Annotated in this window: 45 protein-coding genes and 1 tRNA gene (1 of these 46 running past the window's edge); 18 read left to right on the top strand and 28 right to left on the bottom strand. The window is 36.8% G+C overall.

Annotated elements, in window-relative coordinates; genetic code table 11:
• Positions 1–1,349 carry the 5' portion of a glycoside hydrolase family 15 protein gene (locus tag ELS83_RS17245; protein WP_171596788.1) on the bottom strand. It extends 463 nt beyond the left edge of the window, so only the first 1,349 of its 1,812 coding nucleotides appear in the window; the start codon lies at positions 1,347–1,349; its stop codon lies off the left edge, out of view.
• A 243-nt stretch (positions 1,350–1,592) separates the two neighbouring features.
• Between ELS83_RS17245 and ELS83_RS17240 the strand changes: the two genes are divergently transcribed.
• From ELS83_RS17240 to ELS83_RS17215, 6 genes are all read left to right on the top strand, one after another.
• Positions 1,593–3,797: a bifunctional alpha,alpha-trehalose-phosphate synthase (UDP-forming)/trehalose-phosphatase gene (locus ELS83_RS17240; RefSeq protein WP_171596787.1), complete on the top strand. Its 2,205-nt coding sequence runs from the start codon at positions 1,593–1,595 to the stop codon at positions 3,795–3,797.
• A gap of 150 nt (positions 3,798–3,947) precedes the next feature.
• Complete coding sequence (nadB, locus tag ELS83_RS17235; RefSeq protein ID WP_171596786.1) at positions 3,948–5,528, top strand: L-aspartate oxidase; 1,581 nt, start codon at positions 3,948–3,950, stop codon at positions 5,526–5,528.
• A gap of 15 nt (positions 5,529–5,543) precedes the next feature.
• Positions 5,544–6,392 (top strand): carboxylating nicotinate-nucleotide diphosphorylase, encoded by an 849-nt coding sequence (nadC, locus tag ELS83_RS17230; RefSeq protein ID WP_171596785.1) that lies wholly within the window; start codon positions 5,544–5,546, stop codon positions 6,390–6,392.
• 25 nt (positions 6,393–6,417) lie between these two features.
• Positions 6,418–7,344 carry a quinolinate synthase NadA gene (gene nadA, locus ELS83_RS17225; RefSeq protein ID WP_171596784.1) on the top strand — a complete coding sequence of 309 codons (927 nt, stop codon included), beginning with the start codon at positions 6,418–6,420 and terminating at the stop codon, positions 7,342–7,344.
• A 240-nt stretch (positions 7,345–7,584) separates the two neighbouring features.
• Positions 7,585–9,732, top strand: a complete 2,148-nt coding sequence (locus tag ELS83_RS17220) for a tetratricopeptide repeat-containing sensor histidine kinase (protein ID WP_171596783.1) — start codon at positions 7,585–7,587, stop codon at positions 9,730–9,732.
• A gap of 96 nt (positions 9,733–9,828) precedes the next feature.
• Positions 9,829–10,395: a manganese efflux pump MntP gene (locus tag ELS83_RS17215; protein WP_171596782.1), complete on the top strand. Its 567-nt coding sequence runs from the start codon at positions 9,829–9,831 to the stop codon at positions 10,393–10,395.
• Here ELS83_RS17215 and ELS83_RS17210 read toward each other — a convergent pair.
• Both ELS83_RS17210 and ELS83_RS17205 read right to left on the bottom strand, forming a co-directional pair.
• Positions 10,392–10,931 carry an FMN-binding protein gene (locus ELS83_RS17210; protein WP_171596781.1) on the bottom strand — a complete coding sequence of 180 codons (540 nt, stop codon included), beginning with the start codon at positions 10,929–10,931 and terminating at the stop codon, positions 10,392–10,394. The two genes, ELS83_RS17215 and ELS83_RS17210, sit on opposite strands and share 4 nt — an antisense overlap.
• An 80-nt stretch (positions 10,932–11,011) precedes the next feature.
• The gene (locus ELS83_RS17205) at positions 11,012–12,181 is read right to left on the bottom strand and encodes a porin family protein (protein ID WP_171596780.1); all 1,170 of its coding nucleotides are present in this window, start codon (positions 12,179–12,181) and stop codon (positions 11,012–11,014) included.
• 225 nt (positions 12,182–12,406) lie between these two features.
• On the opposite strand from ELS83_RS17205, the gene ELS83_RS17200 reads away from it, so the two are divergent.
• From ELS83_RS17200 to ELS83_RS17170, 7 genes are all read left to right on the top strand, one after another.
• Positions 12,407–13,729: an SO_0444 family Cu/Zn efflux transporter gene (locus ELS83_RS17200; RefSeq protein WP_171596779.1), complete on the top strand. Its 1,323-nt coding sequence runs from the start codon at positions 12,407–12,409 to the stop codon at positions 13,727–13,729.
• Positions 13,730–14,088: 359 nt separating this feature from the next.
• Positions 14,089–15,612 carry an acetyl-CoA carboxylase biotin carboxylase subunit gene (accC, locus tag ELS83_RS17195; protein WP_171596778.1) on the top strand — a complete coding sequence of 508 codons (1,524 nt, stop codon included), beginning with the start codon at positions 14,089–14,091 and terminating at the stop codon, positions 15,610–15,612.
• 20 nt (positions 15,613–15,632) lie between these two features.
• Positions 15,633–16,142 carry a biotin/lipoyl-containing protein gene (locus ELS83_RS17190; RefSeq protein ID WP_171596777.1) on the top strand — a complete coding sequence of 170 codons (510 nt, stop codon included), beginning with the start codon at positions 15,633–15,635 and terminating at the stop codon, positions 16,140–16,142.
• Positions 16,143–16,173: 31 nt separating this feature from the next.
• A complete protein-coding gene (locus ELS83_RS17185; RefSeq protein WP_216616644.1) occupies positions 16,174–17,709 on the top strand; it encodes an acyl-CoA carboxylase subunit beta in 1,536 nt (511 codons plus the stop codon).
• A gap of 9 nt (positions 17,710–17,718) precedes the next feature.
• Positions 17,719–18,114 carry a hypothetical protein gene (locus ELS83_RS17180; RefSeq protein ID WP_171596776.1) on the top strand — a complete coding sequence of 132 codons (396 nt, stop codon included), beginning with the start codon at positions 17,719–17,721 and terminating at the stop codon, positions 18,112–18,114.
• Between the two features lie 164 nt (positions 18,115–18,278).
• Positions 18,279–18,875, top strand: a complete 597-nt coding sequence (locus ELS83_RS17175) for a YdeI/OmpD-associated family protein (RefSeq protein ID WP_171596775.1) — start codon at positions 18,279–18,281, stop codon at positions 18,873–18,875.
• Between the two features lie 188 nt (positions 18,876–19,063).
• Positions 19,064–19,336, top strand: a complete 273-nt coding sequence (locus ELS83_RS17170; protein WP_171596774.1) for a hypothetical protein — start codon at positions 19,064–19,066, stop codon at positions 19,334–19,336.
• Positions 19,337–19,391: 55 nt separating this feature from the next.
• Here the strand turns inward: ELS83_RS17170 and ELS83_RS17165 are convergent, their stop codons facing one another.
• From ELS83_RS17165 to ELS83_RS17140, 6 genes are all read right to left on the bottom strand, one after another.
• Positions 19,392–20,474 (bottom strand): alpha/beta hydrolase family protein, encoded by a 1,083-nt coding sequence (locus tag ELS83_RS17165; RefSeq protein ID WP_171596773.1) that lies wholly within the window; start codon positions 20,472–20,474, stop codon positions 19,392–19,394.
• Positions 20,475–20,640: 166 nt separating this feature from the next.
• Entirely contained in the window at positions 20,641–21,963 is a 1,323-nt protein-coding gene (gene tilS, locus ELS83_RS17160) for a tRNA lysidine(34) synthetase TilS (RefSeq protein WP_171596772.1), read from the bottom strand.
• Between the two features lie 69 nt (positions 21,964–22,032).
• Positions 22,033–23,346 carry an aminodeoxychorismate synthase component I gene (pabB, locus tag ELS83_RS17155; RefSeq protein WP_171596771.1) on the bottom strand — a complete coding sequence of 438 codons (1,314 nt, stop codon included), beginning with the start codon at positions 23,344–23,346 and terminating at the stop codon, positions 22,033–22,035.
• A gap of 92 nt (positions 23,347–23,438) precedes the next feature.
• Entirely contained in the window at positions 23,439–23,891 is a 453-nt protein-coding gene (locus ELS83_RS17150) for a DUF6265 family protein (protein WP_171596770.1), read from the bottom strand.
• 24 nt (positions 23,892–23,915) lie between these two features.
• The gene (locus tag ELS83_RS17145) at positions 23,916–25,004 is read right to left on the bottom strand and encodes an SGNH/GDSL hydrolase family protein (RefSeq protein ID WP_216616643.1); all 1,089 of its coding nucleotides are present in this window, start codon (positions 25,002–25,004) and stop codon (positions 23,916–23,918) included.
• A gap of 174 nt (positions 25,005–25,178) precedes the next feature.
• The gene (locus ELS83_RS17140; RefSeq protein WP_171596769.1) at positions 25,179–26,171 is read right to left on the bottom strand and encodes a YhdH/YhfP family quinone oxidoreductase; all 993 of its coding nucleotides are present in this window, start codon (positions 26,169–26,171) and stop codon (positions 25,179–25,181) included.
• 137 nt (positions 26,172–26,308) lie between these two features.
• On the opposite strand from ELS83_RS17140, the gene ELS83_RS17135 reads away from it, so the two are divergent.
• A complete protein-coding gene (locus tag ELS83_RS17135) occupies positions 26,309–26,623 on the top strand; it encodes a winged helix-turn-helix transcriptional regulator (RefSeq protein ID WP_171596768.1) in 315 nt (104 codons plus the stop codon).
• Positions 26,624–26,681: 58 nt separating this feature from the next.
• Here ELS83_RS17135 and ahr read toward each other — a convergent pair whose 3' ends face one another.
• The 4 genes from ahr to proS all read right to left on the bottom strand — a co-directional run bounded on the left by ahr (position 26,682) and on the right by proS (position 31,579).
• Positions 26,682–27,686 carry an NADPH-dependent aldehyde reductase Ahr gene (ahr, locus tag ELS83_RS17130; RefSeq protein WP_216616642.1) on the bottom strand — a complete coding sequence of 335 codons (1,005 nt, stop codon included), beginning with the start codon at positions 27,684–27,686 and terminating at the stop codon, positions 26,682–26,684.
• A 284-nt stretch (positions 27,687–27,970) separates the two neighbouring features.
• Entirely contained in the window at positions 27,971–29,197 is a 1,227-nt protein-coding gene (gene pepT, locus ELS83_RS17125; RefSeq protein WP_171596767.1) for a peptidase T, read from the bottom strand.
• A 129-nt stretch (positions 29,198–29,326) separates the two neighbouring features.
• A complete protein-coding gene (locus ELS83_RS17120; RefSeq protein WP_171596766.1) occupies positions 29,327–30,010 on the bottom strand; it encodes a hypothetical protein in 684 nt (227 codons plus the stop codon).
• Between the two features lie 93 nt (positions 30,011–30,103).
• Positions 30,104–31,579, bottom strand: coding sequence for a proline--tRNA ligase (gene proS, locus ELS83_RS17115; RefSeq protein ID WP_171596765.1), 1,476 nt, complete (start codon positions 31,577–31,579; stop codon positions 30,104–30,106).
• A 100-nt stretch (positions 31,580–31,679) separates the two neighbouring features.
• Between proS and ELS83_RS17110 the strand changes: the two genes are divergently transcribed.
• Both ELS83_RS17110 and ELS83_RS17105 read left to right on the top strand, forming a co-directional pair.
• Positions 31,680–33,416 (top strand): hypothetical protein, encoded by a 1,737-nt coding sequence (locus ELS83_RS17110; protein WP_171596764.1) that lies wholly within the window; start codon positions 31,680–31,682, stop codon positions 33,414–33,416.
• Positions 33,417–33,534: 118 nt separating this feature from the next.
• Positions 33,535–35,004 carry an OmpP1/FadL family transporter gene (locus ELS83_RS17105; protein WP_171596763.1) on the top strand — a complete coding sequence of 490 codons (1,470 nt, stop codon included), beginning with the start codon at positions 33,535–33,537 and terminating at the stop codon, positions 35,002–35,004.
• Positions 35,005–35,117: 113 nt separating this feature from the next.
• Here the strand turns inward: ELS83_RS17105 and cysN are convergent, their stop codons facing one another.
• From cysN to ELS83_RS17065, 9 genes are all read right to left on the bottom strand, one after another.
• Positions 35,118–36,389: a sulfate adenylyltransferase subunit CysN gene (gene cysN / locus ELS83_RS17100; protein ID WP_171596762.1), complete on the bottom strand. Its 1,272-nt coding sequence runs from the start codon at positions 36,387–36,389 to the stop codon at positions 35,118–35,120.
• An 85-nt stretch (positions 36,390–36,474) separates the two neighbouring features.
• Entirely contained in the window at positions 36,475–37,380 is a 906-nt protein-coding gene (gene cysD / locus ELS83_RS17095; RefSeq protein ID WP_171596761.1) for a sulfate adenylyltransferase subunit CysD, read from the bottom strand.
• Between the two features lie 329 nt (positions 37,381–37,709).
• Positions 37,710–38,549: an enoyl-ACP reductase FabI gene (locus ELS83_RS17090; protein ID WP_171596760.1), complete on the bottom strand. Its 840-nt coding sequence runs from the start codon at positions 38,547–38,549 to the stop codon at positions 37,710–37,712.
• Positions 38,550–38,667: 118 nt separating this feature from the next.
• On the bottom strand, positions 38,668–40,323 hold the full coding sequence (gene recN / locus ELS83_RS17085) for a DNA repair protein RecN (protein ID WP_171596759.1): 1,656 nt from the start codon (positions 40,321–40,323) through the stop codon (positions 38,668–38,670).
• A 59-nt stretch (positions 40,324–40,382) separates the two neighbouring features.
• Positions 40,383–41,282, bottom strand: coding sequence for a type IX secretion system protein PorD (gene porD / locus ELS83_RS17080; protein WP_171596758.1), 900 nt, complete (start codon positions 41,280–41,282; stop codon positions 40,383–40,385).
• Between the two features lie 58 nt (positions 41,283–41,340).
• On the bottom strand, positions 41,341–41,943 hold the full coding sequence (locus ELS83_RS22330; protein ID WP_346728163.1) for a phosphopantothenoylcysteine decarboxylase domain-containing protein: 603 nt from the start codon (positions 41,941–41,943) through the stop codon (positions 41,341–41,343).
• A gap of 44 nt (positions 41,944–41,987) precedes the next feature.
• Positions 41,988–42,545, bottom strand: a complete 558-nt coding sequence (locus ELS83_RS22325) for a flavoprotein (RefSeq protein ID WP_249414477.1) — start codon at positions 42,543–42,545, stop codon at positions 41,988–41,990.
• A 65-nt stretch (positions 42,546–42,610) separates the two neighbouring features.
• Positions 42,611–42,946, bottom strand: coding sequence for a DNA-directed RNA polymerase subunit omega (locus ELS83_RS17070; RefSeq protein WP_171596757.1), 336 nt, complete (start codon positions 42,944–42,946; stop codon positions 42,611–42,613).
• A 23-nt stretch (positions 42,947–42,969) separates the two neighbouring features.
• A complete protein-coding gene (locus ELS83_RS17065; RefSeq protein WP_171596756.1) occupies positions 42,970–43,773 on the bottom strand; it encodes an outer membrane protein assembly factor BamD in 804 nt (267 codons plus the stop codon).
• Between the two features lie 168 nt (positions 43,774–43,941).
• On the opposite strand from ELS83_RS17065, the gene ELS83_RS17060 reads away from it, so the two are divergent.
• Positions 43,942–45,192 carry an aminotransferase class I/II-fold pyridoxal phosphate-dependent enzyme gene (locus ELS83_RS17060; protein ID WP_171596755.1) on the top strand — a complete coding sequence of 417 codons (1,251 nt, stop codon included), beginning with the start codon at positions 43,942–43,944 and terminating at the stop codon, positions 45,190–45,192.
• Positions 45,193–45,307: 115 nt separating this feature from the next.
• Here the strand turns inward: ELS83_RS17060 and trxB are convergent, their stop codons facing one another.
• The 4 genes from trxB to ELS83_RS17040 form a co-directional block, all read right to left on the bottom strand.
• Positions 45,308–46,300, bottom strand: coding sequence for a thioredoxin-disulfide reductase (gene trxB, locus ELS83_RS17055; protein ID WP_216616641.1), 993 nt, complete (start codon positions 46,298–46,300; stop codon positions 45,308–45,310).
• Positions 46,301–46,686: 386 nt separating this feature from the next.
• A complete protein-coding gene (locus ELS83_RS17050) occupies positions 46,687–48,591 on the bottom strand; it encodes a pyruvate carboxylase subunit B (protein WP_171596754.1) in 1,905 nt (634 codons plus the stop codon).
• A 48-nt stretch (positions 48,592–48,639) separates the two neighbouring features.
• Positions 48,640–48,828, bottom strand: a complete 189-nt coding sequence (locus ELS83_RS17045) for a hypothetical protein (RefSeq protein ID WP_171596753.1) — start codon at positions 48,826–48,828, stop codon at positions 48,640–48,642.
• A 41-nt stretch (positions 48,829–48,869) separates the two neighbouring features.
• Positions 48,870–50,426 carry an acyl-CoA carboxylase subunit beta gene (locus ELS83_RS17040; RefSeq protein WP_171596752.1) on the bottom strand — a complete coding sequence of 519 codons (1,557 nt, stop codon included), beginning with the start codon at positions 50,424–50,426 and terminating at the stop codon, positions 48,870–48,872.
• An 837-nt stretch (positions 50,427–51,263) separates the two neighbouring features.
• Between ELS83_RS17040 and ELS83_RS17035 the strand changes: the two genes are divergently transcribed.
• A tRNA-Pro gene (locus ELS83_RS17035) sits at positions 51,264–51,339 on the top strand.
• 1,847 nt (positions 51,340–53,186) lie between these two features.
• Here ELS83_RS17035 and ELS83_RS17030 read toward each other — a convergent pair.
• Both ELS83_RS17030 and ELS83_RS17025 read right to left on the bottom strand, forming a co-directional pair.
• Positions 53,187–53,501, bottom strand: coding sequence for a hypothetical protein (locus ELS83_RS17030; protein WP_171596751.1), 315 nt, complete (start codon positions 53,499–53,501; stop codon positions 53,187–53,189).
• On the bottom strand, positions 53,498–57,671 hold a 4,174-nt coding region (locus ELS83_RS17025; protein ID WP_171596750.1), incomplete at its 5' end, for a DUF6443 domain-containing protein. The genes ELS83_RS17025 and ELS83_RS17030, both read right to left, overlap by 4 nt.

The raw sequence follows: 57,671 nt of genomic DNA, 5'->3' as shown, positions 1-57,671 counted from the left end.
TTCCAGGCTTTTTTGTAGATATCTTCCTTAACCGAATGTCTAAGCACTTTCCATTTTGCAACATAGTAATCTCGTTTTAAAAGATCTGCAATTTTAACTGCTCTATCAAAGGCCACCCAACACATTACCTTACTAAAAGTAAAGTGAAGACTTCTTCCCCTAATCTCCCAAATACCTCTATCTGGTTTTTTCCAGTTCTCTTCTACAACTTTTACTATGCTCCTAACAATAGTCCATAACTCCTCACTATGTTCCAGCGAAGTTTCGAACATTTCAAAATGCTGATGAATCAAGTCTAACAAAATACCATAAATATCATTTTGCTTCTGTTTGTATGCAGCATTACCAATTCTTACCGGCTTCGATCCTTCATATCCTGCCAAATGCTCCAGTTCATATTCCGACAACTTCTTCTCCCCATTGATCCCATACATGATCTGAATTTTCTCATTCTTCTCAGGAATAATATCCATGATAAATTTGAGATAACGCTTCGCAACATTATAATGCCCTAGTTGGGTAAGAATTTTCACAACCATTGAACCATCTCTGATCCAACAAAAGCGATAATCCCAATTGCGCACTTCTCCTATGGTTTCGGGCAATGAAGTAGTTAATGCCGCCAAAACTGCACCACTCTTTTGGTAACTCAAGAGTTTTAAGACCAGGGCGCTTCTTAATACTTCTTCTCCATACTTTGGCAGAACTTTTGATCGTTCGGCCCAATCTAACCAATACGTTTTGGTTCGTTGTAATTTCAAATATATTCTTTCCTGGGTTTGCTCCAATAGTTTCTGATTGTAACTCACCAAACAAAACTCCTCTTTTTCCAGAGTAATTCTTCTGCCTTCCACAATATCTGATGCCTCGAAGCTCGAGTACAGATAGAGAGAATCGTAATTGCCGGAAGTAGTATAGGATTTAATAAAACCATCTCTCGATATTTTACTCTTGGTCTCATTGCGGGCATAATCCAATTTTGGATCATACTTTAAACGAAAACTTGGCTTACCCGATATCAACCTAAAAAAGCGAATCACATCTGGTGGTGCATAATAATCCTTCTTATCGGTAAAATACCTGGGCATAAAATCCAACACTTCAAAACTACCATCACTACAATCAAAAATGGTTTTTAAAATATTTGTTGATTTTCGATACTCTTGCTTAATGGCAATTAAATTTTCAGGAATAATTTCAAAACTCCCACCTTTCTCCTTATCCAAAATCTTTGCAAATGCCGAAGATGAATCGAACTGCGGTAAACATACCCAATCCAAAGATCCACTTTCTGATATTAAAGCAGCACTACGGCAATTACCAATTACTCCATAATTTAAATTCTTCATAAAAAATCACTATTTTAGAGCTTAATCATAAAACATACTGTTGTTTCCAGAACGAAACCAACAGACTTACAACACACAAACACACCTATAATCAAACACTTAACACGTAATATTTGAATTATCAAAGTGATTTTTCAAATACAATCATGTTAAATTTTAATCAATTGTGTTAGAAACAGCTTGGAAATTATAGAAATTTCACGAGAATCATAGCATTTCTACCAAAATAAAAAACCACATTTTATGAATAGAATTCACATCGTTTCCAATCGACTTCCAGTAAGTATAAATGTAGAAAATGATCATATTGAACTTGTACCTAGTGTTGGTGGTTTAGCTACCGGAATGAGATCTGTATACAAAGAATATAATGGGAAATGGATCGGTTGGCCAGGCTTGCCAAGTGATGATTTGAATGAAGAATTACAATCAAATATCGATGAAAAACTAATCGAAGAAGATTGTGTATCAGTTCACCTGTCAAAAGAAGAAATCGATTTGTATTACGATGGATTCAGCAACAGAACCATTTGGCCACTGTTTCATTATTTTGCTCAATACATAGACTATAGCCCTGAACTTTGGGATGCATTTGTTAGCGTAAATCAGAAATTTGCCGACAAGGCTTTGGAAACACTTGAAGAAGGCGACACCATCTGGATTCATGACTACCAACTCTTATTGGTACCAGAAATGATTAAATCGCAAAAGCCAGGTGTTACGGTAGGCTTTTTTCTGCATATCCCTTTCCCGTCGTTCGAGGTATTTAGAATATTACCATGGCGAAAAGAATTAATTCAAGGAATGCTAGGCGCCGATTTAATTGGATTTCATACTTTCGATTATCAGCGACACTTCTTTAGTTGTGTACGTCGATTAATGGGTTACGAGATTTCTTTTAACGAAATACACATCGAAGACCGAATTGTAATCGTTGATTCGTTTCCGATGGGAATTGATTACGATAAATTTAGAGACGCAGCAATTCAGACTTTTCAGAAGCCACTGCAGGAAAAATCGAAACTTCATCGTGAACTGGAAAAATACTTCCTTGTTTCTCCCAACAGAAAATTAATACTTTCCATCGACAGACTGGATTACTCCAAAGGAATACCCAACCGTTTACAAGCATTTGCTAAGTTTTTGGAAGAGTATCCCGAATTTATTGGTAAAGTTACATTGATTATGTTGGCAGTTCCATCGAGAGGTACAGTAGAGCATTATATCAACTTAAAACGAGAAGTAGACGAATTAGTAGGTAATGTAAATGGTAGATTTGGAAGTATTAACTACACACCTGTTTGGTATTTCTACCGATCATTACCTTTTGAGAATCTGATTGAACTTTACAGTTCCTGTGATGTTGCTTTGGTTACACCGGTAAGGGACGGAATGAATTTGGTGGCAAAAGAGTATGTCGCTTCCCGTACCAACCGCACAGGAGTGATCATTTTGAGTGAAATGGCCGGAGTTTCAAAGGAAATGGGCGAAGCACTTATGATTAATCCAAACAATACGGGAGAGATTGCCCAAAGTATCTACCAGGCTTTAACCATGCCGCTTGAAGAACAAAGAGAACGAATGATTTACCTTCAAGATCGAATCAAGAGATACGATGTGTTCAAATGGTCGTCTGAATTTGTGAAATCGCTACGAAAAGTTGAAAAATTGCAAAGTTCAATTTATGCCAAAAAAGTGAATACTTCCATATTGGAAAAAATTAAAACAGAGTATGCCAATTCACAAAAACGATCCATATTTTTAGACTACGATGGCACCTTAACAGGATTTAAAAAGAATCCAAACGATGCAAAACCAGACGAGGAGCTTCATAAAATCCTGTATCAATTGGAAGAAGATCCTAAAAATGTAATTACAATTATTAGCGGTCGCGATAGAGAAAGTTTGGAGAATTGGTTCGATGGTCATAAAATCAACTTGATTGTAGAACACGGTGTTTGGATTAAGAAATACAACAAAGAGTGGAAAATGCTAGCCAATGCCAACGACACCTGGAAACCAAGTATTCGTCCAATACTTGAGACTTTTGTAGACAGAACACCAGGATCATTTATCGAAGAAAAAAACTATTCGCTGGTATGGCACTTTAGAAAATCGGAACCCGAGCAAGGTGAGCTACGTGCCAATGAATTAAAAGATGAGTTAACCACCATGATTGCCAATCACAACCTGGAAATCCTGGAAGGAAATAAAGTCATAGAAGTGAAGAGTGGTGGAATCAACAAAGGAATGGCTTCATTACAATTTCTTCAAAATCAAAATTTCGATTTTATTTTGGCTCTTGGCGATGATTGGACCGATGAATACATGTTTAGAGAACTACCCGATACGGCCATTACCATTAAGGTAGGATTAAAACATACAGCCGCCAGGTACAAAGTAGATTCTGTTTCAAAAGTACGCAGCCTGTTATCGAATCTTGAATAAAAGTTGAACTCAATATCAGAAAGGTGGCAATTTTGTCACCTTTTTTTCTGATCTTCAATATGATTTTAGAATCTGGATTTATTTTTCATCTAAAATTAGCATCGATAGAATGAAAATAACTATTTTCGCACGAACCAAGATTTTTCTAAAATGTTACACAAACAATTCGATTTTTTAATAATCGGAAGTGGACTTGCAGGATTGTATTCGGCCATTGAGGCCTCTAAATATGGATCTGTTGCGATTGTTACCAAATCGAAACTTGATGTAAGTAATTCTTATTACGCACAAGGTGGTATTGCAGCTGTTACCAGCGATACAGATTTCCCCGAATTGCATTTGGAAGACACAATTGTAGCCGGAAGAGGTTTGTGTGATTATACGCCCGTTGATATTCTTGTAAACGAGGGGCCGGAGCGAATCAAAGACCTTATCGAAATGGGAATGCAGTTCGATACCGAAAATGGTGAACTGGCGTTGGCATTGGAAGGTGGACACCATAGAAGAAGGGTTTTGCATGCTGGTGGCGATTCTACAGGCAAAAAATTGGTTCAGTTTCTCATCCAAAAAGTATTGGACTCCAACAAAATAGAAATATTCGAAAACCAGATGGTTTACCAACTACTTGTAGCAGATAAACATTGTTTTGGAGCCAAGAGTTTTAATATTACAAACCATAGGAATCTTTGTGTACAGGCAAAATCGACCATCTTAACTTTGGGAGGAGCCTCTGCTGTATATCAACGATCTACCAATCCGGAAACCACAGTTGGTGATGGAATAGCTCTTGCCTATCAGGCAGGTGCTCAAATTGCCGATATGGAATTCATTCAATTTCATCCAAGTTCGTTTTATACCGATAAAGGATATACATTCCTGATTAGTGAAGCTGTTCGAGGTGAAGGTGCTCATTTACTGAATTCCAATGGCGAACGCTTTATGCTGGAAATTCATGACTTGGCCGAACTTGCTCCGCGCGATATTGTTGCTCGATCCATTTTTAACGAAATGCAAAAGTACAATACCAATCATGTTATGCTTAGCTTAAAGCACTTAGATAGTGAGAAGTTAAGAAAACGATTCCCATCAATTTACGAAAAATGTAAAGAGTCCGGAGCCGATTTTCTAAGTGAAATTCCAATTGCTCCGGCAGCACATTATACAGTTGGTGGCATAAAAACCGATATCAACGGACAAACAAATATTTCAAACTTGTATGCCTGTGGTGAATTGGCATCAACTGGTGTTATGGGGGCAAACAGATTGGCTTCTAATTCTCTTTTAGAATGCCTTGTTTTCGGAAAACGAGCAATCGCTCACTCTTTAGGCGTTAAATCAGACCGAGAGAATTTCTCTTCGAATCGTCAAGAAATTGAAATAGACAATACTCTTTCGACAGTATTTTTAAACCTTTCGAATGATATAGCCGAAGCAATGAATAATAAAGTTGGAATTGTTAGGAGTGCCGATGGCTTAATGGAAGTATTGAATGTAATTGCTGAAACAGAAAAAAGTTTCCCTTTTAAGCGGAATGAATATTATAGCATTCGCATGAAGAACCTGCTAAGCGTTTGCTCATTGATGGCAAATGCAGCTTTGGCACGAAAAGAAAGTCGCGGAGGTCATTATCGGGAAGATTTTATCACAGAAAATGAAGACTTTCTTGCTCACTCTATACAAGAATTAAATAAAGAGCTTACTTTTGTGCCCATAGAAGTAAAATCAGAATAATATTATTTCAATCAGATGGAAGAATTAGGATTGAATATTCAAGAATTAGAATATATCATCGAACATGCTTTTCGTGAAGATATTGGTGATGGTGATATCACCACCAATAATTTAGTGCCTGAAAACTCGGTAGCAAAGGCAAGTATGACAGCCAAAGCAAATGGCGTAATTGCAGGTTTACCTGTAGCTGAAAGAGTGTTCAAAAAACTAGATCCAAATCTAAAATGGTCCCCTCTTGTGAAAGATGGTGATACTGTAATAAAAGGAGATGTAATTGTAGAAATACAAGGAAGTTTTAGAGCATTGCTTACTGGTGAAAGACTGGCTCTGAACCTGATGCAACGCATGTCGGGAATTGCCAGCGAAACAGCAAAATATGTTGCTGAAGTACAACATACTAATGTTCAGATTTTAGATACCAGAAAAACGGTTCCAGGCTTAAGAACCCTGGACAAATATGCCGTAAAAACAGGAGGTGGCACCAATCATCGAATTGGTTTGTACGATTTGGTGATGATTAAAGACAATCATATCAAAGTTGCCGGAGGAATCGCTCCAGCCGTTGAACAAATCAGAAAATCGATTCCAAAACACATTAAGGTTGAGGTAGAAACCACCAACATTAAAGAAGTTGAGCAAGCCTTACATGCTGGCGCAGATATCATTATGCTTGATAATATGAGCAACGAAGACATGGCATTGGCAGTAAAAATGGTTGATGGAAAAGCCAAAACTGAAGCTTCGGGTAATATGAACCTTGAAAGGTTGAAAGGCGTTGCAGAAACTGGAGTGGATTTTATATCAATAGGAGCACTTACCCACTCGGTAAAAGCGCTTGATATTAGCCAAAATATTATACTATAATTAAAATCGAAAGTAATTTCCTAAAATGGAAAATAAAGATATTATTAGACAGATTGAGGAGCTGAAGAAGGAAAAAAATGCCATTGTTCTTGCTCATTACTATACACATCCTGAAGTACAGGACATTGCAGATTATATAGGCGACTCCTTAGGATTGGCCAGAGAAGCTGGCAACACAACAGCCGATATTATTGTTTTTTGTGGTGTACATTTTATGGCAGAAACCGCTTCGGTTATTTCTCCACAAAAGAAAGTGCTTATCCCAGCCCAAAAATGTGGCTGCTCTCTTGCAGAAAGTATTACAGGAAAAGACATTCAAAACTGGAAAGAAAAAAATCCTGGTGGCTTGGTCGTTTCCTATGTGAATACAACCGCAGAAGTAAAGGCTGAAACAGATTATTGCTGTACATCTTCAAATGCAATTCAAGTAGTTGAGCACCTGGGTAAGGATAAAAAAATATTTTTTACACCAGATAAAAACCTTGGAGCATATATCGTTAAAAAAACTGGTATTGAAATGGATTTATGGGATGGCGATTGCTGTGTTCATGAAAGAATTGATAGCAATATGATCATCGAAATGGGAAATAAATACCCTGAAGCTGATATTCTTATTCATCCTGAAAGCAACTGCGCAAATGACGATGAGATTTTGAACATGCCAAATGCCTACTTCTACTCTACGGCAGGAATTATTAAGCATGCTGCAGAATCGGAGAAAAAACAGTTCATTATTGCTACCGAACTAGGAACCTTACACCAACTGGAAAAAGCAAATCCTGGAAAAGAGTTTATTCTTATTCACCCTAAAACAATTTGCGGATCGATGAAAAGAGTAAAACTACAAGGAGTTTTAGACGCTTTACTCGAAGAAAAATACGAAGTAAAAGTTCCTGAAGAAATTTCAAAAAAAGCCATTACATCCATACAAAGGATGCTCGAAATTGGCTAAAGCATACCAAAAACCTTTCAGATCAACTGGAAGGTTTTTTTTATATATCAATAGCTGATATTTTTAAAATCAGGGATTTATGACTCCAAAAAAATTGTATATTTATCGGTCGTTTAAAACCTACAACCAACCAAACTAGAAATAAACAATCTAAATAACTAAAAATCAAATAACCAAAACCATTTTATTGCGTACACCGATAATCTAACAGCTATTGTAAACCAACGACTTTTATTAAAAATGCAATTTCCCCTTAAACTTGTATTCCTATTTTGCTGCCTTATCCCCTACTATACTTTCGCACAAAGTGAAATAGATCAACTAAAAAAGCAGTTAACTACCGCATCCGAAAACGAAAAGACTGACGTTTTAATTGATATTGCCACAGCGTATAATACAGTCAATTTAGACAGTTCTTTTTTCTATGCCAAACAATCTTACGAACTTGCTAAGATTCAGAACAATAAAATTAGCTTAATTAATTCCAACCAAACCATAGCCAATAGCTACAGGGCATTAGGTGAATTCGAGAATGCATATAAGCATTTGTTAGAAGCAGAAGAGCTTGCTCTCGAAAAACAAGACTCTACAATTTTAGCATTACTCTATTATCGTTTTGGAACTTATTTTACAGATGTTAGCAAATATGATAATGCCATTGAATACTTTAACAAATCGATAAAATATTGTCAGGATATAGATAATCCAAGAATCATTGCAAGTTGCTTAAATGGTTTGGGTATTATTTATTGGGAACGTGGCGATTTGGAAATAGCTTTAAATCAATATTTGGAAGCTTACAAGATTGCGGAGGATCTAAACAATAAAAGCCTGCAAAAAACTTTAATGCTCAATATGGCCTTAATATATAGTGATGAGAAACAAAACGAAAAGGCTTTTAATACCTATGATAAAATACTATTACTCGCAATTGAAGACAACGATAAAAGCTCTCAAGCTGTAATTTACAACAATATGGCTGCCTTATATCAAACCGATAACAAACTGGGCAAAGCATTAGAATATTTTAAGAAAGCACTTACCATTTACACCGAAATTGGTGATGAGCCAGGTATAGCGCTGGCTATGAATAATATTGGTGAAAATTACTTTAAAACAGGCAATATTTCCGAAGCCATTTTTTATCTCGATAATTCATTGGTAATCAACAGAAGATTAAAACTTGAAACCGAGATCATTTATAACCTTGAAGCACTGGCAAAAGTATATCTGTTTTCAGGAAAACTGCAAAAGGTAGAAGGCTTAATTGATGAAGGAATTGAAATTTGCAGAAGACTGAAAATTAAAACAATGGAACGAAGTTTCCTGCAGTTGAAGTCTGAATATTATTATTCTTCGGGAAACTACAAAAAGGCATACAAGACCTATGAGTCATACAACCATTTAAAGGATAGCTTAATAAACGTAGTCCGATCTGATAAAATTGCTCATCTGCAAACTCAGTTTGAAACAGAGAAAAAAGAAAAAGAAAACGAAATTCTTAGAGTTAAAAACGAATTTACACAAGAAAAACTCGATAAGGAACGGGCTTTTACCAATTACCTGATTGTATTCTTTATCATTACAATGGCATTATTGATTTTGGTTTATTTTCTCTACAAATCGAAAGCAAAGATTAACCTGCGCATTAAAAAAATTAATGGCATGCTTGAAGAGTATAACCAAAAGCTCAAAATTACCAATGCCACTAAAGATCGATTCTTTTCCATCATTGCACATGATTTAAGATCGCCTTTTAATTCAATTCTTGGATTTTCGGAGTTGATTAAAGATGAAGTAAAAGAGGGAAAAGATCTTGAATTGATTGAAGAATACAATGCCAATATAAACGAATCATCTCACAACTTGTTTACACTTTTGGAGAACTTGTTACAATGGGCTAAAAGTCAGAGAGGCGAACTGGAATTCAACCCAGTACAATTCGACCTTTATCAATTGGTTCAATCTACACTGATTATTTTCAAACTTAAGGCTGCTGATAAATCGATTAAACTGAGTACCGATATCAAATCGGGTACCAAAGCTTATGGCGATATAAATATGGTGAGTACTATTTTAAGAAATTTGATTAGCAATGCTCTTAAGTTTACCGAAAGCAATGGTAAAATTGTAATATCGGCCGACATACAAGAAGAATTTGTATTTCTTAAGGTAAAAGATTCGGGCATTGGTATCAGCAAGGAAAACCAGGAAAAACTATTTAAACTCGACTGCAATTATACCACCGTAGGAACCGAGGATGAAACCGGCAGTGGACTAGGTCTGATACTCTGTAAAGAATTTGCCGAAAAAAATGGTGGCGATATCTGGGTAGAGAGTGAAGAAAACAAAGGCAGTGAGTTTATTCTGAGTCTGAAAACAGCATAAAATCTCAACACAATATCATAAAGCGATTCTATATTACAGGAATCGCTTTTTTAATTCTCCTGATCCATTAAATTTGCAATCCCAATTGAAAATAGAATGGAATTAGTCAGTATTTTTTTGATCGCCTTAGGTCTTTCGGTAGATTCTTTTGCTGCTTCGGTATGCAGCGGCTTGGCAATTAAGGATATAAAATTTTTGCAAGCTGTTAAAATCGCCTTTTTTCTTGCCCTATTCCAGGGAGGAATGCCCATTATTGGTTGGTTTGTAGGTTGGGAAATCCACGATCTGATTCAGGAATTCGACCATTGGATTGCCTTTCTGCTATTGGCAGGTTTAGGAAGTAAAATGATTTATGAAAGTCTGACAAACCACGAAGAGGAACAAAAATTCAATCCGCTAAAACTAAGTGTTCTTTTGGGAATATCTGTAGCAACAAGCATCGATGCCTTAGTAATTGGCTTTAGTATGGCCTTAATTGATGTGATTATTTGGTGGCCCGCAATAATTATTGGTATTGTAACCTTTATCGCATCAATGCTTGGTATGTTGCTAGGAAAAAAAATTGGTAGCAATGCCAGTAAAAAATTTGAAGTAATTGGCGGAGCTGTTTTAATTCTGATTGGTCTTAGAATTTTAATTGAGCATTTGTTTTTTCACTCCTAAAGATTCTCCGCCTCTTTTAATTGAACCATTAATAAACTAAGCGATTTTATTCCTTTGGTAATGGCTGGAGCCGATATGGTCGCACCCGATATGCTATCAATATCTTTTTCGAAAACCATTTGTTCGCCCTTGTATTTGCCCTCAAATTGTTTCAGCCAGTATTTGGCCATAATCTCGCCTCCATAGGATGAGCGATACACCAATATCACAACCTTTTTAATGATCATTTCTTCATCGAAAAGAACCAAATAATCAAAGAGGTCATTTTTTCCCTTAGAGCTTGCAAATGTGGCATATCCCAATAAGCTATCATTACTTTTCAGTTGATATACAGAAACCTTTTCGATATCAGGAAACTGGACAATTTGATCTGCACTCACTTCGCTTTTTGAAAAGCTCACCTCTTCAGCAGCAAAGGCTTGCTTTATGGCCTTATCAATTCTTTTCTGAATGGGTTTAGGATATTTCTGTGCGCGTGCTTCAAAGCCACTAAAAACCACAAGCGTTATCAGCAATATTTGAATCAATCTATTCATGTATAAACATCTACAAATTAGAAAACTGCAAAGCAAGAAAACCCTCGCTTTGCAGTACAATATTTTTAGTAATTATGCTATTAGAACCAAACGCCTACACCAGCATTAATAAAGTTCTTTTTCAAGTCATTACCATCTTTAAATCTCTGGTAATCTACCTTCACAACAGCACCTTTTGCCAGATGATAGCTCAATCCAAAAAACCAGTCTTCACGATCGTAAGCTTTATTTGCTGCAATACCATCAACTTTGTGGTGAGTATTATAGTTTTCGTAACGTACGAATGGAACCAAAGCCTGCTCTTTTCCGTGTAGCAAATTGTAACCAGCCTCAACATAGTAACCACGCATTTGCTTACCCAGGTCTTTGCCAGTTTTGTCGTTGTATTCTTTTACATCGCTAATGTAAGAATGAATGTACTGACCTCGCAATTGTAAAGCATCTGCCTTGTAACGGAAATCAAGACCTAACATGCTAATTCCAACACGAGTTGAATCCGCAACTGCCTCAGCAAAGTCATCATCCTTATCTAAACCATTAAATTCTGATGATTGAGTTTTTCCGAAATAACCTGATAAACCAAGGTTTAAACCTTTAATTCCGTAGTAATCTACTTTTGCAGACAATGAAGGAGAAGTAAAAGTAGACTCAGCACCTTTCTGACGACCTTTTCTTAAACCATCTGACCCTCTTAATTTTCCGCTTCCATCGAAACCGTTAAATCCGTTCATGATGTACAATTGGTATTTTAAAGGAGCATTTGCCAATCTACCATTAATACCAACCCCAATTTCTCTCCAGGTAGTTGGAACAATGTATTTGTCAACACTCGGACGCTCAACTCCATTAAAAGTAGTTGGTTCGTGGTATTCATTTACAATACCCATTGGTACCAACATTAAACCACCTCGAATTGCAGTGTTTGGTTTAATATTGTAGTTTAAGAATGCTTGCTCTACGTATAATTCTTTCACGTGCTCATACTCAATCTCTGTTACGAATGAAGTTTTTTCGTTGAACTGGTATCCAAAGAACATTACCATACGGTGAACATCCATTTTACCATTATAACGCTCATTCCCGCTAATCTGCTGATTGTAATGAACCTCTCCGTAACCACCAATGCTCAACTTCTCACTCTTAATCTTCTCTAAAATAGTTGATCCAATACTTTGTGGTTCTTTCTGATCCTGGGCATTTACAGTTCCAAATGCAAAACAGATCGCTACTAGTAGTAATACTTTTTTCATTTTGTTTTTTCTTAGGTTTTAATCTGATAATCGTTAGTGTTATTATCTGCGACAAAAAATAGATTCAGTCTTAATAAAAGGAAATACCTACATGTTGGTATTTTCAGACACACAAGTCTTTTTATTCATTACACCTGTTTTAAGCATAAAGTATTTTAATAACTTTACTCTCAAATAGTATCAGGAAGTGAACGCTTATTCACTTTCATAATTCGAAGAATGTAAATGGAATATTTAAATCAATTCATATTAGACTTTGTGGAAATCTTAAATGAAATGTCTCCCTATTTAATGCTTGGATTTTTCTTTGCAGGCGTATTAAAAGTTGCATTTCCTCAACGTTTTATCGATAAGTACTTAGGTCAGAAAAACAGTAAATCGGTATTAAATGCATCCTTAATAGGAATTCCCTTACCGCTTTGTTCTTGTGGCGTTATACCTACAGGTATCTCATTTTATAAGAGTGGTGCTACTAAAGGCTCATCGGTTTCCTTCCTGATATCCACACCACAAACAGGAGTTGATTCCATACTGGTTACCTACTCTTTATTAGGCTTACCATTTGCCATTATCAGACCAATCATAGCACTCTTTACAGGATTTGTTGGTGGTGTATTAACCAACAAAGTGGATGATTCGGAACCAACGAAAAATGATATTGCTTCGGTTGACACATGTTGCTCAGGTGAAAAAAGTGATTGCGGTTGCGATTCACATTCGAAAGAAGCTAAACCCAAAAGGTCGAAATTCTATACACTATTTCAATATGCATTTGTCGAATTTCTTCAAGACATTTCGAAGTGGTTAATTATTGGATTGTTACTTGCTGCGTTCATTTCAGTGCTAATTCCTGATGATTTCTTTGCAAGCTTTATTGGCAATGATTTTATAGGAATGCTGGTAATTCTCATTGCTTCCATCCCACTTTATATCTGCGCAACTGCCTCGGTTCCTGTTGCTGCAGTATTAATGATGAAAGGCTTATCGCCTGGTGCGGCACTTGTTTTCTTAATGGCCGGACCTGCTACCAATGCAGCAACAATAACGGTGCTGAACAAAGTATTGGGCAAAAAGACCATGTGGGCCTATTTACTGACAATTATTAGTGGGGCAATCGTTTTTGGATTAATCATTGATCATTTCCTGCCACGGGAATGGTTTTCTTTTGTAGGATTGCATCATCATATGTCGGGACACGAAGGACATTGGGAACTGCCCAAGTGGCTAAAATGGGGAAGCAGCATTAGCCTTTCCCTCTTAATTGTAAATGGATACATTCAGAAATACATTTCTTCGAAAAAACAACTTCAATCTGATCATACAATTCCACAAAAAGAGGAAGTTTTTGTCAAAGTAATTGGCATGAAATGCAACCATTGTAAGAATAGTGTTGAAAAACACATGAGCGCAATTCAAAATATTGATATTGCCGAAGTTAACCTTGAACAGAAAATATTGCGTTTGGTTGGTCGCTCAATTAACTTATCGCAAATCAAAAAAGAAATTGAAAGTTTAGGTTTTGAACTGAAAACAAGGCTTGACGATTAAAAATTTTCACACTGAAAAAAGACAAATTTTATCTTCTTGATTTTTTGACACTTATAAGGTGTGGAGCAATTTTTATCATCCCATAAATTATTCATAAAATAATTCAAAATAAGAATTTGAATCCCTAGTAAAAACAGCGCCTACAGCATGACATTTGTCATGTTTTTATGTCAAATCGCATCGACACATGTTTATATTTAATTACTTGGAAACTTCGATTTTTTAATTACTTTTGATATGTTGCACAACATATTTATGCTGTGCGTTATCTTTTTTTTGGGAAACTATTCCTAATCTAATGGTAAATAATTGACTTAAAACAAGGCTTTTATAAGCCCAATTAACAATTAACCAAAACTATGATTACGAAGATTTCAAAAGTCCTCGTTGCGAATCGAGGAGAAATTGCTCTGCGCGTAATGCGATCGTGCAGAGAGTTAGGAATTAAATCTGTTGCGGTGTATTCCGATGTTGATAGAACATCAATGCATGTTAGATATGCCGACCAGGCTTATCATATCGGACCAGCCGCCTCAGCAGAAAGCTACCTTAACATTGATAAGATTATTGAAGTAGCCAAACAATCCAAATCGGATGCCATCCATCCAGGCTATGGATTCCTTAGTGAAAATGCAGAATTTTCCAGAAGATGTAAGGAAGAAGGCATCATTTTTATTGGACCTACCCCCGAGGTGATATCCACAATGGGTGATAAAATTACCGCACGCCAAACGATGATAGATGGAGGTGTTCCCGTTGTTCCAGGTACAAAAGAAAATCTTGATGATGATGATAATGCCCTCCAAGTTATCCGAGAAATTGGATTACCAGTAATGATTAAAGCATCTGCCGGTGGAGGCGGAAAAGGAATGCGAATGGTTGATAAGGAAGAAAATATCCTGAGTGCACTTCGCGCTGCTAAATCGGAGGCAAGATCGGCCTTTGGCGATGATTCGGTTTATGTAGAAAAATACATCTCCTCCCCTCATCATATCGAGTTTCAAATTCTGGGCGATCAGCATGGAAATGTAATTCACCTTTGTGAACGTGAATGTTCGGTTCAACGTCGCCATCAGAAAGTGGTAGAAGAAACCCCTTCTCCATTAATGACACCAGAATTTAGAGCAAAAATGGGTGATGCCGCAGTGGCTGCAGCAAAAGCAGTAAATTACTATGGCGCCGGAACCATCGAGTTTTTAGCAGATAACGACCATAACTTCTATTTCCTGGAAATGAATACCAGGCTACAGGTAGAGCATCCAATTACCGAAAGAACAACAGGTTATGATCTTGTTAAGCAACAAATTCTGATTGCAGAAGGAAAGGAGTTAAATATCAAACAAGAGGATGTCTTTCAGTTTGGACACGCAATCGAATGCAGAATTTATGCAGAAGATACCGACAATAACTTTATGCCAAGCCCGGGTTTAATTACCCATATTACCGAACCAATGGGATTGGGAGTAAGAACAGACGGATATGTTTATGAAGGCTACGAAATCCCGATTCACTACGACCCAATGATCTCAAAACTGATTATTTGGGCAAGAACACGGGAAGAAGCCATTGAAAGAATGCGACGAGCATTGTATGAGTACAAAATTACCGGTGTAAAAACCTCCATTAAGTTCCTCGAAAGAATTATGGACTGCCGAGAGTTTAGAGAAGGAACCTACGACACCCACTTTATTCAGAATAACGAAGAATTTTTGTTGGCTGATGATGAAGCCAAGCAACAATTCGAAGATCTAGCCATAGTTACAGCCTTTTTAGATTACCATCACAAATTGAAGAATGTACAAGTCGATCAATCGGCTGCAGCTTCCAGCAGGTGGAAAGATTTTGGACGACGCAGAAGTGTGTATCGATCAAGTGAAAATTAAAAAGACTAAAGAAATTAATTATGGCACTAGAAATAAAATTAGACGACAGAATTGCCAATGTTGAACTTCTTACCGAAGATGGCAATCATGTAAAAATAATAGTCGACGACAGAGAGTACGACTTAGACATGCAACAGGTTGAAAACGGAGTTTACTCTGTGATGTACAAAGGCCGTTCTTTTAATGTGGAATTAATTGAAAATGGCACTCCTAAAAAATATATGGTCAATACCTTTTACCATTCCTACGAGGCCGAAATTATTGATGCTGAAACCAAGTATTTACAAGCCAGAAATGAAGGAAATCTGGAAGCTTCGGAAAGTACCATTTCTTCACCAATGCCAGGAAAAGTGGTTAAAATTCCGGTTGAGATTGGACAGGAAGTAAGCAAAGGAGAAACCGTAATCATTGTTTCAGCAATGAAAATGGAGAGTGAATACAAAGCCATGAAAGATGGTGTAATTAAAGAGATATTTGTTAATGAAGATGATACCATTGATGGAAATCAACCTTTAATTTTTATTGATTAATTGAGTTATGAATTAATAATCACAAGAAAGCATGTTGACATTAGAAGATAAAATCAAAAAATTCGAAGAATTAAATAAAACTGCTGAAGAAGGAGGCGGACAAGCTCGTATAGACAAGCATCATGCCGCTGGAAAAAAAACAGCACGTGAAAGAATTAACGACCTTTTAGATCCCGAAACATTTGTTGAGGTTGATAAAATGGTAACTCACCGTTCCACAGATTTTGGTATGGAGAAGAACAAAATACTTGGCGATGGTGTAGTTTGCGGTTATGGAAAAATAGACAGCAGACTGGTTTATGTTTTTGCTCAGGATTTTACTGTATTTGGAGGATCTTTGAGTAGAGCCAATGCCGATAAAATTGTAAAAATCACCAAATTGGCCATGAAAATGGGCGCTCCAATTATTGGTTTAAATGATTCAGGAGGAGCTAGAATTCAGGAAGGTGTTCAAAGTTTGGCCGGATACGCCGATATTTTCTATCAAAATGTTAGAGGTTCGGGTGTAATTCCGCAAATTTCGGCCATTATGGGACCTTGTGCCGGTGGTGCTGTATATTCACCTGCACTAACCGATTTTATTATGATGGTAAAAGATACGAGCTACATGTTTGTAACCGGACCCGATGTAATTAAAACGGTAACTCACGAAGAGGTGACCAAGGAAGAACTTGGTGGCGCTTTAACTCACAACTCGAAAAGTGGCGTGGCTCACTTTACTGCCGATAACGATGAACAAGCAATGATGATGTTGCGTGAGTTGATCAGTTTCCTTCCATCCAATAATATGGAAGATCCTCCGGTAAAACCTTGTACCGATAACATCCACCGCGAGGATGAAAAACTACAAAGTATTGTTCCGGCTGATCCGAACAAACCATACGATATCAAAGATATTATTGAAACGGTTGTTGATGATCACAACTTTTTTGAGGTAATGCCACTTTATGCACAAAATATAACAATTGGCTTTGCCCGATTAGCCGGAAAACCAGTTGGAATTGTTGCTAACAATCCGGCAAACATGGCAGGTGTTTTAGATATTAACAGCTCAACAAAAGCAGCTCGCTTTGTGCGCTTCTGCGATGCATTTAATATTCCTTTAATCACTTTCGTGGATGTTCCGGGCTTCCTTCCGGGTACTGCCCAGGAATATGGTGGAATTATTAAGCATGGTGCAAAACTGCTTTATGCCTTTGCAGAAGCAACGGTACCTAAAATTACACTGATTACAAGGAAAGCCTACGGTGGTGCATACGATGTAATGGCCTCCAAGCATATTGGTGCCGATATTAATTATTCATATCCTACAGGAGAAATTGCTGTTATGGGAGCCGAAGGTGCCGTAAACATTATGCACAAAGGTTTAACCGAATCGGAACGTGCCGATGCAATCGAAGATTATCGCGACAAGTTCGCACACCCTTATAAAGCTGCAGAACTGGGTTATATCGACGAAGTTATTCAACCTAAAGAGAGTAGATATAAGTTGATACAGGCATTGGAAATGTGTGCAAACAAGAGTGAACAAAATCCGCCTAAAAAGCACGGAAATATTCCTTTATAGAAAATTTAAATGTCTATACCCGAACGAATAAAAGAAATAATTGAAACCGAGAGGGTAAGTATCAGACAATTTGAAAGGACTATTGGTGTAAAACAAGGTAATCTAAGCAAGACGATTAAAGAGAATAGAGAAGTAAAAGGCTCAATTCTTACAAGAATTATAACTGTCTATCCTCATATAGATCCAACATGGCTACTTACTGGCAAACGCCAAATGAGATTGCCAGTAAATGAATTCGAGTTTAACGATTTATATGATCATATTCATGAAATGGCAATGGAGCTGTCTAGAAAACTTGGTCGTTTACAACCTGAACTTTCTTTTTTGAAAGAATCTAATGCGATGCTTAGAAAAGGCAATGCCTTTTTAAGAAAAGAAGTTTTACTCCGTAGTAAAAAGAAGTGATAAACAAATTGTATGGTACCACAGGCATTTATCATTTTCTAAAATGTTTAACTTAAGTTTTACATTTTTGGAACTTTGAGTATACAGCACTAGAACTATAAAAAAGCATGACCTTAAGGTTGTGCTTTTTTTGTATTTTAAACTTCCAATAAAACGAGAAAGGTATGAAAAAAGCAACAACAGTTGACGAATATATTGACAGTAAAACAGAGTGGATCAAAGAACTTGTTCTACTGCGATCAATTTTACAGAAGACCGAATTAGTAGAATGCATAAAATGGGGTGCTCCAACATACACAATCGCTAATAAAAATGTGGTGGGAATTGGAGCTTTTAAGAGCTATGTAGGAATCTGGTTTTTCAATGGTGCACTCTTATCAGATCCTGTCAAAAAACTACACAATGCACAGGAAGGCAAAACACAGGCTATGCGACAGCTTAGGTTTGCCTCTATCAACGAAATCGATGAAAAAATGCTTCTCACCTACTTAAACGAGGCTATTGAAAATCAAAAAGCTGGAAAACAAGTAAAAGTTAACAAGAGAAATGACTTGGAAATTCCTGAACTATTAACAGAAAAACTGAAGGGTGATTTAGCACTGAATGACAGCTTCAAATCATTAAGTCCATACAAGCAAAAAGAGTACATACTTCACATTGCCGAAGCCAAAAGAGAGGCCACAAAAATAAAACGATTGGAGAAAATTGTTCCCATGATTAAAAGCGGAATTGGTTTGCACGATAAGTACCGCAATTGCTAATCAGGAAAAAACCAATAAGTAGAAAAGCATTCTCGATAACGCAAACCATTGAGATACAAAGCGAAAACAATTGCGATACGGAAAAACAGCACATCCATAAATAATAAACAATTTTCTAACATACTGTTAATTCACAAATCGTCTTCATTTTGTAAATTTAGTTAACGTTTAATTCTAATTCTTTAACTATGACCGAACAAAATGAAAAACTAAGAGATGTTTGCCAGGAAGCACTAATTTGCCTTAACAAACCGGGAAATGCTGCTTACGATGAAGTAAAAGCAAAATTGCAGTATGTAATTGGAAGTTATAATTTCGATAAAAATCCGGTGGGATTGTACGAAATTGGAAATTTGGCTTTCGATGCACTTAAAGAAATTAGTGCCGAAAAACCGCGTAAAGTAAAAAAGGCACTTCTAAAAAATCTGGAAGAGTGTTTAAGCCTCGAACCAGTATCCTAACTTTCCAAAATAAAAAAGAGCCTGACCGAAACGATCAGGCTCTTTTTTATCATTCTTAAAAGCGATATCCTGCTTTCTGTATGTCTTTCAAACTGTTTATTGGGTTATTGGGTTTTAACTGTTTACTCAAAAACTGATAAATTTTCACCCTTACTTCTTTAGCTTTTTTGGTATCCATTCTATCGAAAGAATGACCGCCAGGTACGGCCTGGAAAATTTCATATTCAAACTTTTTCCCATCCGCTTTAAGCGATTTAATTAAATGCTCCACTTCCAAAACATTTACGTCATCGTCGTTGGTATTGGTGTGAATTAACAATGGTGTATTCTGGAATTTATGAGTATTCCAGGCTGGTGAACGACGGCGATATTCAGCCAGGTTGTCATTAGCAGTTTTTCCGATATGGTAATCTGCCGAGTACAAATCGCGGTACGATTGAGTCATATATCCCATACGGGCAACCAAATCGCTCACCGGAACTCCTGCATATCCAACTTTATAATCTTTCGGATGATTAAATAAATTGAATAGGGTAATCATTCCACCATGGCTCCATCCCATGATCCCTACTCTGTTCTCATCCACAAAATCGTAGTTTTCGATCATGTAATTGCGGCTTGCATAAACATCTTCATTTTCTAGTCCACCGTAATCAATCTTTTCGTAATGACCTTTACCATAACCAGTGCTTCCTCGATATTCGGCTGCTACAACAATATACTCCTGGGCAATTAATTCACGTACAATATGAGTATAGTAGGTGGTAAAATCGCCATGTACACCACCATGAGGCAAAACTATTAATGGGTATTTTTTATTTACATCGATATTTTTTGGAAAGAAGGCATAGGTCCAAAATTTTACTGGGTTACCTGCTCCTTTGGCTGTTGGATTCTTTTCTTTCCATTTTGGAGGTCCATAGATGTACAATTTATCGATATGAGCTACATCTCCTACTCTTTCGAACCAAATTAAATCATCAACCATCTTTTCAAGACGATCCATTCTATGATCCAGATTCTCATTGTAGTTTTGTAAATCTTTCAGCTCCTTTTTTAGCTCATGGGATTGGGAAAATCCGACAAAAGGAATTAGACTTAGCAATAAAATTACCAAGCATTCTTTCAGTTTTATCATGTTTTGAGTTGTTAATGGTTTGTTCTTTAAAACTCCGACTAATTTATAAAAATCAGGGGCATTTTAAAATATAAGCTGTTGATAACAAAACAATGATTTTCAAAATCATCACTTTTCTGATGTATCGGTGTGGATTTTCTTTAAAAGAATTACAATAACCATTAGGCTATTTTAGCTCCAGGCGATAAATTTTGCGAGTTGCATCGGTAATTTTAAAACGATCATCCAATCGGTGTCCAAGCACCCATACAATCTGATCTCCTGAAAGTAACAACCATGCATTTTCTTTATCCTGCAAAGAGAATTTTTGATCGATAAAGAAATCGGAAACCTTTTTACTTCCTTTCATTCCTATGGGTCGAAAGCTGTCACCTTTTTGCCACCTTCTTACTTTTAAGGGAAAATGCAGTTTGTCGTAGTCCAAACAGGCAATCTTAGTATTGGAAGGGAATGTAAAATCAGCTTCTTTACTATAAGTAGAAGCCTCCATTTCTATTGGAAATTCAATTAAACCCATTTTTTCCTCCAGCAAATACTCTTTGCAATCACTCTCGCTCAATTCTGAAAGAATCAGGTATTTTCGATCTCTTAGCAATTGATGTGTTGACGAAAAAAAACGTTTCCCGGATATGGAGTCCAATGATTTTGTGATCATTCTTACATCTCTATGGTGAAATCCGTAAGGAGATAGAATTTCGAACAAATGCGACGAAGGAGATGGCAATTCTTTTAGCCTGGCAATAGAAATCAAAAACTGATCTTCTCTTTTAAAAATTAAATGGAGTCGGTTTTCATCAATCACATCGTTATAGATCCGTTCCACTTCTTTAAAACGCTGCACATTCTCACTCATGGTTTTTCGAATGGAAGGATTGATTTCTTCAAGCACAGGAATTACCTGGTGACGAATTTTATTGCGAACAAAATCGGTTTCGATATTGCTTGAATCTTCACGGTATTCAATCTGTTCAAGCTCGGCATACGCCAATAGCTCTTTACGACTAAAAGGCAAAAGTGGACGAATTACTTTTCCAAGTTTCGATTTAATTCCCGTTAAACCGTGAATTCCTGTACCTCTAAGTAGGTTTATCAGTACTGTTTCTGCCACATCATCGGCATGGTGCCCAACGGCAATGTATTGATAGTTTTCCTGTTCACAAATTTGATTGAACCATTCGTACCTCAGTTCTCGAGCTGCCATTTCAATCGAAATCTTATTCTGATCAGCGTAAGCTTTGGTATCAAAATCTTTTGAAAAAAATGGGATTGAATAAGACTGAGCCAATTGCTTTACAAATTCAAAATCGCCATTAGATTCTTCGCCTCGTAAGTGAAAATTACAATGTGAAATGGCACAATTCACTTCCATTTTTAGAAGTAAATGAAGAAGTACAACCGAGTCTACACCACCGCTTACTGCAACCAAAATTCTTTCGTCGCGATAAAACAGATCCTCCTCTTCAACAAATCGAACTAACTTACGAAACACAATAGTATTGAATAATTAGTAATGAATAATTAGTAATGAATAATTAGTAATGAATAAATTCCAATTCGTTTATTCATCTTTTAAGACCCTCATAATGGCTTTTGCTTTTAGCATGCACTCTTCGTACTCCTTTTCTGCTTCGGCCTGCATGGTAATTGCGCCACCAACCATAAACGAAAGATAATGATTTCTGGCGTTATAAAGTATGCTACGAATCACAACATTAAAATCAAAATCGCCTTCGGGCGTAATGTATCCAACAGCACCGGAAAAAAGCCCTCTTTTTGTCGACTCATACTTTTCGATAAGTTTCATGGCTCGAACTTTTGGAGCCCCAGTCATCGATCCCATCGGGAAACATTGGCGAATGGCTTCTATAAAATGAATATCTTCGCGCAATTCTGAAACGACAGTTGATATCATTTGATGTACTTGCGGGAAAGTGTAAATGCCACACAATTCTTCTACGATAACCGATCCCTTATCTGCTGTTCTCGAAAGATCATTTCGAACCAAATCAACAATCATGATATTTTCAGCTCTTTCCTTCGGATCGTTGAACAAATGGTGTTTAATCTGCTTGTCCTCTTCTTCGTTGGCACCACGCCTGGCAGTTCCTTTAATGGGCTGCGAAATGATTTTCTTGCCCACTTTTTTGATGAATCGTTCAGGACTGGCAGAAAGTAAAAATTGCTCTCCCATTTGGTAAAAACCGGAATAAGGAGTTGGCGAAACTTCGGTTAATTTTTGGTAGGTTCCACGAGGTTTGATATAGCAATCTTCGGCATAAAATTCCTGGCAAAAGTTCACTTCATAAATATCGCCTCTACGAATATGATCTTTTAGCTGATTTACTGAATCGATATATTCATTGCGAGTGATTCTTGAATTAATCTCATTTACAGCTAAAGATGCTTCATTTTTTACCTCCAGGTTTTGAATCTCATTGGCCAGTCTGTATATTTCTTCCTCGCTAAATTCCTCATCGAAATAGTGAATGATAAGGGTATCAACATCTAGGATGAAAACCCAACGTGGGCGAAAAAAATTCATTTCTGGAAATTCCAGGCCATCCTGGTTCTCAGATTTTAACTCTTCAATTTCATTCTTCAGATCGTAAGCCAGGTATCCAAACCACCAATCTTTCGCCTGATCTATTCCTTCGCTTAAGTAATAGAAAAAATCCTGCTTAGGTTCAATAATTTGAAGCGCATCAATTCCAGCAAGCAACTCATATGTATTGTATTCTGCTTTTGAATTTTCTTTCTGGTTTACTTCATGACTATCAAGAATACTAACATACTGAAACTTTTTGCTCCAGAATAGAAGCTGCTCTTTGAACCTGCTTGTATTGGCAATATGAAATGTAAGCTTTTTTCGCATGTCGCAAATTTAAACAAAAGATGTATTGATTTGCTTTCTGCTATTAAAATAGATGAATTTTAAGCTTGAAAAATGAAGTGTATATTAAATAATTAAGGATTTTCCTTTTCTACCCGATTTAGAAGGAAAGTAAAGCCTTTTTCACCTTCACCCAAAACATTCACTTTTAACCTATTAGAATCAACTATCTGATACTGTATCTTCTTGGGAAAATCGTGCTCGGTATTTTCGAAAGAATAAACTTCTGAAACATTTGTATTTAGATAAAATGAGATTGTTGCACCCTGATTCTGATTAGCAACTGTTGCATGATAAATCCAATGGCCTTTCTCATATGTAATGGCAAGAGTTTCCAACAGTTTTTCCTTTCCATCCTCTATTTTATAGCCTGTTCCAAGCAATCCATCAGCTTTCTTCTCCCATTTTTCAAACTGTTGTTTTCCTTCAATCTGCCAGGTTCCGCTAAGAAAATCAAGCTCATGCATATTTGATTTTGAGCAGGAGAAAATTGTTACCGATAATAGAAAGAGAAGGATGTATTTCATCACCTTATATTTTTGTTACCTAATTTACCATTTTATATTTTCATCGATAAATCGAATCAAGCTTTCTGCCATAACTTCCTGCTCGCTTACAGATGGATGACCGGCTGTTTCTTTGTATGGAACAAAGTGCGTAAAAATCCTTTCATCCTTTAAGCCAGCTACTGCATCTTTGATATATTCTGGCCATTTCGATCCTATTTGGGTAGCATCCATATTGCCAAGCATGCAAATTATTTGCGCATCAGGATAATGACTTCTTAATTGAGATATAAATTGTTGATAGGCATTGATCAGAAACTCCTGGCTTGGTGGCTTACTGCCAAAATTTGTCTTAAACTCAGCTCTTTTCGGTCTGTTAACCAACCACGAATCATTCTGAAATAAATTAACTACAAGCAAATTGGGAGAATAAAGAGAAAAATCCCACTTACTTTCTGCTTCGGCCGGATTTAAGCGGTCATAAATATCAGGCATTTCGAATGGAAACCAACTAATGGTGATGCCAATACCACTCTTGCAAATGCAATGGTGTTTTGCATCGAAATGTCGGGCTGTTAGAGCTGCATAGCTCAGGTAATGATTTGTAAATGTGCTATCAGGAGAATCGGCTCCCGATGTATCTTCAACTGCATAACCTGCTGTAATTGAATTCCCATAGAACTCAATCTTCCTCTTTTGCTTTTCAGATTTTGGCAAGATTTTCGCGTTTCCACCAATTTCAAATCCATAAAAACTGCTTGTTCCTCTATCCCATTCTGTTCTTTTAAAAATCTCGATTGTATGCTTTCCTTTGGGCAAATTTTCTGCCAGCAAATGATATTTAACAATAGTGTCTGGCCTCAATAATACAATGCTATCTTCATCAATAATTACATTGTAATAATTATCTCCTTTATCATCTTTTAGCTTTGCCTTTATCGACTCTCCCTCAAAATTAATTTTAATCGAACTCCCCGACCAAAATAGCCTGGCACAGTTAGTACTTGTAGTATCTATTCTTCCCGAATATTCAATTGCAGGATTCAAACAATTTACGATTACCTTCTTTTCATTGGTGCAAGCGACAAAAAGAATTGAAAACACAAGCAATAAGTTCGATAGTTTTTTCATCATTAGTAGGGGTTGTTTTTCTGTTCTGGCCAGTTGTTTACATATCAGCCTGATGATTCTAATCAAAAATAAACTTTATTTAGATCTAAAAACTGCCCTTTTATACTAAATCTTAATTATATCCATAAAAAAAGGCAGCCACATAGCTGCCTTAACCGATTCAATCTGCTTTAGAAATTACAATTTCACGATGACTCTACCTTTACTTTTCTTTTGAAGCATAAGGTCAATATAAGTATCCAAATCTTCTAATGAAGATTCAATTACCTGATCTTTTTGTTTGTAAACATTCCATTCTGCTGCCAGTCTATCCCATACTTTTTGTCTCAAATGCATTGGACAATTTTGAGAATCGATACCAACCAGGCTAATTCCATTTAAAATGAAAGGATAAACGCTCATTGGTAAATCGCCAGAACCAACATTTCCACAACAAGTTACTGTGCCCAGAGGTTTACATGCCTTTAGCAAAGTATGTAAGGTATTCCCACCAATTACATCAATGGCTCCTGCCCACTGAGGGCGCAACAATGGTCTACCCGACTGATCATCGGTAACTTCTTTTGAAATTCTGGTACTTGCACCAAGCTCATGAAGCACATCCTCGTCACCTGTTGATTCGAAAGTTGCTGCAATTACTTCGAAACCTAAGGATGATAAAATACTAATGGCAATGCTACCTACACCTCCTAGCGCACCTGTTACCACTACTGGTCCCATTTCTGGTGTTTGCCCCGATGCCAATAACTTGTACACAGAAAGTGCAGCAGTAAAACCAGCTGTTCCATAAATCATAGCATCACGAAAGCTCAATTCTTTTGGTAAGATCACAACCCATGATTCCGGAACACGGATGTATTCGGCAAAACCTCCATCGGTGTTCATTCCCAGATCGTAACTTGTTACAATTACCTCATCGCCTTGTTTAAATTTTTCACTTGTTGATGCTTCTACAATACCAGCTGCATCAATTCCAGGTGTATGAGGATACTTGCGGGTTACTCCCTTATTTCCTGATACAGAAAGTGCATCTTTATAGTTCAGTGATGAATATTTTACACGAACCAAGACTTCTCCCTCCGGCAAATCGCTTATCTTTCTATTCTCAATTTTGCGGATATACTCTCCATTCTCTTCACTTATTCTAAGTGCTTTAAATTCCTTATTCATATCTGATCTTTTTTTTTATTCTTATCTTGCAACAAAAATACGTGCATTTAATCTACAAATCAAGAACTTACAATTAGATCGCATACTAACATTTTGTTCTGATTTATTGATTATCAGGCAATAAAAAATTTAAAGTTTTGGAAAAAGGAGTTTGTCCCATCGATACATTTATCAATTACGTAAAAGGAAAACGTAAGGCTACCATTATATTGCATCTTAAACAAGGTACCAAACGTTATTCCGAACTGGTAAAATTGATTCCCGATGTAAGCGATCGAATGCTGAGTAAAAATCTGAAAGAACTGGAGGAATCTGGTTTTATCGAGAAGAAAATATATCCGGAAGTACCACCTAAGGTCGAATACAGTTTAAGTGATTTGGGCCATGAAATTCACCCGGTATTAATTGCAATGTACCGAGGTGGTAAGCTATTGGAACAAGAAATTAAATAGCTGAATATAAAAAAGAAAGACAACCCTAAGGCTGCCTTTTATTGATCTAAGAAACGTTCTAATTTTTTAGAACGATCCTGTATCTTGCCTTTCCTTCTTCAAGGTGTTGAAGTGCCTGATTAACCTCTGACATTGGAAACTCTTCTACCGTAGGATAAATTTCATGTCGCACACAAAAATCGAGCATTGTTCTGGTTAATGCAGGGCTACCAAGAGGACTACCTCCTACCGATTTTTCTCCCATAATTAAACTAAAAGCCGGAATTTGCATTGGCTCCAATACCGCTCCAACTGTATGAAGCTTGCCTTTTGGAGCCAGGGTGGAAAGATATGAATCCCAATCGAGTGTTACATTGGTTGTATTGAGGATAAAATCCAGCTTACCTTTGATACTCTCCAAATCATCTGGATTGCGAGAATTGATTACCTTGCTTGCGCCCATTTCCAAAATTTTATCTTTTTTTGAAGGATTAGAGCTGAATGCAAATACTTCGCAGCCCCAAAATTTCAGGAATTTTAAGGCCATGTGTCCCAATCCTCCAATACCAATTACACCCACCTTATCGGTTGGTTTAACACCTGATAAAACAATTGGATTAAATACGGTAATCCCGCCACAAAGCAGAGGCCCAACTTTACTAATATCCATATGAGCCGGAATTGGAATTGCCCAGGACCAATGTGCTCTTACATGATCGGCAAATCCGCCATGTCTTCCAACAATAGTTTGTTCTAGTGTGGAACAAAGATGATGGCTTCCATCCATACACTCATGACAATGCATACAGGAACCTGACATCCATCCTAATCCTACTTTATCGCCCACATTTAAATGACGAACTGCCTTTCCTTTGGCAATCACTTCGCCAACAATTTCATGTCCGGGAACAAAAGGATATTGGGTCATTCCCCACTCATTATTTAGCATACTTAAATCGGAGTGACAAATGCCACAATATTCCACTTTAATATCAACCTGTTCATCTTCCAAGGCAGGAAGTTCGTAATGATATTCTTCCAGTTTAGCTCCAGCCTCAAAGGCTGCATAAGCTTTTACATCCATAATTCAATATATTTAAAGGTTGTTTCAATCGGGATATTAGCTCTGTATCAATTCAGAAAATTATATCGACACAGGTGAGAGGCCGTTGGAATTTGATAGCTCTTCAAATCACATCTATTAAAGTTACGGAATATTCACAAATGAATTGTTATAAACATCTATGACTGTTCGGTTTATAAGAACGAACTCTGGGTAGTTGCACACCTTATTTTGCAAGTTTAAGCTCATGGAGAACAAAAAAGGCAGCTGTTTAGCTGCCTTCTTACTCTATTTCTCGAATCGGATTATCGCTTTGCAATCAGGTCTACAATTTTCAAAATTACATCCACTGCTTTTTCCATCGACTGTACTGGTACATATTCGAAACGACCGTGGAAATTGTGTCCGCCTGCAAAAATATTAGGACAAGGTAAGCCCATATAAGACAATCGGCTGCCGTCGGTACCTCCACGAATTGGAATTACCATTGGAGACACACCCACCTCTTTCATTGCCTCTTCAGCAATATCTACAATATACTTTACAGGCTCTACCTTTTCGCGCATATTATAGTATTGGTTAGTCATTTCAAGCTTAACACTTCCCTCGCCGTATTTGGCATTATACTCTGCACACAAATCTTCAATGAATTTCTTACGAGCTTCATAATTTGTCATATCAAAATCGCGAATGATATACTGAAGCGAACTACTCTCCACGCCTCCATTCATTGCTATTAAGTGATAGAAACCTTGGTAGCCTTCAGTTTTTTCCGGCACTTCATCCTTTGGTAGCCTTGCTGCAAACTCATTGGCAATAGTCATCGAGTTAATCATTTTATCCTTTGCCATTCCCGGATGAACATTACGGCCTTTAAAGGTAATTTTGGCATAAGCGGCATTAAAGTTCTCATATTGCAATTCTCCAATCTCTCCACCATCCAGCGTATATGCGAAATCGGCACCAAACTTTTTCACGTCGAAGAAATCTGCTCCTTTTCCGATTTCCTCATCGGGAGTAAAACCAACATGAACAGCTCCGTGCTTAATTTCTGGATTCTTAGCCAAAAACTCTACTGCCGTTATAATTTCGGCCACTCCTGCTTTATCATCAGCACCTAATAGAGTTGTTCCATCTGTAGTAATCAAAGTCTGGCCTTTATAATTGCTTAGTTCAGGAAAATCGGCAACCTTCATTACAATGTCCTCACCTTTGTTAAGGACAATATCAGAGCCATCGTAATTTTCCACGATTTGAGGTGTTACATTTTTGCCCGAAAAATCAGGGCTGGTATCCATATGAGCTACAAAACCTACTTTCGGAACTTCCTTATCGAGATTCGAAGGAAGCACTCCCATCACATATCCATTTTCATCAAGGCTTACATTTTCCAATCCAATTTCTTCCAATTCTTTTGCCAATTCCTTTGCCAAAACCATTTGTCCTGGTGTACTTGGGGTAAGACCTGTTTCAGTATCCGATTCAGTATCGAACTTTACGTATTTTAAAAATTTATCTACTACAGTACTCATTATTGCTTGTTGTTAATAGTTTACGTTTACCGATAGGTAAAATAAAAACGCTTCAAAAATTTGAAGCGCTTACAATATTAATAAATTGATTGCAAAAAGAGTCAATTTAAATCTTCATTTATAAGTGTCTTATACGTCGTCTGATTTAAATTGAAAACCCAAACGCTTTCCAGTTTGTATTCTGGCATTTTGAATTTTCTCGAAAATCTGGGCCACAGACATGATTTTTACATTATCGTATGGAGGAACCAGCAAATCGAAATTTAAAGAGTAATTGATAGCAGTTTCAACAATTGTTCTCAGGCTTTCTTTGGTTGCTTTACTGGCCGACAAATCGGTTTGTAGTAAGCCCATTTGCCTTTTTCCTTCAACGATATAATGCTTTTCGCGATTGATAAAGATACGTGCTACCAGGTAGCCTAAGTCATCGTATCGGGTGTATTTAAATGAGTCGTATAAAAAGTTGTAAATGTTGATGATTCCGGAATATGCATTATCGGGATTGATTCTTACATAGTTTTGCTCCCAAACATTATGATCTCTGTTAAACTGGAAAACATTGGTGTGTAAACTAAAAACCAAAATATCTGAAGCCACTTTAATTTGAAATTCGAACTCTCCGCGATCTTCGTATTCCAATTGGACTTTCTCGTCGGCATCTTTTAGTTCCTCATTGTATTCCAAAACCAAACCTTCCAATACATCTCTTAAATCTTCAAAAATCTCTTTTGTATTCTGATATACTTGTTGTTTTAGTGTTGCCTTTTCTCGAATTGTATTTAAAATCGCAGTTTTAGTGTTCAAAATGTTCATTGTATCGTTGTTTTAGGTAATCCCTAAATATACAAAAAAACAGTCACCGATATTTCGATGACTGTTTCTATTATGATTGTTTTGTGAACTCTCCTAGTAAGCTTTTGCAAAAACAACTCTTCGTTTAGAAGGTTTTCCTGTTACCATACATACACCTTCTTCCTCTTCTGCATCGAAAGGAATACAACGAATGGTAGCTTTGGTCTCATTTTTAATTTGCTCTTCGGTTTCTGCTGTACCATCCCAGTGTGCCAGGAAAAATCCTGTTTTGGTTTCCAACAAGTCTTTAAATTCGTCATACGAATCTACTTTTGTTGTTTTTTCAGCTCTGAAATCAAGTGCTTTCTGGAAAATATTGTTTTGAATTTCTTCCAATAACTTCTCAATTACCTCTTCAATTCCATCAATAGGAAGAGTTTCTTTAGTCAGGTTATCACGACGCGCCAATTCGATGGTTCCATTTTCCAAATCGCGGTTACCAATGGCCAAACGCACTGGAACACCCTTTAATTCGTACTCTGCAAATTTCCATCCTGGTTTGCGGTTATCGCTATCATCAAATTTAACGGAAATACCCATTGTTTTCAATTTGGCAACGATAGGATCGATTTTAGCAGCAATTTTTTCCAATTCTTCTGCTTTTCGGTAAATCGGTACAATAACGACCTGGATTGGAGCCAATTTTGGAGGCAATACCAAACCGTTATCATCAGAATGTGCCATTATTAATGCACCCATTAATCGAGTAGATACACCCCAGGAAGTAGCCCAAACGTAATCTTCTTTTCCTTCTTTATTAGCAAACTTTACATCAAATGCTTTTGCAAAGTTCTGTCCCAAAAAGTGAGAAGTTCCGGCCTGCAGTGCTTTTCCATCCTGCATTAAGGCTTCAATACAGTAGGTATCCAATGCACCCGCAAATCTTTCCGATTCTGTTTTATGACCTTTTAAAACAGGAACAGCCATAAAGTTTTCTGCAAAATCACCGTATACATTAATCATTTGTTCAGTTTCCTGCAATGCTTCTTCTTTTGTTGCATGAGCAGTATGCCCTTCTTGCCACAAGAACTCAGCCGTACGCAAGAACAAACGCGTACGCATTTCCCAACGCATTACGTTCGCCCACTGATTGCAAAGAATTGGAAGATCTCTGTAGGATTGAATCCAGTTTCTATATGTATTCCAGATAATCGTTTCTGACGTAGGTCGAATAATTAATTCTTCTTCTAATTGAGCATTTGGATCAACAACTACACCTTTCCCATTGGGGTCATTTTTCAGACGGTAGTGGGTTACAACTGCACATTCTTTTGCAAACCCTTCTACGTGATCTGCTTCTTTACTCAAGAATGATTTCGGAATTAGCAATGGAAAATATGCATTTTGATGCCCGGTATCCTTGAACATTTTGTCCAATTCCGCTTGCATATTCTCCCAAATTGCATACCCATAAGGCTTAATAATCATACATCCTCTTACAGCAGAATTCTCTGCCAGATCTGCTTTCATAACCAGATCATTATACCACTGCGAATAATTTTCGCTTCTGCTCGTTAAAACTTTTGCCATTAAATATAGTTTTGGTATAGTATTTGCTACTTTTAGGCTGAATTAAATTCCTTACAAAAGTATAAAATTATCTTAGAAATTCATTATTGGAGGACATACGATGAAAACCTATTTCAAAATTCTATTAATTTCTGCCCTGTTTGCAACAGGATGTTCGCCTTCGTATATGGGAGCTTCCCTCTACGATGACGATATTTATTATGATCCCAGCGATGCACCTTTAATTGTGCAAAAAGCTGAAAGCAAGACAGTGACTGTCAAAAAAGACAACCCACTTGCTCCTGCTCAAGAAGACAAAACAAAAATAACACCAGAAACGAAAACCAGCATTGCTCCTGCCGATGATCGCGATTTTGCGGAGATTCAAAAGCAATATTCTGCAATTCTTGCAAATGATTCCATTGGTAGTATTGATACACTTGTTTATCAAGCTGAAGAAACTGGTTATTACTATGGCGGATTTACGGGCAATGAAAGTGATCTGGAAGAAGCCAAACGTTTGAGAGAAATGTATCCTCGTGGATTTGGATACTACGACGGTAGTGGATATAGCTTAGCTATGTGGCTGGCCGGCGACTCCGATTGGAATGTGTACATTGACGGTGACAAAGTATGGTGGACACCTTCGAGTTTCAATTACCGATATTACTCTGGCTTCAATTACTCAACAATTAGATACGGAAATTACTGGACATACAGATACCCATATGACTACTATGGATATCATTTCCCAAGTTGGAGCATTGGCTTTGGTTGGGACCCTTGGTACTGGGATGTTCATTTTGGATGGAATCATCCCTATGCTTATCACCATGGTCACCACTGGGGATATTATCCTTACGGACATTACTATGGCCACCATCACCATCATTATTATGCTGGTCATTACGATGGACCTTATGGCGTACCTAGTTACAGAGGAACAAGAAGAGCATCTGGTTATAAAGCTGGAAATGTAGGCAATTCTGATTTAAGCAGAAGGTCGAGTGCACGAAGCAATGCAAGTGCAATTTCGTCAAGACGCAGCTCGTCTAATTCCAAAGCAATATCATCTGATAACAGAACTTCAAGAAGAGTATCTTCAGCTACAAGTACTGATACCAGAAGAAGCAGAGCTGCTGCTCGTTACAGTTCAAGCACCAGAAGATCTTATACAGGTACAAATCCAACAAGAAGTTCATATTCTTCTACAAGAAGAAGTGTTGATGGATCTCCTGCAACAAGAACACGATATGGTTCGCAAAACAGGTATAACCAAAACAGAAGTGCATATTCGAATACCAGAAGATCGGTAAATTCAAATTATAATAATAACTCACGAAGAGTCAATTCACCAAGTTATAACAAAACCAGGTCGGCTACCAGACCTTCTTATAACTCAACAAATAATTCATCTAGAAGAAACTCAGGAGTCTCTGGTAATACAGGCATCAGATCATCTTACTCAAAAGTAAGAAGTAACTCATCAGGATCGAAACCATTGTACAGATCAAGTTCTTCTTCATCTTCGAGATCGAAATTCAATAGTAACTCAACTCGATCGAGATCGAACAGTTCATTCCGATCAGGTAGTTCAAGATCATCCTCGGGAAGCTCGTTTAGATCAGGAAGTAGCCGTTCATCCAGATCGTCAGGAAGTTTTAGATCAAGTGGCAGTAGCTCGAGATCTTCAGGTAGCTTCAGATCCAGTGGCAGTAGTTCAAGATCATCTGGAAGTTTCAGATCCAGCGGTAGCAGCTCAAGATCATCAGGTAGCTTTAGCTCTGGTGGTAGTGGTGGTGGATCATCATCAGGATCAAGCTCAGGTGGCGGTGGAAACAGCGGTGCACGAAGATAAAAGATAATCAAGAGGAGAAGTCCTCCAAACTCCTCTTGATACTTCTATAAAATTTAATTTACAGACAATTCTATATTGTATTTTGCTAATCCTACTAGCTTCATTAAAATCTTTAGATATGAAACGCATTTATTATATATTCATTCTTCTACTATTATCTGGAAGCTTAAGTGCTCAAACCATTGATGATGCCTTACGTTTTTCAAAGCATGATTATAGTGGAACGGCCCGCTCTATGTCTATGGGTGGTGCATTTGGTGCCCTTGGTGGCGATTTTTCAAGCTTAAGTATTAACCCCGCAGGTATTGCGGTGTACCGAAGCTCTGAATTTACTTTTACTCCATCGCTGGAAATGGTGGAAACATCCAATAGCGGTGAGACCAACGACAAGTATAGTTTCACAATTGGAAACATAGGATACGTTGCCAGTATGGTACCACGCATGGCTCCTGAAAAAGGAATCCAAAACTTTAACTTTGCCATTGGATACAATCGCGTGGCAAACTTTAATCGTGAAGGATTTGTGATGAGCTTGGAATCGCCAGGTTCGAGATTAGATTACTGGGCAAATATGTCCAATGGAACTAATCCTGATAACTTGTATCCATTTGAAGAGCAATTAGCGTACGACACCTATTTATTAAACCATGATGATAATTTCAATTACTTGATCCCTCTTTACGAGAATGATGTAATGGATCAAATGAAATATATCGATGAAAAAGGATATATTGGAGAATACATCATAGCAGGTGGTTTTAATGTTTCTCATAAATTCTATTTGGGAGCATCCATTGGTATTCAGGATGTGTATTATAAGGCAAATACCACCTATATTGAAACCATTTATGGATTGGATGGAACAATTCTTCCAAACGAAAGTGCACTTGAAGAATTTACTTTTAGAGAGTATTTAAAAACAACCGGTGCCGGTGTTAACTTTAAAATTGGTGCCATTATAAGACCAATAAAAAATCTTCGACTTGGAATCGCTTTACATACACCAACCTATTACAATCTTGATGAAAGGTATGATACCTATATGAGCTCCCAGTTTACGCCCGACATGAGTGATCAGCCTGAATTTCCTGAAGATGGAAATGCTTATCACGAAAAGTATTCTGACTTTATTGCAAAAAGTAATTTCGACCTTGAAACACCATTTCGAGCGATATTTAGTGGAGCTTACCTGATAGGTAAAAGAGCAATAATTAGCGTTGATTATGAAATGATCGATTACTCAAAGAGTGAATTTGATGATGATGATTACAACGAATTGAACAGGTCAATTTCTCAATCATACCAATCAACACACAACCTGAGAATTGGTGGTGAACTAAGAGTTAACCCTAACTTTAGCTTAAGAGGTGGCTATGCAAGAATTGGCGATCCTTACAAAGGAGATATTGATGAAGGTTATGAAACCTACTCTGGAGGTTTGGGCTTTAAGCAAAACAATTTCTTCTTCGATTTAGGATATCAGTTCAGGGAATATGACGAAGACTATGTATTTTATCCTGGAAGCGATATCGTAACGATGAACAACAAAAATCATCAATTAAGAATGACATTTGGATTTAGATTTTAAATCGATATAACACTACTACTCTTTAAGGTGGCTTTTAAAAGGCCGCCTTTTTTTATGCATAAAAAAAGCTGATACCCAATGGATATCAGCTTGTATATCGAATGATTGATTTCTTATAAAATCATACCCGCAGCAACAGTTTCGTTGGTTCCTTCATCAATCATGATAAAGCTACCTGTAATTCTGTTCTGTTTATATGAGTCAACAAATAAAGGTTTGGCAGATTTAAATTTGATACATGCAATATCGTTCAATCCTACCTGCTTGTCATCGGTAACCTCTTCCAGGGTATTCACGTTCACTTTAAATTTCACGTCGCGAACCATACAACGAGCTTCGTTAGAAGTATGCTTAATTGTATACTTTCCTCTTGGCATCATTGCACGCTCATTCATCCAGCAAATCATGGCTTCGATTTCCTGCTCTGCTTTGGGTGCATTATCAGCTGCAACAATCATATCTCCTCTCGAAATATCCACATCATCAGTTAAATTTAAGGTTACTGACTGTGGTGGGAAAGCCATTTCAATTTCTCCATCAAAGGTATCAATTGACTTCACTGTTGATTCCAATCCTGAAGGCAATACTTTTACCTTATCACCCGGACGGAAGATACCACTTGCCACACGACCTGCATAACCTCTATAATCGTGATATTCATCAGATTGAGGACGAATTACATATTGTACAGGGAATCTTGCATCTTCGTGGTTTCTATCGTCTACAATTTCGATGGTTTCCAACAAATTCAACAAAGTAGCGCCCTGGTACCAATCCATATTTTCAGATGCATCTACCACATTATCACCAAATTTTGCTGAAATTGGAATAAAGCGAACATCTTTAATATTTAATTTCTCTGCAACTTTTTTATAATCTTCTTTGATTTTATTGTAAGTCTCTTCAGAGTATCCAACCAAATCCATTTTATTGATACAAACAATAATGTGTGGAATTTGTAAAAGGTTAGCGATGTATGAGTGACGCAAAGTTTGCTCGATTACACCATTTCTGGAATCTACCAAAATTAAGGCAGCATTTGCAGTTGAAGCTCCAGTTACCATGTTTCGGGTATACTGAATATGACCTGGAGTATCAGCAATAATAAATTTACGCTTTGGAGTCGCAAAATATCTATAGGCAACATCAATTGTAATTCCCTGCTCACGTTCAGCTCTTAATCCATCTGTTAACAAAGCAAGGTCAACTTCTTCGTCGCCTCTTTTTTGACTACTGATTTCGATAGCTTCCATTTGATCTTCGAAAATGGCTTTACTATCGTATAATAATCTACCGATAAGAGTACTTTTACCATCATCAACACTACCAGCAGTAGTGAATCGCAAAAGCTCCATATCTAAATATCCTGATGTTTTATCTGACATATCTTTTTTCTAATGATTAATGGTGAATGATTAATGATCTGAACTGTATTCATTAATCATTAAACACTAATAATTACTAATTATTCTAAAAATAACCTTCTTTCTTACGGTCTTCCATAGCTGCCTCAGAACGTTTATCGTCGTGGCGAGTTCCACGCTCTGTAGTTCTCGAAGCTGCTACTTCTTCGATAATATCTTCCAAGCTATTCGCTTCCGATTCTACCGCACCAGTACAGGTTGCATCACCAATGGTTCTAAAGCGAACAATTCTTTTCTCCACTGTTTCGGTATCACGCATTGGAATAAAATCAGAAACCGATAGTAAGTTACCATTACGAACAAATACCTCACGTTCGTGAGAGAAGTAAATATTTGGGATTTTAATATTTTCCAGATAGATATACTGCCAAACATCCATTTCTGTCCAGTTCGAAATAGGGAATACTCTGAAGTGCTCACCCATATGTTTCTTACCGTTGAACAGGTTCCATAACTCTGGACGTTGATTTTTTGGATCCCACTGTCCAAATTCATCGCGATGCGAAAAGAATCTTTCTTTTGCTCTGGCTTTTTCTTCGTCACGACGACCTCCACCCATAGCACAATCTACTTGTAGATCTTCAATTCCATCAAGAAGAGTTACTGTTTGTAATTTATTTCTACTTGCATCGAATCCTGTTTCTTCAACTACTTTTCCCTGGTCGATTGAATCCTGAACGTAGCGAACTATCAGACGAGTTCCTGTTTCTTCCATCAATTCATCTCTAAACTGAATTGTTTCCGGGAAATTATGGCCAGTATCAATATGCATTAAAGCAAATGGCACCTTTGCCGGAGCAAAAGCCTTACGAGCCAGGTGAAACATTACGATGGAATCTTTTCCCCCTGAGAATAGCATCACAGGATTTTCAAATTGAGCAGCAACCTCACGAATTACGAAAATAGATTCCGCCTCAAGTTCTCTTAAATGATTAATATTGTATTCCTTCATTCGAAAATAATTTATTTACTTCTCATCTACCCAGAAGGGTATTTATCAGTCCGTTCAAATTTCCTTCTTCACATTCCAATCATTGTGCATTGGCATGCACATCGAAAGATTTCTCTACATCAATAACCTCTTACGCAACGGCACTAACTGATTATTGGACGATCAAATCGGCAATTATTCCTTAAAACTCATCTAGTTTAAGAAAATTAAGGGCAAATGTACATATTATCACTAGATTTTAAAAATGTATTTGGTCTATATAATTAACGATTTTGGCAAAAAAAAATCCGAGTTTTTCAACCCGGATGTAAAGACTAAATTGTATGCTATTATTCTTTGCAATCGCAAGGATTGAAACTCTTGTTGTACTGGCTCATTGCTCTGTAACTCATACCCATACTTGAGAATCCTCCATCGTGAAACAAGTTCTGCATGGTAACCTTCTTGGTTAAGTCAGAGAACAAAGTAATACAGAAGTTGGCACATTCCTGAGCATCGGCGTTACCAAGCGGCGACATTCTTTCCGAAAAGTCGATCAAAGAATCGAATCCTTTAACACCGCTACCAGCAGTTGTTACCGTTGGCGATTGTGAAATTGTATTTACACGTACACGTCTTTCACGACCATAGATGTATCCGAAACTACGAGCGATTGATTCCAACATGGCTTTCGCATCGGCCATATCATTGTACTCGTACATGGTTCTTTGAGCTGCGGCATAAGAAAGCGCTACTACCGAACCCCATTCGTTAATTGCATCTAATTTCTTTGCTGATTGCAATACTTTATGGAATGATGTTGCAGAAACATCAAGTGTTTTTTTAAGGTATTCATAATTTAAGTCATCGTAAGCGTGACCCTTACGAACATTTGGAGACATACCGATAGAGTGAAGAACAAAGTCTACTCTTCCGCCCAACACTTCCATCGATTTGGTAAATAATTCATCCAAATCTTTTGGGTTGGTTGCATCGGCAGGAATTACCTCTGCATTGCATTTTTTAGCCAATTCATCGATTGTTCCCATACGAATCGATACAGGTGTATTGGTCAAGACGATTTCAGCACCTTCTTCAACAGCTAGTTCAGCAACTTTCCAGGCGATCGACATTTCGTTCAATGCCCCGAAAATAATCCCCTTTTTTCCTTTTAATAAATTATACGACATAATTTGAAATTTTCAATTTTTCAGGTGGTAAAGATAACCATTAATTCGCATAATGATTCTAAACAAGCTTATTAATTAAGACTGAATAAATTCTTTAATTAAAAATCAAAAAGATCATCTAACTATCTAACAACACTTTAGCATTTTCGAGAGCAGCTTTGGTCAAATCAGAGCCACTAAGCATCTTGGCAAGCTCCTCAAGGCGATGCTGTTTGTCCAGAAGTACGATGTTTGAATAGGTTTCGTGTTCATCATCGGCTTTATAAACCTTGTAGTGATATTTACCTTTTCCTGCAATTTGAGGAAGGTGCGTAATGCTTATTACCTGAATATTTTCAGCCATTTGGTTCATCATTGCACCCATTTTATCTGCAATTTCCCCCGAAACTCCGGTATCAATTTCATCGAATACAATAGATGGTAATGCTGTTGAAGAAGAAATTAAATACTTTATACTCAGCATTAAGCGCGAAAGCTCACCCCCGGAGGCTACTCTCTGTACTTCTTCTAAGCTTCCATTCTTGTTTGCACTAAATAAAAAGCTTAGTTTATCGGCTCCCAATTGCTGAAAATCTTCGTTATTTGAAATTTGTATTTTAAAATTGGCGTTAGGAATTCCCAATAAAACCAATTGAGCAGTGATTGTTTTTTCAATCTTAGGAATTGCTTTTGTCCTACTGCCTGTAAGGTTTTCTGCAGATTTTTTTAGTTTCGATTGCTGTTCAGACAATTGTTTCTTCAAATCGTCAATTCTCTCATCACTCGATTCTATTTTACCTACTTTTCCTTCGAGCTCCTCTCTTATTTTGATCAATTCATCTACCGAATCAACCCTGTGCTTTTGCTGTAGCGAATAAATTGCATCCAAACGTTGATTCAAAAAATCGATTCGCGCATTGTCGAATTCTACCGATTCATTGCTGCGATCAATCTCCTGCGATAAATCCTGCAATTCAATTAAAGCACTATCCAATCTCTCAAAATAGGCATCTGCTTCCCCAAAAACATCTTGAATTTTAGCCATTGAGCTTCTTGCCTCTTTCAGTTGCGATATTACCGAAGAGTCTCCTTCCGACAGCAAACCATAAGACTGGTACAATCCGGATTTAATCTCTTCTGCATGGTTCAGAGTTTCCAACTCCTCTTCCATTTCCTTTTGTTCGCCTTCAATTAAATTGGCCTCTACCAACTGCTCCAGTTGAAACTGGAAATAATCCAAATCTGCTTTCTCCTTGGCAGCTTGTTCTTCCTGTAATTTCAGTTCCTTTTTTAGCTCCTGGTATTTCTTAAAGTTTAACTGATATTTGGCAAGTACAGAAGTATTTTTTGCATAGGTATCAACAATCCCTACCTGGTATTCAAAACTACCCAGAACCAGGTTCTGATTCTGACTATGAATATCCACCAAACGAAGCCCCAGCTCCTTTAGCGTTTTTAAATTTACCGGGGTGTCATTAACAAAGGCCCTGGTTTTTCCACTGGGTAAGATTTCACGACGAACCAGTGTTTCCTTATCGTAATCCAATTCACGGCTTTCAAAAAACTCCTGCAAATTGTATTTCTCAATCGAAAATGAGCATTCTATTACGCACTTCTTCTCTTTATCTTTTAGTACATTCCCCTCTGATCTCTGACCTAAAACCAAAGATAAAGCACCTAGCAATATCGATTTTCCCGATCCGGTTTCGCCGGTTATTACAGAGAATCCATCAGAAAAATCGATTTCCAGTTGATTGATTAATGCAAAGTTTTGTATGGATATTGATTGAAGCATATTCTTGAAAATAGATAATTAGGTTTCGCAAAAATAATGAATAAGAAAAAAATCGGGTATTACTTTTGCCCGATTATTTTGTTATACTTTTTAATATTTGCAGGATCAATCTCACTCAGAATATTAAAGACTCGCTTTTTTTCATCGGTAAAAGATTCGCTAAAAATATTAACCAGTTCATCCGCTTTTGCATCAAAAAATATTTGAAGAATAAAAGCTCCTGGCTTAGCGCGATATGCCTTCTGCAACAAACGTAAACTTTCTGCAATTTCCGCCCTCGATTCGGTCAAATGATCCGACATCCTGTCCAAACCTAAACGGTGATAGCGATACAAACATTCTCGAACCGGGCTGTATGCATTATTTAGTATATTTTCGATTAACCAATACCTGTTATCCCTGCTTTCATAAGCCTTCCACCCTACGGTATTAGAATTCTGCATTTTATTTACAATAGATTCGGCTCTTGCAAAATATGGAGCTCCACCATCCATGGCGAATGTGTCGTAATCAAGCCCTAAAATCAGGTAGGCATAATAAGCCAATAGTCCTGTGAGTTCGCTAGGCGTTACAGTTTCGTTAAAATCAAGGGTTTGATATTCCACGTATTTAAACTGTACATCATCATCCTTAAAGTTCAGCAATACGGTATTGTATGATGAATTGTACACCGGACGACTCGCTTGCACCTGCAAACTACCACGGAATTCATCTGCGGATATTTGCTCGGTAAGATTAAATAAGAAGGTACATTCAATTCTCTCATCGTAACTGTATCGATGATCGGTCCATCGACGAGTATTCATAAACTCATTGATTGCCGTCTGCATGGTTCTAAAAACCTGTTTGTTGGTTCCCTGAATTTTCTGGCTTACTACCTGAATATTGCATTTAAATTCTTGCGAAAAAGCAGGAATCGAGAGCAATGCAACCATTAATACTAGAAAGAATTTACGCATAATTGTATTTCAAAAGTTCACAGCTAAAGTTAAAAATTATAACGAAACAGATGCCAACTTATTTCTCATAAAACCCAATTATTTCGGCAACAATGTCTTTGGCTACCTCTGTTTTAGGTTTCAGGTCGTATTTCTTTGCCAAACCATTATTATCGATGATAGATATCTTGTTGGTATCGTGTTGGAATCCAGCTCCGGAATCGTTTAATGAGTTCAACACAATAAAATCAAGATTCTTCTTTTCAAGTTTAAGCTTGGCATTAAACTCTTCATTATTGGTTTCAAGGGCAAAACCAACCAGAAATTGAGAATTTGATTTCTCCTTTCCTAATGAAGCTGCTATATCTTTGGTAGGTGTAAGTTCGATGGAATAATTCTCTTTCCCTCGTTTCACTTTTTTATCTTCCGGATGTAAGGGAGTAAAATCTGCCACAGCGGCAGTCATAATTCCACCATCGCAATCCGAAAAGTTGTTCACAGATGCCTCATACATCTCTTGTGCAGTAACAACATCAATTCTTTTGATGTTTGGATGCTTTTCTTTTAAAGCAGTTGGCCCACTCACCAATACAACCTCAGCTCCATTTTCAGCTAATTCCTCGGCGATGGCATATCCCATTTTTCCCGACGAAAAATTACCTATAAATCGTACCGGATCAATCTTTTCGTAAGTAGGCCCTGTAGTGATTAAAATCTTTTTATCACTTAGTTTTTTTTTTTATCCTCAAGAAATTCGCTTAGCTTTTGCGCAATAATTTCAGGTTCTTCCATCCTTCCTTTACCATACAAACCACTTGCCAATTCCCCACTCGAAGGTTCGATAAATGAATCGCCATAGGATCTTAAAATATCCATATTACGCAGAGTAGCCGGATGCTTGAACATATCCAAATCCATTGCCGGAGCATGAACAACCGGACATTTTGCAGATAGGTAGGTAGTAAGAAGTAAATTATCGCAAATACCATGAGCCATTTTAGCCATGGTGTTTGCCGTAGTCGGTGCAATAATCATTACATCTGCCCAAATTCCAAGGTCAACATGACTGTTCCACGAACCATCATCATGTTTAAAAAAATCGGACAATACAGTATTCTTAGACAAGGTAGCCATGGTTACCGGCGAGATAAACTCCTTGGCATAAGGAGTCATGATTACCTTTACATTAGCACCTTCTTTTACCAAAAGTCGAACAAGAGAAGCTGCTTTATATGCTGCAATACTTGCAGTAACACCTAATATGATATTCTTATCTTTTAACATAAGCTCTTTCTAAAAATAAAAAGTTCCCTCTTTGTACAAAAGGGAACTTGACCATTATTTACTAATTAGTCTTCTGATTTTTGCTCTTTAGAAGGATTTCTGTAATAGATTTCTCCATTAATGAATTCCTCTACCGCAATCAAAGTAGGTTTTGGTAATCTCTCGTAATACTTAGAGATTTCAATCTGCTCGCGGTTCTCAAATACTTCTTCCAAGTTATCTGTATAAGAAGCAAATTCCTGCAATTTCTTATTCAGTTCACTTTTCAGTTCAACAGCAATCTGATTTGATCTTTTAGCCATAATCATAACAGATTCGTAAACATTACCCACCTCTTTGCTCATTTCGTTCATGTTGCGAGTAACTGTAGAACTTGCTGCATTTGTTTTTTTGTAATCCATACTGTGTAAGAATTAGATCTATTTTAATTATTTATATTAAACTTACTTAAATATGCTTCCATATCTTCAAGCATTTTTTCGGCACGTTTCATGTGCTTACTTTCAGGGTATTCATCTACAAAAGCGTAATATTCTTCTTTTGCATTGTTGTATCTTTCGCGTTGCTTAGATGGGATACTTTTCGCTGCCAATTGGTGTTTCGATTCCAATAGCATAAACATCAAATCTTCGCGGTGCGATGATCCTGGATAATCTTTCAAACTATTTTGCAATGCAATAATTGCCGATGGGAATTTTTCTCTGTCGTAATAATTTCTTGCACTTAAATATGATTTGTATACCAGCTTATCCTGTAATTCATCGATGTATTCGTTACAAGCAGGAATTCGAGTTGAGTTTGGATACCTGTTAATGTACAACTGAAATGCATCAATGGCATTCTGAGTTGGTGTTTGATCCAATCTTGGCTTTGGCGACTCCATGTAATAACAATATGCACTCATGTATAAACATTCCTCAGAGTATGGACTATCAGGAAATGTTTTCAAAAAGTTTCTAAAAAAATATCCAGCCGAGATAAAATCTCCCTGCCCGTAAGAACAGTAAGATATGTAATAACTAATTGTTTCTGCTTTACTTGTTCCTCTATAAATCGGAAGTAATTCTTCAAACAGCGTTGCAGATTTTGCATAGTTTTCAGAATTATAATACTCTATTGCTTTCTTGTATTTAAGAGAGTTATCGGTACTTTTCAGCAATTTTTGATACTCGCTACATCCTCCTAAAACGAAGGCGAAAAGCACGAACAGTAAGACAATTTTTCTCATAGGCTTCGCTACTATATTTTTTTGCATTTTGCAAAGATAAAGTTTTCATATGAATTATGACATACTTTCTCACGTATATTATACAAATCTTTATAATTTATTGCTTTAAATCCAAAAAAGATTACTTTTGCACAGTTAGAAAGAAAATAACTCAAAAAAGCATAAATCGTGGATATTTTTGACAAAATTAAGACCCAGAAAGGGAATATCGGGCAGTACGCAAAGCAAGCTCATGGTTATTTTGCTTTCCCTAAATTGGAAGGCGAAATCAATTCAAGAATGAAGTTTCGTGGGAAAGAGGTATTAACATGGAGTTTGAACAACTATATTGGTTTGGCAAATCACCCAGAAATTAGAAAAACAGATGCTGAAGCAGCTGCAAAATGGGGTTTGGCTTATCCAATGGGAGCTCGTATGATGTCGGGACAAACAAGTCTCCACGAAGAATTAGAATCTAAACTTGCCGAATTCGTAGGTAAACAAGATGCTTTTCTTTTGAACTTTGGATACCAGGGAATGGTTTCTATCATCGACGCTCTTGTAGGTCGTCATGATGTAATTGTTTACGATTCTGAATCTCACGCTTGTATCATGGATGGTCTTAGACTTCACCCAGGTAAGCGTTTCGTTTATCCTCACAACGATATGGATAACCTTCGCAAGGAATTAGAGCGTGCTACCAAATGGACTGAAAAAACAGGTGGTGGTATCCTTGTAATTACAGAAGGTGTATTCGGTATGGCAGGTGACCTTGGTAAATTGGATGAAATCTGTGCAATGAAAGACGATTTCAACTTCCGTTTATTGGTTGACGATGCTCACGGATTCGGTGTAATGGGTAAAACTGGTGCTGGTGCAATTGAGCACTTCGGAGTTGAAGACAAAGTAGATCTTCACTTTAGTACTTTCGCAAAAGCTATGGCAGGTATTGGTGCATTCATCGCGTGTGATGAGGAAGTTGGTACTTACCTAAGATATACAATGAGATCTCAGATCTTTGCTAAATCTCTTCCAATGCCAATCGTTGAAGGTTCATTGAAGCGTTTAGAAATGTTGAGAACTATGCCAGAACTTCGTGAAAAACTTTGGTCTGTAGCTAACACGCTTCAAAGCGGATTAAAAGAAGCTGGATTGGATATCGGTGTTACTGAATCTCCTGTAACTCCTGTTTATCTTTCTGGTAGTGTTGCTGAAGGTACCCAGGTAACTATGGATTTAAGAGAGAATTACAATATTTTCTGTTCAATCGTAGTATACCCTGTTATTCCTAAAGGACAATTATTACTTCGTTTGATTCCAACAGCAATGCACTCACTTGAAGATGTTGAGTACACTGTTAACGCATTTAAGGAAGTTTCAAAGAAACTTAAAGAAGGAAAATACAGTAAGGATAAATTTGCTGATGTATTCAAGCAGTAATCTTACTTTATTAAGATATATGAAGAGGCATTCGAGAGGATGCCTCTTTTTTTGCAAGCATAAAAATACCCGGCCATAATGAATAGCCGGGTAATATTATATTTTTTGAAAGCTTCTATTCTCTTTCTGCCAAAAATCTTTCAGCATCCATAGCAGCCATACAGCCCGATCCTGCTGAAGTAATAGCCTGACGATAATGTGGGTCTTTTAAATCGCCCGAGGCAAACACACCAGGAACATTTGTCTTGGTTGAGTCTGGCTCTGTAATCACGTAGCCCTGATCATCAGTTTTTAGGTAATCAGCAAATACTTTTGAGTTTGGTGTGTGACCAATCGCTACAAAGAAACCATCAATTTTGATGTCCACTTCGCTTTCATCTTCCTCTCCCATTCTCTTGATTAACTTCGCACCTTCAACAACGCCATCGCCATATAGCTCTTTAGTATTGTGTTCGAACAAAAGCTCAATATTTTTAGTTTTGAAAACACGATCCTGCATAGCTTTAGATGCACGTAAAAATGGCTTACGAACGATTAAATATACTTTGTTACACAATCCGGCAAGGTAAGTTGCCTCTTCGGCAGCTGTATCGCCACCACCAACAACTGCTACATCTTTTCCTCTGTAGAAAAAACCATCGCAGGTTGCACAGGCCGAAACTCCAGATCCCATATATTTCTCTTCGGTTGGGAAACCAAGATATTTTGCAGTAGCACCTGTTGCCAAAATTACAGTTTCAGCTTCGATTACTTTCTTTTCATCAACTACTACTTTGTGTGGATACACCGAAAAATCAACAGCAGTAACCAAGCCCCAGCGACAATCCGTTCCAAATCTTTCCGCTTGCTTTTTTAAATCTGCCATCATATCCGGCCCAGTAATCCCTTCAGGATATCCTGGGAAGTTATCAACTTCGGTAGTTGTTGTTAACTGACCACCTGGTTGTAGCCCTTCAATTACAACAGGATTTAAATTTGCTCTTGCCGCATAAATTGCAGCAGTATAACCGGCTGGTCCCGAACCAACGATTAAACATTTTATTTTTTCAACATCACCTTCAGGGATTTTAGGTGCATTCTCGTTTAAGTTCATTGATTTAAATTCCATGTATCTTTAACTATTCTGTTTCTATATTAAAATTGGACAAACAAATCTACAAAATATCCAGATAATTAACTGTATTCATTAATAGAAAGATTAGATAACAGAATCAATTTTATCGAATTATCATTTATGCCTTTTCAATTGACTTATTATACCAATTGCATTTCAATGTGAGTCTTAAGCGAAACATTGAGATTGCAATGGTTAATGCCGATAATAAACGAAAGAGACTTTGGGAGAAAGCGAACCAAAGGCTCATTTCGATATTAAATCGGTATTACATGAGCTGTAACAAATCATTTTAATCCTCATTTATCAACAGGTATAAAATAAAACACCCCCTGGATTGGCTTCCAGGGGGCGATAAAAACTCAATAATTAAATAGTCATTAGGCTTTTGGCTCAACTACTAAAAGTAAATCTCCTTTAGCAACAGAATCGCCAGAATCACATTTAATTTCTTTTACAATACCTTCCGCTTTAGCATCAAGATTGTTCATCATCTTCATAGCTTCAAGTACTACTAATGTATCTCCAACTTTTACTTCGTCTCCAACTTTCACCTTGCACTCCACAATCATACCTGGGATTGGAGCAACTACACTACCTGTAGCAGTTTCATCAGCAGCAGCTTCTTTCTTCTTACGGCCTTTGAATTGAGGTGCAGCAGGACCATTTGGATCGTTGATTTCTACAGTAAATGTTTCTCCGTCAACTGTAACTTCAAGCTCACGACCGTTTCCTTTACCTTTAGAAGTTAATTCTCCAGAAAGTGCTTTTCTTACCAGCTCTTCTTCTTTTTCAACTTCTGCCATTGTCTTAGCCTTTACATCAGCAGGAATTTCTTCCATTCCATATTTCCATTTCAGGAAGCGTTTCCCAGTAACTGGGTAAAGTGCACACAATACTTCATCATCGATATCTTTTGCAAGATCACCAAATGTCTTTTTCACCTCATCCATTTCTGGCTCAAGAATCGAACCTGGACGTGCTGTAATTGGTTCCTCACCTCTTGGGTAATCTTTAAGAGCTTTCTTCTGAACCTCTGGGTTGATTGGGTGAGTAGTTTTACCGTACAATCCGTAACAAAGGTCTTTTACCTCTTTGGTAATTTGTGCATATTCTCCTTCGTAAGAATCGAACAACACATTGTTTACAGTCTGTACACCAACAATCTGAGATGTAGGAGTAACCAATGGAATGTTACCAAGATCTTTACGTACTTTAGGTAGTAAACGGAATACTTCTGGAAGTTTATCCAATGCATCCATTGCTTTCAACTGGTTTACAAGGTTAGAAAGCATTCCACCTGGAGTTTGGTGCAACAATACGTTGATATCAGTAGTAGCATACTTAGGGTTATTATCTAAGTGCTTGTATTTCGGGATGTATTTCTCCATTTCTTCAGCAATTGCATTAATCTTGTTAATGTCCATTCCTGAATCACGGTTAGTACCTAATAAAGACATGATCAATGGCTCAACAGCAGCATGAGAAGTACGGTATGCGTAAGGTCCGATACAAGTATCAACGATATCTACACCAGCTTCGATTGCTTTGAAAATTGCCAAATCACCCATACCTGAAGTAAAGTGAGTATGCAGGTTGATTGGAGTATCAGTGAATTTCTTGATTTCACGTACCAGGTTGTAAATATCATAAGGAGCTACCAAACCAGCCATATCCTTAATACATACAGAATCAACACCAAACTCGATCAAATCTTTCACTTTATTGATGTAGTATTCCATGTTGTATACTTCACCACCCAAACGAGGTTGGTTTAGTGTGTAACATACCACACCTTGCAAATGCTTTTTGTTGTCTTTGATTACTTTAGCAGCAGTTTCGAAGTTTCTGAAATCATTCAATGCATCGAAACAACGGAAGATATCCATACCATTATCGATTGAACGCTGAACGAATGCCTTCACTACGTCATCAGCATAGTTACGGTATCCTACAACATTCTGTCCACGAAGAAGCATCGAGAATGGAGTTTTAGGCATGTGCTTTTTCAATACTCTTAAACGCTCCCATGGATCTTCACCCAAGAAACGGTGCATTGTATCAAAAGTTGCTCCCCCCCAAGTTTCAACAGCATTGTATCCAGCATCATCAATCATTTCTGCAACTGGCAACATATCTTCTGTACGACCACGAGTAGCAAATAGCGACTGGTGACCATCACGTAAACTTACATCATTAATTTTAATTGGGTTCTCAGCTTTCGGACGATCGCTACCGAAATTAAGTTCGCTCATTTGTAGAACCCCATGCTTATCGTATATCATCTTTTTATCTTTTTTGAATTAATACTTCTCCTGGTTACAGGAAAAAAATTACGCACTTCTTAGATTACGACCACGTAGCTGAACAATCTTACGTTTTGTCATCATCATTTTAATGCCAGTACGTGACCAAGAGCTATTTGTAGAACTTTCAACCTTTAACGCTTCAGCTTTCTCCTGCTCTACATAGTGAGCAACTGCTATAGCAACTGCTTTTTTAATCTTTTCTTCTCGTGTCATAATTATCTTGTATTAATAATTAATTTTTAACAAAGTCTATCTTACAATGGAATATTTCCGTGTTTCTTAGCTGGCAATACCTCTGCTTTAGTTTTCATAGCATTTAATGCATCAATCAAACGAGCACGAGTTTCGCTAGGAAGGATTACATCATCAATGTATCCGCGCTGAGCTGCCAAATAAGGCACGTTAAATGCATCTTCGTATTCCTTAATCTTTTCGTCGGTTTTAGCTTGCTTATCGTCAGCAGCAGCAATTTCTTTTTTGTATGAAGAAATTACCTCTACAGCACCTTTAGCACCCATAACCGCAATTTCAGCTGTTGGCCAAGCGAATACCATATCAGCACCCAATGGCTTAGAACACATTGCAAGGTATGCTCCACCATAGTCTTTACGTGTTACCACAGTAAATTTAGGTACAGTAGCCTCTGCATAACTCCAAAGAAGTTTTGCACCGTGACGGATAATACCGCCTAGCTCTTGCTGAACTCCAGGAAGATATCCAGGAACATCAACAAATGTTACCATAGGAATATTAAAAGCATCACAAGTACGAACGAAGCGAGAAATTTTATCAGAAGCGTCGATATCCAAACATCCTGCCTGAATTAATGGCTGGTTTGCGATGATACCAACTGATTGGTTATCTAAACGACCGAAACCGATAATTGCATTCTCTGCATAGTGCTCATGCACTTCGTAGAATTCTCCCTGGTCTAGTACTGATTCAATAACAGCCTTCATATCGTAAGGTGTTTTTGCATCATCAGGAATCATAGTATCCAATTCTTCACAAACACGTTGTGGATCGTCACCCATTTGCATTTGAGGAGTTTCCTCAAGGTTATTATTTGGCAAATAGCTTAACAAATCGCGAATTGCTTCAATTGTTTCTTCATCTGTATCGCAAGCGAAATGTGCGTTACCACTTTTTGCGTTGTGAGCCATAGCTCCACCCAACTCTTCGAAAGTAGTTTCTTCACCTGTTACTGTTTTAATTACGTATGGAGATGTAATAAACATGTGACTTTGCTTTTTAACCATGTAAACAAAATCAGTCATTGCAGGAGAATAAACTGCACCACCGGCACAAGGACCCATAATGGCAGAAATCTGTGGAATAACACCCGATGCTCTTGAGTTACGCATAAAAATTTCACCGTAACCTTTTAGTGCATCAACACCTTCTTCTACACGTGCTCCACCTGAATCATTCAATCCAACAACTGGGGCACCAGCGCTAACTGCCAAATCCATTACTTTACAGATTTTTGCAGCATGCATTTCACCTAAAGATCCACCTCTAGAAGTAAAATCCTGAGAGTAAGCAAATACAGTTCGTCCGTTTACTAAACCATGACCAATAATCACTCCATCAGCAGGAATTTCAGTTGATTCAAAGCCAAAGTTTACACAACGATGTTCTACGAACATATCCAATTCTCTAAAACTTCCTTCATCAAAAAGCAAGTCTATTCTCTCTCGTGCGGAAAGCTTCCCTTTGTCATGTTGCTTGGCAACACGAGCCTCACCGCCCATCATTTTAACTTCTTCTCTTTTTTTCTTTAAGAGATCTAACTTTTCAGATACCTTCATCTTTAAATATTATTTTCAAGTAATTTGCTAAGAAAACCTCAAGGATATTTCTAATTTACCTCAAACGTATTCTACCTTAAATCTTGCATGCCGAATTGCGCAACTTAAAATATTTACATCAATTCAATTGATCTGCTTATTTAAACCTTTCACGGTTTAAAGAATTATTTCATTATTCACTGGCGAATATAAATACTTTCATTGTAGATAAGAAACTGTTTAAAAACAGCAGTACGCCATCGTAAACGTTTGAATATCAAAGAACACTTCACTACAATCCTCCTATCTCTTTGTCTTTCTGTGTGTTAGTTAATTTTTTCTATATTCAAAAAAAAATTTAAAAAAAATCACTTAAGTATTGTAAAACATGTTTTAATAGAGTCAAAAAGTGATAAAAATCATGATGATTCAATTCTATTCTTTTCATTTCAATATCATCATTAATGGCGTAAGATATAAATAACAAACTACCAATGATATGGGTATATTTACCCATTTTTATCAAAATGATAAAAGTCTATTATTTCAGTACACTTTAAGCTCATTTTCACCCAAGTTCGTAAGAATAGGAATTGCCCTGACAGTTTAACCGTAGATTATATACAAGAGAGATACTTACTTTAACTGGAAAAAGATCAAATTTAACGTATACGTTTGCGTAATTTATTGTCATACATCTTACATGTATATGGAATTTTTTCTCTATTTAAGACAATATCATTATTTTCGCTTATTCCAGAGCAAAAAATGTTATCCGGCAAAATCAATTTTACCTAATATTTCTCATTCTAATTTTTTGCTGAAAGTTTTACATGAATTATATTTGTTTTCACAGTTCGGGGCGTAGCTCAGCCAGGTTTAGAGTACACGTCTGGGGGGCGTGGGGTCGGAAGTTCGAATCTTCTCGCCCCGACTTCTAATAATTAACACATTACAAAACCATTTAAGATGTCTATTATAAGCAATCTAAATAAACTCGTGAGTATTTCGTGAGTTTATTAATATTTTATCTTGTCTGTTCATATTTCTATCTTACAAAAGAATGTCATCTTAATACATAGATTGTTTAAATTTTTTGTGTAACCTGTAAACCAGGAACTCAAATCTCTAATTATCTGGAGATTAGGCTTATTGTGAAAGTTTACACGTTTACTTTTTATTTGGAAGACTGAATTAATGATAGAAATGAACTAATAATGGACATTTTTTTTACTTTATGGACTTGCATACAAAAGAAGCATATCCAATTCCATAATCTAGAAATACTCACTTATAATAAAGACATATATAATATTGTTCATAGTTGTAAAAATAATTCCATTCTTTTTATGTTTAATTGTTTTTGAATACTGTCCTTTCTTCAACTGAGCACATTTCAACTTATATTGAGCATTTGAAATTAAACTTTTAAAATCCTGGTTGGGTGCGCCAGCTTTAATATTATTAATTTAAAAGATTAACAATTCTTAGAATGAGAAAAACATACTGTCAAGAGGATCAAATCATTTGTTCCTAATATACTATTGGATACCAGAGAAAGGTAATAGTGATGCTACCATTTATAATTGGATAGCTAAATATGGAGGTTTGGATGCGTTATAGATAAACACGTAAAAAGATATTAAAAAAGAAATTGCTCGTTTAAAATAGATATATAAATCACTAATTATGCTTCAACATTCTTTTGAACAAACGGATATAAAGCTTTAAGCTTTTAACAAAAAAAAAGAGTTGCCACATCACATGAATGAAGAGTATTAAATTAGTGTTCATCAGGACTGGATTTTTGGTGAATCTCGTAAAGTCAATTTTTCTATTTAAATCAAAAGAGAGAGATCACTAGCTCATGATGGAACAACTATTTATTGTGATAGAAATTAATTGTGGCAGACAAATATTCGTCCAACTGATGTTGGATATACTAAAGTCGTCTCTGGTTGAAAGGATATAGTTGGGACTACAAAACAGTCTATCATATTTATACGGCAATGAAACTAAACCTTCATAGGGAAGCCAATAAACGCCTTTCCGCACATAAAAAGCAGCTATTCATCCTACAAAATTGAACCAATTCTGATCTTGAGATGTTATACACGATGGATAGTGAAACAGCGATAACAGTCTATTAACTATCATAACACATCAAAGTACTGATCATTGAAGCTTATTTATCTATTCACTCATTATGGCTTATTCAAGTTTTGAATCGTTTGAAGGAAGCACTTGGTATCCCAAGATGATTCACCTAGACAATTGTCCAGAAACCATCAGCACAAAATTGGACGATTATTGTACAGATAATGAATTTGAACCGGCATTTATTCGGTCATGAAAATCTACTAAGAACCACTTTATTGAGCTTTTGAGGTAGTTTGAGAAGAGAACTGTAAATACTCATATGTGCTTGGAAAGATCCGTGCACTATGAAATAAAAAGTCAGCAATGGACGTTCGATTAAATTCTCCATTCTCCCGTTAAGCACTCAATTTCTAATTATTTAGAACTCATCGTATAACAGTATATTTTAAAATCTCTAATTTTGATGATCCAAAAATGAAGAAAACTTACATACCTTTTTTAAATCTAATCCTTATAGGTCATAAAATTAAACCCACTCACAATAATCTTGTAAGTGGGTTTGATTATAGTTTATCGCCTCAAGTTTTTTTTAAAGATATGCATAATTAGTTAATATAGTAATTTTCTATTATCCATAATTAAGTTCATAAAAGTTCCAATTACTAATTTCCTATTTTAGCCTTAAAAAAAAATATTTCCATCCCAAGGACTTACTGGTCCTCTCAAATAAGTCATTTTTAGAAAAACAAACAATAATTCAACAATACAAGTAATAATAATTTTAGTATTGTATACTTTATTTAGTCTCTGTAAATTATTTCTTAAGTAGATAATAAGAATAATTAACACGAAAATAATTAAAGGAATACTTATTGACAAATCTCCCAAGCCTAATCCAAACCTTACTCTGCCTTTAAAATTTCCATAAAAAACTAATACATTAACACAAGTCCAAATTATCATAAATACATGACATGCTATTTTATTCTTTTTCATTGCTCTATCTGTTTATGGGTTATTTTTTTTATTCGAAAGTCAATATTTATTTCTGGTAACGATCCTGGGGTTTTAAGCAAATTGGGTCTTGTATGTAAAAAATGAGAACTTATTGGATCATAGTATGGTGCTCTTGTATTTCTTACACGTCCAAAATGATTAGGTTTAGTTGGTATATCAATATAATCCTTAACTTCAACATTGATAGTATTTTGGTTATTATATGTTCGACTAGCTACTTTTCCACCAGCTATTGTGGCCAATAATGTCTGAACTTCATCATAATTACTAAAGAAATGTAAATGATTATCTACTTCAACATTAGATGGATTCTCAATATCATTAACTCCGTTATACGCTGGAGTTGCAATTGTGATTAAATTTATTAATCTATCATCATTACTTTTATTTAATGCTTTTTTGATAATATTAATCGCCTGAATACCAACATTTCCTCCATGGCTATGCCCTATTATGGTAATGGGTTCACCATTATCATCTAAGTTTGCCAAAACAAAAGCTGCTAAAGCTTGGGCAGCGACCCCACGATCCGTTTCATTATTATCAAATTCATTCGTTCCTTTCGGCCAATTAAAACCTCTAATTACCTCGCTGTTGCCTGACAATCCCTTGAGAAAATCGTCACTTAATGCATAAAAGGTTTCTGAGTCCGAATTTGTACCATGAACTGGAAACGCTTGAAGTCCCCAAAGATCAATATTAGCAATAGGAGAGTTCTCAGCATAATTATAATTAGTTACAAATGCAAATTGATCAGAAAGAATATCAATTCCAATAAATCTTCCTAAACTTGGCTCATACATTCTGGCTCCATAATCTAACCAATCCGTCTCATCCTGCAACTCCTTAGCGTTATACAGGTATTTCTGGTTTGCATCTGAAAGAGAACTTACCATATCCATTCTCATCCCAAAAGGATAGTAGTGGTTGGTTTCCTTAATTTGCTTATCCTCCGTTAAACTGATTCTGGTATTACCCAAGTGATCTTTTACAAAGAACTGGTACTCTCCATTATCTCCTACATTTAACTTCCCTTCCTCATTTATAATATATGCCAAAGAACCATCTATGTATACAAAGTTACCTAAATATTGTAAATCTTGACCACTTTCTATACGATTTTCTAGTTTTACACCTGTTGCATCGTATGCGTACTGAATTGTCCTATTTTCATTGTTTGACACATTTTTCACAATACTTTCCGGTAAATTCAGAATGTTATAATCAATGGATGTCAAATTTTTATTGTCATCTCTTTTCATGTTACCATTCCAATCATAATCATATTCATCCTGATTACTGGAACTCTCCTTAAATCCAATCAATTGAGTATGTGCGTCATTCACGTACATCAATCGATTCGATCTTGGATTATTCATATTCTTATATCCATATGTCAACTGATCAATATGACCTGCCTCTCCATCTCTACTTAAAGTCATAATATTACCATTCAGATCATAAGTGATGTCAAACACATCAAATTTATCGATAGGATTGTGCCAAGTTCCTGTATTTTCCCGATAATCCGCCTTTAAAATTCTATTTAAGGCATCATACCTGTATCCATAGGCCTGTTCATGATCTATTCCGTCTTCAGCATTAGTCCACCATTGCATAGCTCCAATATTACCATTGAATTGATTCTGTCCGCCAAACAATGTAGAACCCGTATCGTAATTCAACTCAAAACCAAAGTTATCATTGTCTCTGCCTGCCATTTGCGATGGATTATGCGAATTCATCTGCGTTAGCCATCCCCGAATATTATACTGATAATCCATTTGTTGAAGATTACCATACAAGACCTTTTTCTCTAATTGTCCCAGCTCATTGTAATCCATGTGAACAATCTCCGCCCTCGTTTTTTCAACTGCATCACCTCTATACTCCAGCTCTATGGATATCATTCTACCCGCATGATCGTAATCATACCACTTCTCTTCATAAGTAGTATAACCATTTACATTATGATCATGAAGCTTCTTAACCAATCTTCCTGCAAAGTCGTACTGTTTAGTAATCAGGTCTATTCCCATTAGATAATTCTCCTTCCAAGTCTGCACTATCCTGTACTTCTTATCATAGAAATTAATTGCCCACAGTTCATCTCTCCAATTGACTCCAGGATTAAATACCTTGGTAAGAGTGGCTGTTAATTGTCCCATTGGTTCAGGAAGTAATTCTGCAATTACATTATAACCTGTAACGTTATGGTATTTTCGCTTATCTGATGTCAGAGGTAAACCATCAATGTTATAATCATCGTAATAAGATACCGTTAACACATCTAATTCCGAAATCGTTTTAGGAAAGGATCGATTAGTATAGGCATATAAATTACCTGTACTATTATCTCTTTCTTCAAACATTGTAGCCACTGGATAATTATTGTTATTATTTACTTCACCCTGTAAACCACTTTGACTATCTCCATTGATGTAAATTCCTGTCATTACAGGACGGTTCAATACATCGTATTTGATGAACTGCCAACATGGGCTTGGCTGACCATTCTCATCTTTACGATTTCTTTGGTTACCATCCTGTTTTGCTACCAACCTGTCCCTGCTGTCATATACCATCCATACCTCTTCTGCTCCCGGTATTTTCTTATGGGTCATTCGCTTCCTTCCATCATACTTGTACCAGTAACAGTATCCACTGAGTTCTTCACTACTGATTGTAACATTGCCATCTGCAAAAGCTTGTGGTGGCAACACATATCGCAATAGTCCAAAATCATCATAAACATAATAGGTATTTACTTCTTTTGGATTTCCTCCTGGATTGTTTGAGTCTTCCACATAACTTCGTTTCAATATCAATTGTCCCTGTTTGTCCTTGAATTCTTCTATTGTATGCAGTTTATTTAAATTAGTATTACCTGTATCTTCCCAGTTTTCATTTTTGCTTATTGTTTTATACAATTCCTTTTCGGTATAGTACTGATGATTAGGATGATGAATCAAATTACCATTTTCATCTAATTCAAAACAAACCACTTCATTAGTTAGATTAGACAAATAGTCCTTCTTTACTGTTCTCCCTGTACCATTGGACACATTATCTGTTTTATCAATCTTCCACGCACTGCCTGGAGCCCCCTGTTCCACTACTCTATGCAGAAGTGATCCGTCAAACTCTTTCTCAGCATAAGTAAAGTCCAATTCTACATGATCATAATGATTAATCCAGTTGTTTCTATTGATTGGATCATTATGTAGTACTCCATTAGTAGTCCTACCAACTGTTGCAAAAGGCAGATAAGATTTTTTTTCTCTTCCAAAGTTATCATATACTATAGGTTGTATTAAATCTTGAAGATCAGGAGACATCTTAATGCTTACCGTTTGAATTGGTCTACCCAAACCGTCAAAATATTGAATGTTTTCTGATTTTTGGAATACTGACAGTCCATCCACACTAGCTTCATCTGTAATCCCTTCTTCCTCAATAATAGTTGTTAAAATATAATTTTTGTTAGTGTAAACTACAGGCGATTCATCCACATTAACTTCTATGGATGTGGCATTACTCCAAAGGTAAGTTGGTGCATCTTTTCTGGATCTTAAATAAACAGTCTTGCTAACATAAACCTCCTTAGTAGGCAATGAATCTGTCAAACTAGTGCTTTCTGCTGTTTCCTGCCAATAATAACTTTCTCCAGATGGTGCTACTGGCATAGTCAATACCACTTTACCAGTTTGATTACTCACAGTAGGGGTCGATGGTGTAATTGGTTCCGATTCTACCGTTATATTACCCTGTCTTGCAACACTCCAATACCCTGTTACATTATGCTTGGAACGTAGAAAGTAAATTGACCCATCAACGGTAAAATCTCTATTTGTCGAAACATCTACAGTTGATTCTCCAGCGACCGAATTTTGCCAATAATAAGTCTCGTGATCTGGAGCCTGAGGCATACGAAGTGTAGTTACACCATCTGCATAGGTAGCTGTTGGCGCTGCAGGAATGCCAGGGTTATTGTAAACCTCTACTATTCCTGATTGGGCAGTACTCCATGTATCAAGTGTTGCATTATAGGAACGGATGTAATACGTAGCTCCGTCAACTGTAAAATCCTTGGTTACATTGGAGTTCGTCTTATCAATTCCACTTGCACTTGTTTGCCAGTAGTAAACT

The organism is Marinifilum caeruleilacunae, from assembly GCF_013141825.1.
Classification (GTDB): Bacteria; Bacteroidota; Bacteroidia; order Bacteroidales; family Marinifilaceae; genus Marinifilum; species Marinifilum caeruleilacunae.
This window is presented reverse-complemented; position numbering and strand designations above follow the sequence as displayed.

What these genes read in the sequence shown, in the direction of transcription:
- ELS83_RS17170 (WP_171596774.1), top strand. Translation starts at nt 19,064, where the DNA reads ATGACCGAACAAAATGAAAAACTAAGAGATGTTTGCCAGGAAGCACTA.
- ELS83_RS17205 (WP_171596780.1), bottom strand. Translation starts at nt 12,181, where the DNA reads ATGAAAAAAGTATTACTACTAGTAGCGATCTGTTTTGCATTTGGAACT.
- cysN (WP_171596762.1), bottom strand. Translation starts at nt 36,389, where the DNA reads ATGTCAGATAAAACATCAGGATATTTAGATATGGAGCTTTTGCGATTC.
- ELS83_RS17200 (WP_171596779.1), top strand. Translation starts at nt 12,407, where the DNA reads ATGGAATATTTAAATCAATTCATATTAGACTTTGTGGAAATCTTAAAT.
- ELS83_RS17030 (WP_171596751.1), bottom strand. Translation starts at nt 53,501, where the DNA reads ATGAAAAAGAATAAAATAGCATGTCATGTATTTATGATAATTTGGACT.
- ELS83_RS17175 (WP_171596775.1), top strand. Translation starts at nt 18,279, where the DNA reads ATGAAAAAAGCAACAACAGTTGACGAATATATTGACAGTAAAACAGAG.
- pepT (WP_171596767.1), bottom strand. Translation starts at nt 29,197, where the DNA reads ATGAGTACTGTAGTAGATAAATTTTTAAAATACGTAAAGTTCGATACT.
- ELS83_RS17045 (WP_171596753.1), bottom strand. Translation starts at nt 48,828, where the DNA reads ATGACACGAGAAGAAAAGATTAAAAAAGCAGTTGCTATAGCAGTTGCT.
- ELS83_RS17120 (WP_171596766.1), bottom strand. Translation starts at nt 30,010, where the DNA reads ATGAACATTTTGAACACTAAAACTGCGATTTTAAATACAATTCGAGAA.
- cysD (WP_171596761.1), bottom strand. Translation starts at nt 37,380, where the DNA reads ATGAAGGAATACAATATTAATCATTTAAGAGAACTTGAGGCGGAATCT.
- ELS83_RS17180 (WP_171596776.1), top strand. Translation starts at nt 17,719, where the DNA reads ATGTCTATACCCGAACGAATAAAAGAAATAATTGAAACCGAGAGGGTA.
- pabB (WP_171596771.1), bottom strand. Translation starts at nt 23,346, where the DNA reads ATGCGAAAAAAGCTTACATTTCATATTGCCAATACAAGCAGGTTCAAA.
- ELS83_RS17070 (WP_171596757.1), bottom strand. Translation starts at nt 42,946, where the DNA reads ATGGATTACAAAAAAACAAATGCAGCAAGTTCTACAGTTACTCGCAAC.
- ELS83_RS17150 (WP_171596770.1), bottom strand. Translation starts at nt 23,891, where the DNA reads ATGAAATACATCCTTCTCTTTCTATTATCGGTAACAATTTTCTCCTGC.
- trxB (WP_216616641.1), bottom strand. Translation starts at nt 46,300, where the DNA reads ATGGAATTTAAATCAATGAACTTAAACGAGAATGCACCTAAAATCCCT.
- proS (WP_171596765.1), bottom strand. Translation starts at nt 31,579, where the DNA reads ATGGCAAAAGTTTTAACGAGCAGAAGCGAAAATTATTCGCAGTGGTAT.
- ELS83_RS22325 (WP_249414477.1), bottom strand. Translation starts at nt 42,545, where the DNA reads ATGTTAAAAGATAAGAATATCATATTAGGTGTTACTGCAAGTATTGCA.
- ELS83_RS17220 (WP_171596783.1), top strand. Translation starts at nt 7,585, where the DNA reads ATGCAATTTCCCCTTAAACTTGTATTCCTATTTTGCTGCCTTATCCCC.
- ELS83_RS17105 (WP_171596763.1), top strand. Translation starts at nt 33,535, where the DNA reads ATGAAACGCATTTATTATATATTCATTCTTCTACTATTATCTGGAAGC.
- nadC (WP_171596785.1), top strand. Translation starts at nt 5,544, where the DNA reads ATGGAAGAATTAGGATTGAATATTCAAGAATTAGAATATATCATCGAA.
- ELS83_RS17210 (WP_171596781.1), bottom strand. Translation starts at nt 10,931, where the DNA reads ATGAATAGATTGATTCAAATATTGCTGATAACGCTTGTGGTTTTTAGT.
- ELS83_RS17140 (WP_171596769.1), bottom strand. Translation starts at nt 26,171, where the DNA reads ATGAATAAGGAATTTAAAGCACTTAGAATAAGTGAAGAGAATGGAGAG.
- ELS83_RS17165 (WP_171596773.1), bottom strand. Translation starts at nt 20,474, where the DNA reads ATGATAAAACTGAAAGAATGCTTGGTAATTTTATTGCTAAGTCTAATT.
- ELS83_RS17190 (WP_171596777.1), top strand. Translation starts at nt 15,633, where the DNA reads ATGGCACTAGAAATAAAATTAGACGACAGAATTGCCAATGTTGAACTT.
- nadA (WP_171596784.1), top strand. Translation starts at nt 6,418, where the DNA reads ATGGAAAATAAAGATATTATTAGACAGATTGAGGAGCTGAAGAAGGAA.
- ahr (WP_216616642.1), bottom strand. Translation starts at nt 27,686, where the DNA reads ATGGATGTAAAAGCTTATGCAGCCTTTGAGGCTGGAGCTAAACTGGAA.
- ELS83_RS17185 (WP_216616644.1), top strand. Translation starts at nt 16,174, where the DNA reads ATGTTGACATTAGAAGATAAAATCAAAAAATTCGAAGAATTAAATAAA.
- ELS83_RS17090 (WP_171596760.1), bottom strand. Translation starts at nt 38,549, where the DNA reads ATGTCGTATAATTTATTAAAAGGAAAAAAGGGGATTATTTTCGGGGCA.
- porD (WP_171596758.1), bottom strand. Translation starts at nt 41,282, where the DNA reads ATGCGTAAATTCTTTCTAGTATTAATGGTTGCATTGCTCTCGATTCCT.
- ELS83_RS17050 (WP_171596754.1), bottom strand. Translation starts at nt 48,591, where the DNA reads ATGATATACGATAAGCATGGGGTTCTACAAATGAGCGAACTTAATTTC.
- ELS83_RS17065 (WP_171596756.1), bottom strand. Translation starts at nt 43,773, where the DNA reads ATGAGAAAAATTGTCTTACTGTTCGTGCTTTTCGCCTTCGTTTTAGGA.
- recN (WP_171596759.1), bottom strand. Translation starts at nt 40,323, where the DNA reads ATGCTTCAATCAATATCCATACAAAACTTTGCATTAATCAATCAACTG.
- ELS83_RS17240 (WP_171596787.1), top strand. Translation starts at nt 1,593, where the DNA reads ATGAATAGAATTCACATCGTTTCCAATCGACTTCCAGTAAGTATAAAT.
- ELS83_RS17110 (WP_171596764.1), top strand. Translation starts at nt 31,680, where the DNA reads ATGAAAACCTATTTCAAAATTCTATTAATTTCTGCCCTGTTTGCAACA.
- accC (WP_171596778.1), top strand. Translation starts at nt 14,089, where the DNA reads ATGATTACGAAGATTTCAAAAGTCCTCGTTGCGAATCGAGGAGAAATT.
- ELS83_RS17215 (WP_171596782.1), top strand. Translation starts at nt 9,829, where the DNA reads ATGGAATTAGTCAGTATTTTTTTGATCGCCTTAGGTCTTTCGGTAGAT.
- ELS83_RS17040 (WP_171596752.1), bottom strand. Translation starts at nt 50,426, where the DNA reads ATGAAGGTATCTGAAAAGTTAGATCTCTTAAAGAAAAAAAGAGAAGAA.
- nadB (WP_171596786.1), top strand. Translation starts at nt 3,948, where the DNA reads ATGTTACACAAACAATTCGATTTTTTAATAATCGGAAGTGGACTTGCA.
- ELS83_RS17145 (WP_216616643.1), bottom strand. Translation starts at nt 25,004, where the DNA reads ATGATGAAAAAACTATCGAACTTATTGCTTGTGTTTTCAATTCTTTTT.